The 55254-nt window shown below is 72.7% G+C and carries 52 protein-coding genes and 4 tRNA genes (2 of these 56 only partly in view); 26 read left to right on the top strand and 30 right to left on the bottom strand.

All coding sequences use genetic code 11. From position 1 onward, the window contains the following. Positions 1-1050, bottom strand: the 5' portion of a protein-coding gene (locus tag F8R89_RS13405) for an MFS transporter (RefSeq protein WP_151784199.1). It extends 360 nt beyond the left edge of the window; the window shows 1050 of its 1410 coding nt (coding positions 1-1050); it begins with the start codon at positions 1048-1050; its stop codon lies beyond the left edge, outside the window. A gap of 67 nt (positions 1051-1117) precedes the next feature. On the opposite strand from F8R89_RS13405, the gene F8R89_RS13400 reads away from it, so the two are divergent. From F8R89_RS13400 to F8R89_RS13385, 4 genes are all read left to right on the top strand, one after another. Next, the gene (locus F8R89_RS13400) at positions 1118-1645 is read left to right on the top strand and encodes a winged helix-turn-helix transcriptional regulator (RefSeq protein WP_151784198.1); all 528 of its coding nucleotides are present in this window, start codon (positions 1118-1120) and stop codon (positions 1643-1645) included. Between the two features lie 116 nt (positions 1646-1761). Continuing rightward, positions 1762-2073 (top strand): DUF6412 domain-containing protein, encoded by a 312-nt coding sequence (locus F8R89_RS13395; protein ID WP_151784197.1) that lies wholly within the window; start codon positions 1762-1764, stop codon positions 2071-2073. 123 nt (positions 2074-2196) lie between these two features. Next, entirely contained in the window at positions 2197-2910 is a 714-nt protein-coding gene (locus F8R89_RS13390) for a YidC/Oxa1 family membrane protein insertase (RefSeq protein ID WP_151784196.1), read from the top strand. A gap of 124 nt (positions 2911-3034) precedes the next feature. Further along, positions 3035-3892 (top strand): fumarylacetoacetate hydrolase family protein, encoded by an 858-nt coding sequence (locus tag F8R89_RS13385; protein WP_151784195.1) that lies wholly within the window; start codon positions 3035-3037, stop codon positions 3890-3892. A gap of 46 nt (positions 3893-3938) precedes the next feature. Here F8R89_RS13385 and F8R89_RS13380 read toward each other — a convergent pair whose 3' ends face one another. Then, on the bottom strand, positions 3939-4445 hold the full coding sequence (locus tag F8R89_RS13380; RefSeq protein WP_151784194.1) for a heme-degrading domain-containing protein: 507 nt from the start codon (positions 4443-4445) through the stop codon (positions 3939-3941). Beyond that, positions 4442-5515 carry a Gfo/Idh/MocA family oxidoreductase gene (locus tag F8R89_RS13375; RefSeq protein ID WP_151784193.1) on the bottom strand — a complete coding sequence of 358 codons (1074 nt, stop codon included), beginning with the start codon at positions 5513-5515 and terminating at the stop codon, positions 4442-4444. The genes F8R89_RS13380 and F8R89_RS13375 overlap by 4 nt, the downstream gene beginning before the upstream one ends. Positions 5516-5563: 48 nt before the next feature. Here F8R89_RS13375 and F8R89_RS13370 point away from each other — a divergent pair, with 48 nt between their 5' ends. The 6 genes from F8R89_RS13370 to F8R89_RS13350 all read left to right on the top strand — a co-directional run bounded on the left by F8R89_RS13370 (position 5564) and on the right by F8R89_RS13350 (position 11013). After that, a complete protein-coding gene (locus F8R89_RS13370) occupies positions 5564-6682 on the top strand; it encodes an ROK family transcriptional regulator (protein WP_151784192.1) in 1119 nt (372 codons plus the stop codon). Positions 6683-6797: 115 nt separating this feature from the next. Next, entirely contained in the window at positions 6798-7616 is an 819-nt protein-coding gene (locus F8R89_RS13365; RefSeq protein ID WP_225994386.1) for a hypothetical protein, read from the top strand. A gap of 166 nt (positions 7617-7782) precedes the next feature. Further along, the gene (locus tag F8R89_RS13360) at positions 7783-8562 is read left to right on the top strand and encodes an HAD-IIA family hydrolase (protein WP_151784190.1); all 780 of its coding nucleotides are present in this window, start codon (positions 7783-7785) and stop codon (positions 8560-8562) included. A gap of 104 nt (positions 8563-8666) precedes the next feature. After that, positions 8667-9227 (top strand): hypothetical protein, encoded by a 561-nt coding sequence (locus F8R89_RS36700; protein ID WP_225994385.1) that lies wholly within the window; start codon positions 8667-8669, stop codon positions 9225-9227. Positions 9228-9229: 2 nt separating this feature from the next. Continuing rightward, positions 9230-9895 carry a class F sortase gene (locus F8R89_RS36695; protein ID WP_225994384.1) on the top strand — a complete coding sequence of 222 codons (666 nt, stop codon included), beginning with the start codon at positions 9230-9232 and terminating at the stop codon, positions 9893-9895. 89 nt (positions 9896-9984) lie between these two features. After that, the gene (locus F8R89_RS13350) at positions 9985-11013 is read left to right on the top strand and encodes a glycoside hydrolase family 6 protein (protein WP_151784188.1); all 1029 of its coding nucleotides are present in this window, start codon (positions 9985-9987) and stop codon (positions 11011-11013) included. 69 nt (positions 11014-11082) lie between these two features. Here F8R89_RS13350 and F8R89_RS13345 read toward each other — a convergent pair whose 3' ends face one another. The 3 genes from F8R89_RS13345 to F8R89_RS13335 all read right to left on the bottom strand — a co-directional run bounded on the left by F8R89_RS13345 (position 11083) and on the right by F8R89_RS13335 (position 15540). Further along, the gene (locus F8R89_RS13345) at positions 11083-13020 is read right to left on the bottom strand and encodes a kelch motif-containing protein (RefSeq protein ID WP_151784187.1); all 1938 of its coding nucleotides are present in this window, start codon (positions 13018-13020) and stop codon (positions 11083-11085) included. Further along, positions 13017-15023, bottom strand: coding sequence for a glycosyltransferase family 2 protein (locus F8R89_RS13340; RefSeq protein ID WP_151784186.1), 2007 nt, complete (start codon positions 15021-15023; stop codon positions 13017-13019). Before F8R89_RS13340 ends, F8R89_RS13345 begins: the two co-directional genes overlap by 4 nt. Positions 15024-15466: 443 nt before the next feature. Next, positions 15467-15540 (bottom strand) — tRNA-Lys (locus tag F8R89_RS13335). 207 nt (positions 15541-15747) lie between these two features. Here F8R89_RS13335 and F8R89_RS13330 point away from each other — a divergent pair. The 4 genes from F8R89_RS13330 (at position 15748) to F8R89_RS13315 (ending at position 19702) form a co-directional block, all read left to right on the top strand. Further along, a complete protein-coding gene (locus F8R89_RS13330; protein WP_151784185.1) occupies positions 15748-17106 on the top strand; it encodes a peptidoglycan-binding protein in 1359 nt (452 codons plus the stop codon). Between the two features lie 121 nt (positions 17107-17227). Continuing rightward, on the top strand, positions 17228-18367 hold the full coding sequence (locus tag F8R89_RS13325; RefSeq protein WP_151784184.1) for an SPFH domain-containing protein: 1140 nt from the start codon (positions 17228-17230) through the stop codon (positions 18365-18367). Positions 18368-18486: 119 nt separating this feature from the next. Further along, on the top strand, positions 18487-19092 hold the full coding sequence (locus tag F8R89_RS13320; protein WP_151784183.1) for a lytic polysaccharide monooxygenase: 606 nt from the start codon (positions 18487-18489) through the stop codon (positions 19090-19092). A gap of 94 nt (positions 19093-19186) precedes the next feature. Further along, on the top strand, positions 19187-19702 hold the full coding sequence (locus tag F8R89_RS13315; RefSeq protein ID WP_225994383.1) for a DUF3592 domain-containing protein: 516 nt from the start codon (positions 19187-19189) through the stop codon (positions 19700-19702). Between the two features lie 215 nt (positions 19703-19917). On the opposite strand, the gene F8R89_RS13310 is transcribed toward F8R89_RS13315, so the two are convergent. The 6 genes from F8R89_RS13310 to ehuB form a co-directional block, all read right to left on the bottom strand. After that, a tRNA-Lys gene (locus F8R89_RS13310) sits at positions 19918-19991 on the bottom strand. Between the two features lie 97 nt (positions 19992-20088). Continuing rightward, positions 20089-20847: an IclR family transcriptional regulator gene (locus F8R89_RS13305; protein WP_151784182.1), complete on the bottom strand. Its 759-nt coding sequence runs from the start codon at positions 20845-20847 to the stop codon at positions 20089-20091. Positions 20848-21017: 170 nt separating this feature from the next. Next, positions 21018-21809 (bottom strand): ectoine/hydroxyectoine ABC transporter ATP-binding protein EhuA, encoded by a 792-nt coding sequence (gene ehuA, locus F8R89_RS13300; protein ID WP_151784181.1) that lies wholly within the window; start codon positions 21807-21809, stop codon positions 21018-21020. Further along, positions 21799-22449, bottom strand: coding sequence for an ectoine/hydroxyectoine ABC transporter permease subunit EhuD (ehuD, locus tag F8R89_RS13295; protein ID WP_151784180.1), 651 nt, complete (start codon positions 22447-22449; stop codon positions 21799-21801). Before ehuD ends, ehuA begins: the two co-directional genes overlap by 11 nt. Further along, a complete protein-coding gene (ehuC, locus tag F8R89_RS13290) occupies positions 22446-23147 on the bottom strand; it encodes an ectoine/hydroxyectoine ABC transporter permease subunit EhuC (protein ID WP_151784179.1) in 702 nt (233 codons plus the stop codon). Before ehuC ends, ehuD begins: the two co-directional genes overlap by 4 nt. Continuing rightward, on the bottom strand, positions 23144-24049 hold the full coding sequence (ehuB, locus tag F8R89_RS13285) for an ectoine/hydroxyectoine ABC transporter substrate-binding protein EhuB (protein WP_151784178.1): 906 nt from the start codon (positions 24047-24049) through the stop codon (positions 23144-23146). The genes ehuC and ehuB overlap by 4 nt, the downstream gene beginning before the upstream one ends. A gap of 97 nt (positions 24050-24146) precedes the next feature. Between ehuB and F8R89_RS13280 the strand changes: the two genes are divergently transcribed. Further along, positions 24147-24641, top strand: coding sequence for a DUF3830 family protein (locus tag F8R89_RS13280; RefSeq protein WP_062665285.1), 495 nt, complete (start codon positions 24147-24149; stop codon positions 24639-24641). On the opposite strand, the gene F8R89_RS13275 is transcribed toward F8R89_RS13280, so the two are convergent. Both F8R89_RS13275 and F8R89_RS13270 read right to left on the bottom strand, forming a co-directional pair. Continuing rightward, a complete protein-coding gene (locus F8R89_RS13275) occupies positions 24618-26051 on the bottom strand; it encodes an amidase (RefSeq protein WP_151784176.1) in 1434 nt (477 codons plus the stop codon). The genes F8R89_RS13280 and F8R89_RS13275 overlap by 24 nt on opposite strands. A 30-nt stretch (positions 26052-26081) precedes the next feature. Beyond that, positions 26082-27050, bottom strand: coding sequence for a D-2-hydroxyacid dehydrogenase (locus tag F8R89_RS13270; RefSeq protein ID WP_151784175.1), 969 nt, complete (start codon positions 27048-27050; stop codon positions 26082-26084). A gap of 184 nt (positions 27051-27234) precedes the next feature. Between F8R89_RS13270 and F8R89_RS13265 the strand changes: the two genes are divergently transcribed. The 3 genes from F8R89_RS13265 to F8R89_RS13255 all read left to right on the top strand — a co-directional run bounded on the left by F8R89_RS13265 (position 27235) and on the right by F8R89_RS13255 (position 29999). Beyond that, complete coding sequence (locus F8R89_RS13265) at positions 27235-28026, top strand: aspartate/glutamate racemase family protein (RefSeq protein ID WP_151788107.1); 792 nt, start codon at positions 27235-27237, stop codon at positions 28024-28026. A 37-nt stretch (positions 28027-28063) separates the two neighbouring features. Continuing rightward, complete coding sequence (locus tag F8R89_RS13260; protein ID WP_151784174.1) at positions 28064-28795, top strand: aspartate/glutamate racemase family protein; 732 nt, start codon at positions 28064-28066, stop codon at positions 28793-28795. Between the two features lie 100 nt (positions 28796-28895). Next, the gene (locus tag F8R89_RS13255) at positions 28896-29999 is read left to right on the top strand and encodes an LLM class flavin-dependent oxidoreductase (RefSeq protein ID WP_151784173.1); all 1104 of its coding nucleotides are present in this window, start codon (positions 28896-28898) and stop codon (positions 29997-29999) included. Positions 30000-30008: 9 nt separating this feature from the next. Here F8R89_RS13255 and F8R89_RS13250 read toward each other — a convergent pair whose 3' ends face one another. Beyond that, positions 30009-31829: a putative bifunctional diguanylate cyclase/phosphodiesterase gene (locus F8R89_RS13250; protein ID WP_225994382.1), complete on the bottom strand. Its 1821-nt coding sequence runs from the start codon at positions 31827-31829 to the stop codon at positions 30009-30011. Positions 31830-32174: 345 nt separating this feature from the next. Here F8R89_RS13250 and F8R89_RS13245 point away from each other — a divergent pair, with 345 nt between their 5' ends. Beyond that, entirely contained in the window at positions 32175-33536 is a 1362-nt protein-coding gene (locus tag F8R89_RS13245) for a M6 family metalloprotease domain-containing protein (protein ID WP_192806112.1), read from the top strand. A gap of 126 nt (positions 33537-33662) precedes the next feature. Here F8R89_RS13245 and F8R89_RS13240 read toward each other — a convergent pair. The 7 genes from F8R89_RS13240 to F8R89_RS13210 form a co-directional block, all read right to left on the bottom strand. Beyond that, positions 33663-33736 (bottom strand) — tRNA-Lys (locus tag F8R89_RS13240). Beyond that, positions 33727-34329 carry a bifunctional DNA primase/polymerase gene (locus F8R89_RS13235; RefSeq protein ID WP_413251252.1) on the bottom strand — a complete coding sequence of 201 codons (603 nt, stop codon included), beginning with the start codon at positions 34327-34329 and terminating at the stop codon, positions 33727-33729. Before F8R89_RS13235 ends, F8R89_RS13240 begins: the two co-directional genes overlap by 10 nt. A 145-nt stretch (positions 34330-34474) precedes the next feature. Further along, positions 34475-34840, bottom strand: a complete 366-nt coding sequence (locus F8R89_RS13230; protein WP_151784169.1) for a hypothetical protein — start codon at positions 34838-34840, stop codon at positions 34475-34477. A 211-nt stretch (positions 34841-35051) separates the two neighbouring features. Beyond that, entirely contained in the window at positions 35052-36386 is a 1335-nt protein-coding gene (locus F8R89_RS13225; protein WP_151784168.1) for an AAA domain-containing protein, read from the bottom strand. Next, positions 36383-37990, bottom strand: a complete 1608-nt coding sequence (locus F8R89_RS13220; protein WP_151784167.1) for a hypothetical protein — start codon at positions 37988-37990, stop codon at positions 36383-36385. The genes F8R89_RS13225 and F8R89_RS13220 overlap by 4 nt, the downstream gene beginning before the upstream one ends. Then, positions 37981-39126, bottom strand: coding sequence for a hypothetical protein (locus tag F8R89_RS13215; protein WP_151788106.1), 1146 nt, complete (start codon positions 39124-39126; stop codon positions 37981-37983). The genes F8R89_RS13220 and F8R89_RS13215 overlap by 10 nt, the downstream gene beginning before the upstream one ends. Further along, entirely contained in the window at positions 39077-40045 is a 969-nt protein-coding gene (locus tag F8R89_RS13210) for a phosphatase PAP2 family protein (protein WP_151784166.1), read from the bottom strand. Before F8R89_RS13210 ends, F8R89_RS13215 begins: the two co-directional genes overlap by 50 nt. A gap of 189 nt (positions 40046-40234) precedes the next feature. On the opposite strand from F8R89_RS13210, the gene F8R89_RS13205 reads away from it, so the two are divergent. Next, positions 40235-40831 carry a histidine phosphatase family protein gene (locus F8R89_RS13205; protein WP_151784165.1) on the top strand — a complete coding sequence of 199 codons (597 nt, stop codon included), beginning with the start codon at positions 40235-40237 and terminating at the stop codon, positions 40829-40831. A gap of 15 nt (positions 40832-40846) precedes the next feature. Here F8R89_RS13205 and F8R89_RS13200 read toward each other — a convergent pair whose 3' ends face one another. Next, positions 40847-42325: a hypothetical protein gene (locus tag F8R89_RS13200; protein WP_151784164.1), complete on the bottom strand. Its 1479-nt coding sequence runs from the start codon at positions 42323-42325 to the stop codon at positions 40847-40849. Positions 42326-42619: 294 nt separating this feature from the next. Here F8R89_RS13200 and F8R89_RS13195 point away from each other — a divergent pair, with 294 nt between their 5' ends. Together F8R89_RS13195 and F8R89_RS13190 are read left to right on the top strand one after the other, a co-directional pair. Next, positions 42620-43054, top strand: a complete 435-nt coding sequence (locus F8R89_RS13195; RefSeq protein WP_225994381.1) for a hypothetical protein — start codon at positions 42620-42622, stop codon at positions 43052-43054. A gap of 48 nt (positions 43055-43102) precedes the next feature. Continuing rightward, entirely contained in the window at positions 43103-43969 is an 867-nt protein-coding gene (locus F8R89_RS13190; protein WP_151784163.1) for a spermidine synthase, read from the top strand. 132 nt (positions 43970-44101) lie between these two features. Here the strand turns inward: F8R89_RS13190 and F8R89_RS13185 are convergent, their stop codons facing one another. Continuing rightward, positions 44102-44629: a hypothetical protein gene (locus tag F8R89_RS13185; RefSeq protein WP_151784162.1), complete on the bottom strand. Its 528-nt coding sequence runs from the start codon at positions 44627-44629 to the stop codon at positions 44102-44104. A 110-nt stretch (positions 44630-44739) separates the two neighbouring features. Between F8R89_RS13185 and F8R89_RS13180 the strand changes: the two genes are divergently transcribed. The 3 genes from F8R89_RS13180 (at position 44740) to F8R89_RS13170 (ending at position 48463) form a co-directional block, all read left to right on the top strand. Further along, the gene (locus F8R89_RS13180) at positions 44740-45480 is read left to right on the top strand and encodes a response regulator transcription factor (protein WP_151784161.1); all 741 of its coding nucleotides are present in this window, start codon (positions 44740-44742) and stop codon (positions 45478-45480) included. Then, positions 45477-46880, top strand: coding sequence for a sensor histidine kinase (locus F8R89_RS13175; protein WP_151784160.1), 1404 nt, complete (start codon positions 45477-45479; stop codon positions 46878-46880). The genes F8R89_RS13180 and F8R89_RS13175 overlap by 4 nt, the downstream gene beginning before the upstream one ends. Before the next feature lie 113 nt (positions 46881-46993). Beyond that, a complete protein-coding gene (locus F8R89_RS13170) occupies positions 46994-48463 on the top strand; it encodes a cellulose binding domain-containing protein (protein ID WP_151784159.1) in 1470 nt (489 codons plus the stop codon). A 247-nt stretch (positions 48464-48710) separates the two neighbouring features. On the opposite strand, the gene F8R89_RS13165 is transcribed toward F8R89_RS13170, so the two are convergent. From F8R89_RS13165 to F8R89_RS13150, 4 genes are all read right to left on the bottom strand, one after another. Then, positions 48711-50129, bottom strand: coding sequence for a GH1 family beta-glucosidase (locus tag F8R89_RS13165; RefSeq protein ID WP_413251291.1), 1419 nt, complete (start codon positions 50127-50129; stop codon positions 48711-48713). A gap of 135 nt (positions 50130-50264) precedes the next feature. After that, positions 50265-51167 (bottom strand): carbohydrate ABC transporter permease, encoded by a 903-nt coding sequence (locus F8R89_RS13160; RefSeq protein WP_192806111.1) that lies wholly within the window; start codon positions 51165-51167, stop codon positions 50265-50267. Further along, positions 51164-52192, bottom strand: a complete 1029-nt coding sequence (locus tag F8R89_RS13155; RefSeq protein WP_151784157.1) for a carbohydrate ABC transporter permease — start codon at positions 52190-52192, stop codon at positions 51164-51166. Before F8R89_RS13155 ends, F8R89_RS13160 begins: the two co-directional genes overlap by 4 nt. Further along, positions 52189-53514: an ABC transporter substrate-binding protein gene (locus tag F8R89_RS13150; RefSeq protein ID WP_151784156.1), complete on the bottom strand. Its 1326-nt coding sequence runs from the start codon at positions 53512-53514 to the stop codon at positions 52189-52191. The genes F8R89_RS13155 and F8R89_RS13150 overlap by 4 nt, the downstream gene beginning before the upstream one ends. A gap of 377 nt (positions 53515-53891) precedes the next feature. Between F8R89_RS13150 and F8R89_RS13145 the strand changes: the two genes are divergently transcribed. Continuing rightward, positions 53892-54950: a LacI family DNA-binding transcriptional regulator gene (locus F8R89_RS13145; RefSeq protein WP_151784155.1), complete on the top strand. Its 1059-nt coding sequence runs from the start codon at positions 53892-53894 to the stop codon at positions 54948-54950. Positions 54951-55034: 84 nt separating this feature from the next. On the opposite strand, the gene F8R89_RS13140 is transcribed toward F8R89_RS13145, so the two are convergent. Together F8R89_RS13140 and orn are read right to left on the bottom strand one after the other, a co-directional pair. Next, a tRNA-His gene (locus F8R89_RS13140) sits at positions 55035-55107 on the bottom strand. 107 nt (positions 55108-55214) lie between these two features. Further along, positions 55215-55254, bottom strand: the 3' portion of a protein-coding gene (gene orn, locus F8R89_RS13135) for an oligoribonuclease (RefSeq protein ID WP_151784154.1). 563 nt of this gene lie beyond the right edge of the window; only the last 40 of its 603 coding nucleotides appear in the window; its start codon lies beyond the right edge, outside the window — the gene reads right to left on this strand; the stop codon is at positions 55215-55217.

Here is a 55254-nt window from a genome sequence, read left to right as displayed (position 1 = left end):
GGCCAGCTGGAGGCGTGGCGCCATGCGGCCCGCCAGCCTGCGGGCCTGGAGGGCCACGGCGAAGGACAGCCCGGACCACAGCAGGAACAGCCAGGCCGTGTCCATCGCGGACAGGCCGAGCGTCTGCTGGAGCAGCGCGGGCAGGAAGCTGAACAGGCCGATCACCGCGAGGCCGGTGAACAGGCCGCCGGTGGAGGACGCCAGGAACCCGGGGCGGCGCAGCAGGCCCAGGTCGATCATCGGGGTCGCCGTGCGCCGCTCCACGACCGCGAACAGGCCCAGCAGGACCACGGCCGCGAGGAGCAGCAGGGCCACGGGCGCCCGCAGCCAGCCGTCCCGGCCCAGGGTCAGCGCCGCGACCAGGGCGACCAGTGCCAGGCCGAAGGTGACCGCGCCGGCCAGGTCGGGCCGGCCGCCGCGTGGGGCGCGGGACTCGGTGAGGGCGCGGTGGGACAGGGCGGCCACGACGATCGCGGCCGCGCCCAGGACGCCGTAGGCGACGCGCCAGCTGGGCATCGCGCCGGTGATGAGGGGGCCGACGGCGATGCCGCCGCTGACGAACGCGCCCCACACCCCGGTGGCGTGCAGCCGGCCGCGCGGGCTCGGGAAGGCGTGGACGATCAGGCCGAGGCTGCTGGCGAGGAGGGCCGCGCTCGCGGCGCCCTGCGCGACGCGGGCCAGGGTGAACAGCCAGGTCGAACTGGTCAGCGCGCCCAGCGCGGTGGTGACGCCGAGCGCGAGGGTGCCCGCGACGAAGATCCGGCGCCGCCCGTAGTCGTCGGCGAGGCTGCCGGCGACCAGGAGGAGGGCGGCGAGGCCCAGCGGGGTGCCGTTCAGGAGCCACGCCTGCGCGGAGAGCGGGGTGTGCAGATCGGCCGCTGTCTCGGGGAGCGTGACCATCGGGGCCGTGTACGTCATCAGGGCGACGGCGGTGGCGGCGCTGGTCAGCGCGAGGGTGGCGCGGCCCGATCGCACGCCGGGCGGGGAGGTCGGGTCGACGGCCGGGCCGGAGGCGACGGCGGCATCAGTTCGTTCAGTGAACCTAGGCATGGGGTCACCGTAGCATCGTGAGTCTGTTCACCGAACCAAGGAGGTGGAAAGGGGTACAGTGAAGGACATGGCACTGGGCAAGGACTACGCGACGCAGGACTGCTCCATCGCCCGCGCGCTGGAGATCGTCGGTGAGCGGTGGACGCTCCTGATCGTGCGGGACGCGCTCTACGGCGTCCGGCGCTACAACGACTTCCTCGTCCACCTCGGCATCCCGCGCGCCGTCCTGGCCGCCCGCCTCCAGACGCTCACCACCGAGGGCATCCTGGTCAAGCACCGCTACCAGCAGTCCCCGCCGCGCGACGAGTACGTCCTCACCGAGCGCGGCATCGCCCTGTGGCCCACGCTCCGGGCGCTCGGCCTGTGGGGCCGCGAGCACTTCGGCGAGCGCAAGCTGCGCGCCTTCCGGCACGCCGGCTGCGGGACCGAGCTGGGGCCGTACGGCGAGTGCCCGGCCTGCGGGATCGTCGTCCCCGTCGCCGACGTCGAGATGGTGCCGGGACCCGGACTCGACCCCCACCCCGCGGACCCGGTCGGCCGGGCCCTGCTGCGGCCCAAGCGCCTGCTGGAACCCCTCGAGGTGGAGCCCGCCTGACCCGGGGGCCGGGGACGGGAACGATTTCCTTCCGTCGCTCGTCCTGTAGGACGCGTCCTGTATAAACGGACGTCAGGACCAGTGAGGCAGACGCCGGAACGCGAGGGGGGCAGCCGATGATCCGCACAGCGTCGCGGCTGCGGCCCGCCGCCCTGCTGGTGTTCCTCTTCCTGGAGATCGCGCTCCTCGACACGGGCAGCCTCTCCGCGACCGTCGCCCTCGCCGCCACCGCCGCCGCGAGCTCCGCGTTCGCCGCCTGCTCCCTCCTCGCCTCGCGCGCCGCCCCCACCGTGCCGCCCACGCACGTACGGACGGCCATCCGCGACCGCGCCCGGCGGACCGCCTTCCTGCCCCAACGCGACCCCGACGCCTCCGGCCGGCCCCGGCCCAGGGCACCCGGGCACGCCCTCCCGGCGACCACCGCGTAGGGCACGCACCCCTTCCGTCATTCCTGACCGTGTGACCCCACGCGGGTCGTCATGCCGCCATGCCGTCCCACCGACCGGCATCCATCCCACTCCGGCACGACGAGACCCACGGAGGGCTCACCCATGTCCGTCTTCGCCGACCTCGTGTCGCGCCTCGCCGACCTGCTCACCCCGCTGTTCGGCGCCACCGCGGCCGCCGCCGCGATCGTCCTGTTCACCGCGCTCGTACGGCTGCTCGTGCACCCCCTGTCCCGGGCCGCCGCGCGGGGCCAGAAGGCGCGCCAGGAACTCCAGCCGAAGATCGCCGAGCTGCGCAGGAAGCACGGCCGCAACCCCGAGCGGCTCCAGCAGGCCGTCGTGGAGCTGCACCGCGAGGAGAAGGTGTCCCCGCTCGCCGGCTGTCTGCCGGGCCTGTTCCAACTGCCCGCCTTCTTCCTGCTGTACCACCTGTTCTCCAACACGACGATCGGCGGGCACGCCAACGAGCTGCTGTCCCACCAGCTGCTGGCCGCGCCCCTCGGCGACCGCTGGGCCGACGCGCTCGGCGACGGGGGCGCCCTCGGCCCGGCCGGGCTCGTGTACCTCGCGCTGTTCCTGCTGGTCGCCGGCGTCGCCGTGTTCAACTACCGCCGTACGAAGCGGATGATGGCCGCCGACCCGGTGGCGCCCGTGGCCGACGGCCAGGCCGTGCCCGGCATGGGGGCGATGAGCAAGGTCATGCCGTTCATGTCCTTCTTCACCCTCGTCACCGTCGCCGTGGTGCCGCTGGCCGCCGCCCTCTACGTGGTGACCAGCACGACGTGGAGCGCCGTCGAACGCGCCGCCCTCTACCGCTGACGCCGAGCCCGGTCCAGTACGTGAACCGGGTCTTGCGGACTGCCCGTACAGCTTGGACGATCGACCAGTCCTCCGATGGCTGCACCCGTCGGCGGGCGCCCCACGATCGAGGGAGATTGTGACCATGAAGCTGCTGCGCGTCGGTACGGCCGGATCGGAGCGGCCCGCGCTGCTCGACGCCGAGGGGACCCTGCGGGACCTGTCGGGACTCGTCCCGGACATCGACGGACCGCTGCTCGCCGACCCCGAGGCGCTCGGCCGCGTCCGTGCCGCCGCCGGCACGGGCGAGCTGCCCGCGCTGGACCCGGAGGGGCTGCGGATCGGGCCGCCGCTCGGGCGGATCGGCAAGATCGTGTGCATCGGCCTCAACTACCACGACCACGCCCGCGAGACCGGCGCCGAGCCGCCGTCCGAGCCGGTCGTCTTCTTCAAGGCGCCGGACACCGTCGTCGGCCCCGACGACACCGTGCTGGTGCCGCGCGGCTCGGTCAAGACGGACTGGGAGGTCGAGCTCGCCGTCGTCATCGGCCGTACGGCCCGCTACCTGGAGTCCGCCGAGGAAGGGCTCGCGCATGTCGCCGGGTACGCGGTGGCGCACGACGTGTCCGAGCGGGAGTTCCAGATCGAGCGGGGCGGCACCTGGGACAAGGGCAAGAACTGCGAGACGTTCAACCCGCTGGGCCCCTGGCTGGTGACGGCCGACGAGGTGCCCGACCCGCAGGACCTCGCGCTGCGGCTGTGGGTCAACGGCGAGCTGAAGCAGGACGGCACGACGGCCGAGCAGATCTTCCCGGTGGGGGAGGTCGTGCGGTACGTCAGCCACTTCATGACCCTTTACCCCGGTGACGTCATCAACACGGGGACGCCGGCCGGGGTCGCCCTCGGCCGCCCCGAGCCGAAGCCGTACCTGCGGGCCGGGGACGTCGTGGAGCTGGAGATCGAGGGGCTCGGCCGGCAGCGGCAGGAGTTCCAGCAGGCGTGAGCGGCGGGACCGCGTGGCCGCTCGGGTCACGCGGTCCCGGCATCCGCTACGGCTTCGCCAGGAAGCTCTCCAGCGCCTCCACCACCATCCGGTGGTCCGCCAGCTGCGGCAGACCGCTCACCGTGACCGCGCCGACGACCCCGACGCCCTCCACGGTGACCGGGAACGAGCCGCCGTGGGCCGCGTAGACGTCGGGATCGAGCCGCGAGGACTCCTCGAACGTCGTGCCCTTGGCGCGGAACCGGGCGCCCACCAGGTAGGACGAGGAGCCGTAGCGCTCCACGACCCGGCGCTTGCGGGCGATCCAGGCGTCGTTGTCGGGCGTGGAACCCGCCAGCGCCGCGTGGAACAGCTGCTGCCCGCTACGGTGGATGTCGATCGCGACCGGCGCCTGGCGCTCCCGGGCCAGCTCCACCAGCAGGGAGCCCAGCGCCCAGGCGTCCTCGTACGTGAACCGCGGGAACACCAGGCGCCGCTCCTGGGCCTCCAGCTCCTCCAGCGAGGGCGTGAGCTCGGGCTGGAACTTCGGGGTCGGTCCGCTCGTGTGCGTCACAGGGTCACCGTCACTCCGTCACGGGCGGAGCGTCGCGCCGCCTCCAGGACGTCCAGGGCGGCGGCCGCCTCCAGGGCGGTCACCGGGTTGGGGCCGCCGTCGCGCAGGGCCGCCGCGACGGCCGCGTAGTAGGCGGGGTAGTCGCCCGGCAGGGTCGGGACGGCGCTGCCGCCGCCCGTGAGCGGGGACTCGCCGGCGCCGAGCCGCCCGTACAGCTCCTCGGGTTCGGTGCCCCAGTCCGCCTCGTCGCCGGGCCGCCGTCCCTCGCGCAGCGCCGCCTCCTGCGGGTCCAGGCCGTGCTTGACGTACCCGGCCTTCGAGCCGAGCACCCGGAAGCGGGGGCCGAGCTGGGCGGCCGTGGCGGAGACGTACAGATGGGAGCGGACGCCGTTCGCGTGGGTCAGGGCGAGGAACGTGTCGTCGTCGGTCTCGGCGCCGGCGCGGCGGACGACCGCCTCGGCGTACACCTGGGTGACCGGGCCGAAGAGGACGAGGGCCTGGTCGACGACATGGCTGCCGAGGTCGTAGAGCAGACCTCCGATCTCCGCGGGGTCGCCGGACTCCCGCCAGCCGCCCTTGGTCTGCGGGCGCCAGCGCTCGAAGCGGGACTCGAAGCGCCAGACGTCGCCCAGCTCGCCGTCGTCGAGGAGCCGGCGCAGGGTGAGGAAGTCGTTGTCCCAGCGGCGGTTCTGGAAGACCGACAGCAGCAGGCCGCGCTCCTCGGCCAGGGCCGCCAGCTCGCGCGCCTCGGCCGCCGTGCCGGCCAGCGGCTTGTCCACGACGACGGGCAGGCCGGCCTTCAGGGCGGCGGTGGCGAGCGGGACGTGCGTCTTGTTCGGGGACGCGACGACGAGCAGGTCGAGGTCGCCGGCGCGGGCGAGCAGGTCGTCCGGCGAGGCGGCGACGCGTACGTCCGGGTGCTCGGCGCGGGCCTGCCGCTGCCGCTCGGGGTTCGAGGTGACCACCGTGTCGAGGGCGAGCCCCTCGGTGGTGGCGATCAGCGGGGCGTGGAAGACGGAGCCGGCCAGGCCGTAGCCGACGAGGCCCACACGGAGAGGAGCAGTACTCATACGCCCCACTTTCGCAACGCTGTTGCCAAAGTGCAAGCGCCGGGGACAATGGGAGGCGTGAACAGGACGGAAGGCGGGGCCGGCGGGGTGAACCTGGGCGCCCTGCGCAGCCACAACACCGCGCTCGTGCTCGATCTGCTGCGCACGGCCGGCCCCGGCGGCATCAGCCGCCTCGAACTCGCCGAGCGCACCGGGCTCACCCCGCAGGCGGTCAGCAAGATCACGGCCCGGCTGCGGGAGGACGGCCTCGCCGCGGAGGCGGGCCGCCGGGCCTCCACCGGCGGCAAGCCCAGGACCGTGCTGCGGCTGGTCCCCGAGGCCGGGCACGCGGTGGGCGTGCACCTCGACCGGGACGAGCTGACGACCGTGCTCTGCGACCTCACCGGCACCGTCGTCGCCCGGCGCCGCGCCGCCCTGCACCTCGGCTCCGGCGCGGACACGGTCGTCGACCGGCTCGTGACCGAGGTGACGGCCCTGGTGTCCGGGGCCGCCCGGCCGGGCCCGGTGCTCGGCGTCGGCGTGGCGCTGCCCGGCCCGCTCGACCACCGGCGCGGCGTCCTGCACCGCGTCACCGGCTTCCCCGAGTGGAACGGCTTCCCGCTGCGCAGCGTGCTGCTGCGGCGTCTGTCGCTGCCCGTCGTCGTGGACAAGGACACCAACGCCGCCGCCCTCGCCCTCGCCGTCGGCCCCGCGGAGACGGCCGGCGCCTCCTTCGCCTATCTGCACTTCGGGGCGGGTCTCGGCGGCGGGCTCGTCATCGGCGGGACCGTGCACCGGGGCACCCGCACCGGCGCCGGCGAGTTCGGGCACCAGGTGGTCCAGCTCGACGGCCCGCCCTGCGGATGCGGCAACCGCGGCTGTGTCGAGGCCCTGTGCCTGGCCGCCGTCGCCCGGGGCGACACGGCGGAGGCGGCCCGGGTGCTCGGCACCGCCGCCGGCAACCTGGTCGCCCTGCTCGACGTCGACCTCGTCCTGCTCGGCGGGCGCACGGTCGCCGCCGCACCGGACACCTACGTCGACGGGGTCGCCGCCGTCCTCGACGCCCGCGCCCGGCGCGCCGGCGAGGAGACGGTCCCCGTCCGGCTGGCCCCCGGCGCCGGCGACGGCGTGGCCGAGGGGGCGGCGCAGCTGCTGCTCGCGCCGCTGTTCGGACGGGCCGAGGGGTGACCCGGGCGGGCCGCCTCCGGCCGGGTGGCGGTCCTGCGCCGATCGGGCGGTCGTGGGCGGCCGTACGGGACGGCGTCGCCCGAAAGGCCCTCCGGACCGGCATGGTCATGTGTTCATGCGACCGCACACACCCGTAGCCCTCTGCCTCGCGGCAGCCGCCCTCGTCGCCGTCGCACCCCCGGTGAGCGCGGAACCCGCCGCACCCCGCTGCGCCGGCGACGGCGGCGCCTTCCCGCTGGCCACCCGGCTGCACGGCGGGCCGAAGACGTACACGGCGGGCGGCGGATTCGGCACCTGGTACCTGGACCTGAGAAACCGGACCGGACGCACCTGCACCGGCATCCACCCCGTCGTCGTTCTCGTCGACGACAAGCGCAGCCTCACCGCGTCCCAGCCGCGCCTGGAGTTCTACCCGGGCGGCGAGGACGACCGGCCCCGGCCCGTCCGCTTCGAGACCACCGACCAGGACGAGCTCGTCGGAGCCTTCGACGGCTTCCCCGGCTTCACGGTCGGCCCCCGCGAGACGGTCAGCGTGAAGGTCCGGCTCGCCCTGACCTCCGACGCCGTCCCCAACGAGGTCACCGCCAACGCGGCCGTCGTCCAGCGCCACGACGGCGACGGCGACTGGGTCGGCCAGTCCGGCGACTACCGGTTCACCATCGAGGCGGCTCCGACGGACGAGGACGCCCCGTCCGGCACCCCGGCCCCGGACGGCACCGACGGTCCGAGCGACCCCGCCGAACGGGACGCCTCGGGCGTGCCCGCCGACCCGGACGCCTCCCCGTCCCCCGGCGCGACCCCGCGCGAGCGGCTCACCCTCGCCGACGAACTGGCCCGCACCGGCCTCACGTCCCCGCCCGGCGTCACCTTCACCACCACCCTGGCCCTGCTGCTCGCCGGAGCCACCCTCCTGATCGCCCGCAAGCGCCGCTGAGCCGACGGCAGCCCTTGGGCACGCGGCACGGGTCTTCCCCCGGCGGCGGCCCGTCACGGATGATCTCCGGGTCGGGGCCGGCCTGACTAGGCTGGAGGCGCCGGTACGGCGTGGTTCCGGCGTCCGCAGCCCGTCTCCGCACGCAGGCCAGGAGAGTCGCATCACCATGGCAGACCGCAAGCCCATCGAGTCCTGGCTCACCGACATGGACGGTGTGCTCATCCACGAGGGCGTCCCCATCCCCGGCGCCGACGCCTTCATCACGAAGCTCCGCGAATCCGGCAGGCCCTTCCTCGTCCTCACCAACAACTCGATCTACACCCCGCGCGACCTGCACGCCCGCCTGAACCGCATGGGCCTGCACGTCCCGCTGGAGAACATCTGGACCTCGGCCCTGGCCACCGCCCAGTTCCTGGACGACCAGCGGCCCGGCGGCTCGGCGTACGTCATCGGCGAGGCGGGCCTGACCACCGCGCTGCACGACATCGGGTACATCCTCACCGACCACGAGCCGGACTACGTCGTCCTCGGCGAGACCCGCACCTACTCCTTCGAGGCCATGACCAAGGCGGTCCGGCTCATCAACGCCGGCGCCCGCTTCATCTGCACCAACCCCGACGAGACCGGCCCCTCCGCCGAAGGGCCGCTGCCGGCGACCGGCGCTGTCGCCGCGCTGATCACCAAGGCCACCGGCAGGCAGCCGTACTTCGCGGGCAAGCCCAACCCGCTGATGATGCGGACCGGTCTGAACGCCATCGGCGCCCACTCCGAGACCAGCGCCATGATCGGCGACCGGATGGACACCGACGTCCTCGCCGGCATGGAGGCCGGGATGCAGACGTTCCTGGTGCTCACCGGCCTGACCCGACCCGAGCAGGTGGAGCACTTCCCGTACCGGCCGTCCCAGGTCGTCGACTCCATCGCGGACCTCGTCGAGCGGATCTGAAACTCCGTACGGGCCTGATCCGACCCGGATGGAGCAATGCGGGCCCCGCCCAGGATGCGGGGCCCGCCTCCGCGGGGGAGCCTCCCTGTATCTGGAGGTTCACGATGGGATCACTGCGCGTCACCCTGAGTGCTGTCGCCGCCCTGGGGGCGGTGAGCGCCGTCCCGGCGGCCCACGCGGCGGACGGGGGTGTCACGGTCGGCCCGTCGACCGCCGCCCCCGGCGACGACGTCGCCCTTCGGGTGAGCGGATGCCCCGGCCGGACCGCCACCGCCGCCTCCGAGGCGTTCGTCGCCGACGCCCGGCTGACCGTCGGCGAGGACGGCGCCCTCGGCGGGGAGAGCCGGGTCCGCTCCACGGCGAAGGACGGCGGCTACGACGTACGGGTCCAGTGCGGCGACACCACCCGCACGGGCTCCGTCACCGTCGCCCGCCACGCGGCCGGGCCGTCCGGCACCCAGCGGCACGGGGCCCCGCCCTCGCCCGCCGCCAGCCCGACCGCCCCCGTCCGGGCCGGTGGCGGCGGCGCCACCCGCCTGGCCATGGTCGACGCCCGCGAGGCCGGACCCGGCACCGCGCACACCGTGACGGGGCTGGTCCTCGCCGGTGTCGCCGCGACCGCCGTGGCGCTGCGCAGCGCCCGCCGGAGCCGGCGCCCCCGCTGACCGTGACCGGGCGCGAACGCACCGGCCTCGGGGGCCGCCTGATCACCGGCACCGTCTGGGTGGCGCTGCTGCTCGGGCTGTGGCTGTGGGGCTGGGAGGTCACCGACGTCCGCCCGCACCCGTCCGCCCCGCCCGCCGCGGGCACGCTGATCCCCGCCGGCCCGCCCCCCGCCGTACGGCTGCCTCCCGCCGTGCGGCCCCTGGCCGACGCCCTGCCGCAGCGGGTCGAGATCCCGGCCCTCGGCGTCCGCGCCCCCGTCGTCGCCCGCGGCCTGGACGCGCACGGCGCCGTCGACCCGCCCCCGTACCGGCAGGCGGCCGCCGTCGGCTGGTACGCGGCCGGCCCGGCCCCCGGAGCCGAGGGAGCCGCGCTGATGGTCGGGCACACCGACACCGAGACCCGCCCGGCCGTCTTCCACCGGCTCACCGCGCTCAGGCCGGGCGCCCGCGTCCGGGTGCTGCGGGCCGGCGGCAAGGTCGCCGAGTTCACCGTGGACGAGGTCCGCACGGTCGAACGCGACGGGTTCGACGCCGGGTGGGTGTACGGCCCGCACCGCCCCGGCCGGGCGGAACTGCGCCTGATCACCTGCGCCGGCACCTTCGACCGGGCCACCCGGACGTACTCCGCCAACCTGGTCGTCTCCGCGTATCTCACCGGCCGCGGATAGCGCCGGCGAGGGGCTCGCGGACCTCGCGTGGCCCGCCACCGGGTATGTCAGGATTGAGCCTCGGAAGAGTGCACCCGAGGGGGAGCTGGATGTACCAGAAGAGGGGGGCCTGGGGGGTCGCTCGTGCGCGCGCGTCGGCCGTGCTGCTGGGGGCGGCACTGCTGATCGCGGGATGTTCCTCCGGGGACGGCGACACACCGGACGGCGAGAACGCCGCCGGGATCAGCCAACAGCCCAAGGACAGGAACCCGTTCTGGGTGAACCCGGACGGGAACGCGGCCGAGCAGGTGGCCGCGTACGAGAAGGATGGGAAGAAGGGGGACGCCGAGCAGATCCGCAAGATCGCGGAGCAGCCCACCGGCGAGTGGATCGGTCCGGAGAACCCGGAGGACGAGGCGCGCGGCTACACCGAGGCCGCCGCCAAGGCGGACCGGACCGCGCTGCTGGTCCTCTACAACATCCCGCACCGCGACTGCGGTCAGTACTCGCAGGGCGGCGCCGCCGACGGCGACACCTACCGCGAGTGGATCGACGGGGTGGCCAAGGGCATCGGTGACCGGGGGGCCACGATCGTCCTGGAGCCGGACGCCGTGCTGCACCTGGTGGACGGCTGCACCCCGGACGAGTTCCACGAGGAGCGCTACGACCTCCTCAAGGGCGCCATCGGCAAGCTCAAGTCGCTGAAGAACACGAAGGTCTACCTGGACGCCGGAAACGCCGGCTGGGGGCACCCGGACCAGATCTTCGAGCCGCTGAAGTGGGCGGGCGTCGACCAGGCCGACGGCTTCGCGGTGAACGTGTCGAACTTCTACACGACCAAGGACTCCATCGCGTACGGCAAGCAGCTCTCCACCCGCGTGGGCGGGAAGCCGTTCGTCGTGGACACCAGCCGCAACGGCAACGGCCCCTACACGGGCGGCGACCCGAACGAGCGCTGGTGCAACCCGCCGGGCCGCGCGCTGGGCGAGACCCCGACGACGAAGACGCCGGACCCGCTGGTCGACGCGTTCGTCTGGGTCAAGCGCCCCGGCGAGTCGGACGGCGAGTGCAAGGGCGGCCCGAAGGCCGGCCAGTGGTGGGCGAAGTACGCGCTCGGACTGGCCCGGGCCAGCAAGTGACCCGCTGAACGCGACGGCCCCGCACCTCCGAAGAGGTGCGGGGCCGTCGTCCGTGCGGCCACGGGAGAGCTACGGCACCCGGACCCACTGCGCCGTGGACGGCGTGCCCTGGTCGTCCGTCACGAAGAGCATGTACCAGCCCGACGGCACCAGGTTCCGGTTCGTCGGCACGGTCACCGTGAGCTTGTCGCCCGACGCCTGGAAGTCCAGCTTCACCGACCGCTGGTCCACGTCCGTGACGTGCGTGGACGCGCTCGGCCGCATCAGCCGTACGTTCTTCACGGCCGAGGCGTGCTGCGAGGTGAACGTGCCCGTCCCGCCGCGCTTGATGGTCTGCGGACCGCCCGACAGCGACGGCCGCGCGTCCCGGTACAGATACGGCGGCGTGTAGATCTCGATGCGCTGCTCGAACTTGCCCGGCTTGGTGTTGGCCTTGTCGGCGTAGAGCGAGTCCGAGCCGAAGAACATCACGCGGCCGTCGGGCAGCAGGATCGACCCCGAGTGGTAGTTGCGGCCCACGAGCGGGTCGGCGACCCGGTCGAGCTCCTTGGCGCCCGGCCGGTACAGGTGCGCCTGGAGGATGTTGGAGTCGCCGCGGCCCCGGTAGTCCTCCGAACCGCCCGACACCAGCACGGAGTCGTCGGGCAGCACCGAGGTCTGCGGGTAGCGCGTGCCCTTCTCCAGCGACGGCCCGTCCACGAACTTCGGGTCGTCGTCCTTCAGGTCGATCAGCCGGGTCTTCTCGCTGGACTCCGCGGACTCGCCGACGCCACCGCCGCCGATCACCATGTACTTCTCGTCCTGCGCCGGCGGCAGCAGCACCGTGCCGGACGTCTCCATCAGGTTCGCGTCGCTCAGGCCGGGCAGCTTGGTGAACTTGTTGGTGTCCACGTCCCAGACGCCCGGGTCACGGCCCACGTCGTCGGGGCCGTAGCCGGCGTTCGAACCCGAGTAGAAGATCTTGCCGTTCTGCAGCGGGAACAGCGCCGGGTACGTCGGGAACTGCCGGGTCTTGTCGAGGTACGTCCACTTCTTGGTCTTCGGGTCGTACACCTCGTTCTTGCCCGGTACGAGCTGCCCGATGTCGTCGAGGCCGGAGACGCTGAGGATCTTGCCGTCGCCCAGGGTGGTGAGCGTCGGGTACCAGCGGGCCTCGTGCATCGGGTCGACCTTGATGTACTTCTCGGCGACCGGGTCGAACTCGTAGGCGTCCCGGATGCCCTGGAAGTCCTTCTTGTCGAGGGCGAGCTTCTGCGCGATGCCGTAGGTGTTGCGCGCGTCGACTCCCGACAGGCCCTGGATGCGGTAGTTGTCCTGGGTGCCCGTCTCGTACTTGGTGCCCTGCTTCTGCGCCTCGACGTAGATCCGGCCGAGACCGGGGTCGTTGCGCAGGAACTCGCCGGTGACCTCGTCGAACACCTTCTTGGCGCGCGGCACCAGCACCGGGTCCTTGGAGACGAACGTCTTGCCGTTCTCCTTGCCGGTGAACTTGGTGCCCGCGGGCAGCGTGATCGGCTTGTCCGGGTTCTCGTTGTGGACGATCATCAGGCCGCCGGCCTTGGTGACGTCACCCTTGAGCTTCTCGTACCGCTTGGTGCCGCCCGCGATCAGCAGGTTGCCGTTGGACAGCTGGGTGTGGCCGGTGCAGAACAGGTCGTTCGGCGTCGGCACCTTCTTGATGGTGCCCTTGACCGGGTCCCAGATCCGGGTGTCGTACTGCTTCGCGTCGAAGTTGTCCTGGTTGTTGCCCGAGCCGGCGATGAGCAGCACCTTGCCGGTGTGCAGGAGCGCCGCGTGGATCGTGTTCTGGCGGTACTCCTCGGGAAACTCGACGATCTCCCACTTGCCGTTCGCGGCTTTGTACTCGGGTCTGTTGATCTGGTACTGGTGGTATTTCTCGGTGCCGACGCGATAGAGCCACGGCCCGTTCATTCCGGCCAGCGCGAGCACCACCGCCGTGCCTATCGCGAGTCGACGGGCGCGGCGGCGGCCTGCACGGTCCTTCATTCCTTACGTCCCCCAAGTCCACCAAGGGCGATCTGCATCGTCTGGTCGTTGCCGCCACCGCCCTGCGCGGCCCAGGTCGGCTTCTGCTGACCGTGGGGCGCGTGCGGGGTGGCGTGCGACGGCAGCGGCTGCGGCTGGTACGGCACCGCCGGGCCGGCTGCCGGCGCCGCGTCCTGCTGCCCGCTCCCGGCGGGCCGGGCAGCGTGCGCGGCGGGCTTCTTCTTCTCCTGCCGCAGCATGTAGCGCCAGGCGAAGATCGGCGTCGCGGTGATCAGCATGGCGAACGTCGCCCAGATGATCATCGCCGGGTGGGAGTGTCCGTAGACGAATCCCGCCGTGATCGAGGCGCCGAAGATCGCGATGAAGTACCAGTGGTACCGGAACGTGCCGAACCAGCGGTCGGGGCTCGCGGAGTCGCCCTTGGGCGTGACCACGAACTTGCTCTTCTTGCGCAGCACCGAGTCGATCAGGGCCTTCGCGTACAGCGGCGCCGACAGCGCGGACATCACCATGCCGGCCACACCGCCGGAACCCTCCGGCTCGTGCGGCGAGACGTTGTGGCGGCGGTTCCAGACGTACAGGCCGATCTGGAGGGCCGAGGCGTTGCCGTACAGCATCAGCCAGATCGTGGGGTCGATGTTCACACCCGAGGCGCCCAGGCCCAGGAACAGCGCGCAGCTCAGCGCGGCCAGGATCCAGTTCAGAGCCGACATCGGGTAGAAGATGATCATCATCGTGTAGTTGAAGAGCTTGCTCGGCGGCAGCGAGTACCAGCCCTTCCAGTACTGCTTGAGGATCGTCTCGTACGTCCCTCGCGACCAGCGCATCTGCTGGGTGAAGAAGTCCGTCCAGGCGCTCGGGCCCTCACCGACGGCCAGCACGTCCGGGGTGTAGACCGAGCGCCACTTGCGGCCCGTGGCCGGGTTCTTGTGGCGGTGGATCTCGAAGCCGGTCGCCATGTCCTCGGTGATCGAGTCGTACAGGCCGCCGATCTGCTTCAGCGCCTTGATGCGTACGGCGTTCGACGTGCCCACGAACATCGGCGCGCCGTACTTGTTGCCCGCGCGCTGGATGAGGGCGTGGAAGAGGAACTGCTGGGACTCGGCGGCCTTGGTGACGAAGTTGTCGTAGTTGCCGTAGACCTGCGGGCCGATGACGAAGCCGACGTCCGGGTCGCGGAAGAAGCCCAGCATCCGCTCCAGGTAGTTGGGCAGCGGCACGTGGTCGGTGTCGACGGAGGCGAAGAAGTCGTAGTCGTCGCCGTGCGCGTCGAGCCAGGCGTTGTAGTTGCCGTGCTTGGTCTTGGCGCGGTGCGGGCCCTTGGCCTGGTTCCACTTGGCGATGCCCTTGCGGGAGAAGTGGCGCACACCGAGGCGGGCGCACACCTCCTTGACCTCCGGGTCGTCGCCCTCGTCGAGCAGCCAGACGTGCATCAGACCCCGGTGGCGCAGCTTGACGGCCGCCTCCAGGGTCTTCGTCACCATCTCCAGCGGCTCCTTGCCGGGCACGAAGGAGGTGAGGAAGGCGACTCTCGTGCCGGTCTCCGGCACCACCGGGATCGGGTCGCGGGCGACCAGCGTGGCGTGCGCGTTGGAGAGCACGTTCATGCAGCGGAAGAACTCGATCAGGCCGATCGAGACGAGCATCACGATGTCGAGCGCCGGCAGCCAGTCGAAGGCCGGGTAGTCGCGCTCGGTCCAGTGCTCGGGCTGCAGCAGCCAGAAGAGCAGGACCAGCGAGAGCACCGGGGCCGCGGCCAGCATCAGGGCGACCCGGATGCGGTGCGGCTCCTGCGAGATCAGCGAGCGGTACTGGACCCGGTACGGCTTGTTCGGGTCGGGCTGGGTGAGGGGACCGGCCAGCCGGCTGTAGTGCTCGTAGTCGTACTTCGGCAGCGTCTTCTTTATCCGGCGAAAGGCCCCGGTCCGGTGGGTCGGCACCCTCAACTGGGTGGTCTGTGACGGGTCGAAGTCCCGCCGGGCGCCCGTCGGCGTCGACGTCATGAGTCATCCCCCCACACGCAGGTCACCGCGTGTCTGTCGGTTCCGTTTACGACTGTGCCGATCCCCCTCGACCTTCACAGGCGTATCAGTGGCGGGCCGCGGTCACCACATCTTCCACACGTTAGACATGGAAACGCGACCTTCCGGTTGCATCATGCCCCCCTCGGCATGCGGTCGTGAAACGGGGCCCCCTGCTCCCCGGAAAACCGGCAACCGGCTCCTTGCCCCCCAACTGCCGCGTATGCGCAGCATCGTGAAAAACCCCACCCCAGGGTTCTACGCGGGTCCGCATGATCGCAAGACGCGAAACGCGGTGTTTACCGGTCATACGCGCTCATTGTGGCAGCTGTGGAGGTCCCGTGTGGCCGTCGTCGACAGATGGGCACAGGGGTGCCGGAACGCCGGAAGCCCCTCGCTCGCGCGAGGGGCTTCCGGACCGTCTGTGCGCCGCCAGGGACTCGAACCCCGGACCCGCTGATTAAGAGTCAGCTGCTCTAACCAACTGAGCTAGCGGCGCCTGCTGACGTCGTCACTCTACATGACCTTCGCCGGTGCTCCCGACCACCCGCCGCGGGGCGCCGGGGCCGGGGGAGGGGTTCCGGGAGGGCTCCGAGGGGGGTCTTTAAACCATTCGGACCGTCAACATGCGGGTCACGGCGACAGTTGGGAAACTGTCGAGGTGCACAGCCGAGGAATGTTCCGTCTGGAGTGTGGAGGGAATCGCATGGAAACTCGGACTCCGGTGTTCGAGGAATTCGATCCGGCGAGTGACTGCGACTGCCCGGGATGCGTCCACTGGCGGCGCGTCCTGCCGCATTCCACGACCGGTCGCCACCCGGCGGCCTACCGGGCCCTGGTGCTCGCCGCCGCCGCGTCCAGCGCGCTCGCCGCCGCGCACACGGCCGCGGCGGCCGCCCCCCAGGCCCCGGACCGGCCGGGCGTCCCCGCAGGTGACGAGCCCAGCACCCCACAGGGCCGCCAGGCCCCGCTGCACGGCCCCGGCGGGGTGGCCGCCGCCCCGGCCGCCGTGACGGAGACCCCCGCCACCACCCGGACGGAGATCATCAACCGGGCGAAGAAATGGGTCGCGGCGAAGGTGCCGTACAGCATGTCGAAATTCTGGTCGGACGGATACCGGCAGGACTGTTCCGGATTCGTCTCCATGGCCTGGAGCCTGCCCGGCAACGAATGGACCGGAAGCCTCGCCCAGTACGGCGTCCGTATCAAGAAGGAGGATCTCCAGCCCGGCGACATTCTGCTGTTCCACAATCCGGCGGACCCCCAGAAGGGTTCCCACGTCGTGATCTTCGGCGGCTGGACGGACCACACGCACTCCTCCTACGTCGCCTACGAGTCGGCGCCCCCGCACGCGCGCCGCCAGACCACCCCGTACGCCTACTGGAGCCACTCCGACCGCTATGTCGCCTACCGCTACAAGGGGCTGGTGAAGGGCACGGCCGGAGCGCAGCCCGAGACCGCCGGGCCGGAACAGCCGAAGCCCCCGCAGCAGCCGGCGGGTCCGCAGCGGCCTGCCGAACCGGCGAGCGCGCAGCCCTACCCGGGGCGGGCCTACTTCGGCCCCGGCGCCCACAACAAGCACGTCACCCGGCTGGGCCGCATGCTCGTCGAACGCGGCGCCGGCCGGTACTACACCTCGGGCCCCGGCCCGCGCTGGACGGACGCCGACCGCCGTGCGACCCAGGCGTTCCAGCGGGCGCAGGGCTGGCGGGGCCAGGACGCGGACGGACTCCCCGGCCCGGCGACCTGGAAGCTGCTGGTCACCGGCAAGGGCAAGGACGTCCAGGGCGGGACGGGCGCACCGGAGCAGCCCGCCTCGCACGGGGTGCCCGGCTATCCGGGGCGGGCCGCGTTCCGGCCGGGCGCGGAGAACGCGTATGTCACGCGGCTCGGCGAGCAGCTGGTGAAGAAAGGGTTCGGCAGTTCCTACAGGTCCGGTCCGGGGCCGCGCTGGAGCGAGGCCGACCGGCGTGCCGTCGAGGCATTCCAGCGCGCCCAGGGCTGGCGGGGCGGCGCGGCGGACGGCTACCCGGGGCCCGAGACCTGGCGGCGGTTGTTCGCGTAGCCGACCCGGCGCGCGAAGACGCGCGCACCCCCTGGGGGCGGTCCGGGCGCGGGGTGCGCGCGCCGGGCGCCGCACCCTCATCTCCCTGTGACGCATCTGGCGCGGAGGCTGGAGGCAACGCATGACCACGACCACGTCCCACACCCCGGAGCCCGACGGGCTCGACGGGCTCGACGGGCCGGCCGAGCCGCCCGTGCGGCCCGCACGGCTGATCCAGAACGAGTCGACCACCGAGATCCCCGTCCATCTGCTCTTCCGTGACGAGGCGGACCCGGTGCCGGTGCCGCTGCGCCCGACGGTGGTGGCCCGCCGGCAGGGCACGGGGGAGCAGCCCCGGGTGCGCCGGCCGGTGCAGCCGAAGCCCCGGCCCGACCTCCGGGTCGACCCCGAGCTGGTGGAGCGGCCCGCCCGGGTGCTGCCGGGCGCGGTCGGCCTGATCGCCGGGATGTGCGCGGCGGCCGGGGCGCTGGCCACCTCGTGGTGGGCGGGGGTGCTGCCCGCGGCGGCCGCGCACGCGCTGGGGCTGCCGGCGGTGGCCGGTGCCGGGCTCGGACCGGCGCAGTGGGCGGCGTACACCGGCGCGGGGGCGCTCGGCCTGTTCGGCTTCGGCGGGCTGGCGCGCGGGCGGACCGGCGGTGCCTGGGTGCTGGGGCTGTTCGGCCGCTACCGGGGGACCGTGCGGCGGACCGGTCTGCTGTGGGTCAACCCGCTGCTGCTGCGCCGCCGCGTCGACGTACGGCTGCGGCACTGGCGCAGCGAGCCGATGCAGGCGGCCGACGGCAGCGGGGTCGCGCTGCGGGCGGTCGTGCTGGTGGTGTGGCGGGTGCGGGACACCGCGCGGGCCACGCTCGCGGTCGAGGACCACGAGGGGTACCTGCGCGAGTGCGTGGAGGCGGCGCTGGCGCGGGTGCCGGTGGAGATGCCGGGTGCGTCCCGGGGCGCGGTGGAGGCGTCGGGGGACGCGCTGACCCGGCTGGTGGTGCGGGACGCCGGGGCGGTGGGGCTGGAGGTGTTCTCGGTACGGCCGCTGCGGGTGGAGTACGCCCCCGAGGTGGCCGCCGCCATGAACCGGCGCCGGATCGCGGTGCTGGACGCCCAGAACCGGGCGACCGTGCTGACCTCGGTCGTGGACTCGGTGGAGGACACGGTGACCCGGCTGACCACGCGGGGTCTGGTCGACCTGGACGACTACGAGCGCAAGGCGCTGGTGAAGGACCTGACGGTGGCGTTCTGCTCGGGGCGGGGGGAGACGGCGGGCTGACGGTATGTCGAACAGAGTCCGCTATTGGTATGGACATGTTCAACCGTCAGCAATAATCTGGGACTTGGTCTAGACCTGCAAGCTCACCGAACCTCCCCCACGTTCCCAGGAGCAGCAGCATGCGCAGAAGGACCAAGCTGTACGCCGCCGCGCTCGGACTCACCACGGCCGGAGCCCTCGCCCTGTCCACACAGGGCGCGAGCGGGCACGGGTACACCGACCTCCCCGTCAGCCGCCAGAAGCTCTGCCAGAACGGCACCGTCGCCAACTGCGGGTCCATCCAGTGGGAGCCGCAGAGCGTCGAGGGCCCGAAGGGCTTCCCCGGCGGCGGACCGGCCGACGGGCAGATCTGCAACGGCGGACTCGGCCAGTTCGGCCAGCTCAGCGCGCCGAGGACGCCGTCCGGGGCCGCCTGGCCCACCACCCGGGTTACCGGTGGTCAGAACTACACGTTCCGCTGGCAGTTCACGGCCATGCACGCCACGACCGACTTCCGGTACTACGTCACCAAGCAGGGCTGGAACCAGGACCACAACCTGTCCCGCTCCGACCTCAACCTCACGCCGTTCTTCACGGTCCCGTACAACGGCCAGCGCCCGCCGTCCACGCTCTCGCACAGCGGGCGGCTGCCGACCGGGCTCAGCGGCCACCACGTGATCCTCGCGGTGTGGACGATCGCGGACACCGGCAACGCGTTCTACGCGTGCTCGGACGTCACGTTCTGAGGTTCCCTTGAGTCAGGGTCCCGGCCGGCGTGGGTAGGTTCCTGCCACGCCGGCCGTTCGAGGCCGGCGCCGCTGACCACGGGGGACCATCATCATGGACGCACTTTTCTACGTCGTGCCCTGCCTCGTCCTGGGCGTCGCGCTCTTCATCGGCTTCCGCCTGACGCGGCGCGCATGGCAGATCCGCGCCGCCTGGAACAGCGGGCTGACGGCCGAGGGCCGCTGTCTGCGGACGTTCACGACCACGCACGGCGGCGGGGGCGAGACCTCGGTGCACACGACGCTGCACCACGTGTACGAGTTCACCGCGCGCGACGGCCGCGTCGTCCGCTTCGAGGAGGAGGACGGCCCGGCGACGACGGTGGTCGGGGACTTCGTCACCGTCCACTACACGGAGGGCGCCAGGATCGCGGCCACGGCCCGCAGGCCCGGCCGCGTCCGCCTGGCGGCCTCCACCCTCGGCGTCCTGGCCGTCCTGGCCGTGATCGCCGTGACCTGCGTCACCTTCCTGGTCTCGTACCAGAGCATGTCGTCGGAGTTCGGCTTCGGCGAGGACACGGGCGACGCGGGCGACACGGTGGTCGTGGACGGGGTGACGATGACGCCGTGAGCTTCGGGGGGGGGCTTTCCGACGCAAGTCGAAGGGCCCCCCGCTCCCACGAGAGGCCCTTCCGGTGTGCGCCGCCAGGGACTCGAACCCCGGACCCGCTGATGCTGTGTCTTCCCGGGGGGCGACCCCCGGACCCCCGGCAGTGTCCGCAGCCGACCGGGGTGGGTGGGTACAAGTCGAAGGGCCCCCCGCTCCCACGAGAGGCCCTTCCGGTGTGCGCCGCCAGGGACTCGAACCCCGGACCCGCTGATTAAGAGTCAGCTGCTCTAACCAACTGAGCTAGCGGCGCATGACTCACGCCGACCGCGTTCTCACTGCTCTCGCGGCTGGCGACGAAGAAAATAATACCCGGTTCTCGGGGGTGCTTCCGACCAACCACCCGGCGCCTAGATCGCCAGGGACAGGAGGACCGGGGCCGCGTTGCGGTTGAGGGTGTCCGCCGCCTGGCGGAGGCGGTGGGCGTGGCGGACCGGGAGCGACAGGGCCAGGCAGCCTACGGAGGAGCCGGCCGTGATCGGTACCGCCGCGCAGACCGTGCCCACCGCGTACTCCTGCAGGTCCAGGTGGGGGACCGTCGGCGGCTGGGACTCCAGGCGGGACAGCAGCACCTTGTCGCTGGTGATCGTGCGCGAGGTGAGCCGGGCCATCTTGTGCCGGGAGAGATGGTCGCGCCGGCCGTTGTGGTCGAGCTGCCCGAGCAGGCTCTTGCCGATCGCCGTGGCGTGCGCCGAGTAGCGGAAGTCGACCCACTCGTTCACCACGGGGGTGGCCGGACCGGCGGCGAACTGGTCGATCCGGATCTCCCCGTCCACGTACCGGCTGACGTAGATCGCCGCGCCGACCGAGTCGCGCAGCCGGTCCAGGGTGCGCTGCAGGTTCTCCCGCAGCGCCCGCGCCCGGCTCTCCGCGGAGCCGAGGCGGGCCAGCGCCTCCCCGGCGACGTACGCCCCGTCGGTCACCTGCTCGACGTACCCCTCCCGGCGCAGCATCCGCAGGAGGCCGGTCAGGCGCTCCCGGCCGATGCCCGTGTGCCGGGCGAGCTCCGTGCCGGTGACTCCGGTGCCGTGCCGGACCACGGTCTCCAGGACGCGCAGGGCGTCCTGTGCCGAGTGGTACGGCGTCGTCGGCTCGTGCTGCAGCGCCACGGTCCCCCCTGCGGTCGCACATTGCTTCCCGATGCGGGTTCTGGTCAGCCGGTCCCCTTCACGATAGTGGCCAAGGGGGCCGTGGCGAGCGGTCGTTGACGAGATTCCGGCCCCCTCAACTGCGGCATCGGCACTCTGGCACATGCCACCGTCATGGGACCGGAACGACGTCACAGGACAGCGCCGAGGAACTCCCGGGTGCGCTCGTTCTCGGGGTCGTTGAAGATCTTCTCGGGGCTGCCGGACTCGATCACCCGCCCGGAGTCGAACATCAGGACCTGGTCGGAGATGTCCCGGGCGAAGTTCATCTCGTGCGTCACACAGAGCATGGTGATGTCCGTGCTGCGCGCGATGTCCCGCAGCACGTCGAGGACGCCCGCGACCAGCTCCGGGTCCAGGGCCGAGGTGACCTCGTCCAGCAGCAGCACCTGCGGGCGCATCGCCAGCGCCCGTGCGATCGCCACCCGCTGCTGCTGCCCGCCGGACAGCTGCGTCGGGCGGGCGTCGCACTTGTCGCTCAGGCCCACCATCTCCAGCAGCTCCCGGGCGCGCACCTCCGCCTCGTCCTTCGACATGCCGAGGACGGTGACCGGGGCCTCGGTGATGTTCCGCAGCACGCTCATGTTGGGGAACAGGTTGAACTGCTGGAAGACCATGCCGATCTTCTTGCGGATCTCCCGGACCTGCTTGTCGCCGGCCGGGTACAGCTGGTCCCCGTCGACGGTGATCCGGCCCTCGTCCGGCTTCAGCAGGGTCATCAGCAGCCGCAGGATCGTGGTCTTGCCCGATCCGGACGGGCCGATGAGGGTGACGTGCTTGCCGGCGTCGACCGAGAAGTCCAGGTTGTCCAGGACCGTGTGGTCCCCGAACCGCTTGGTGACCCGCTCCAGCCGGATCAGCTCACCGGTCGCGCGCGGGGTCTCGGGCTTCTCTTCGAACGGGGCGTGGGTGTCAGTGGACAAGGCGTCGCTCCAGGGCTCGCAGGGCAAGGGAGGCCAGGTAGGAGATGACGATGAAGGCAACGCCGATCACCGTCAGGGGCTCGGTGAACTGGAAGTTCTGCTGGGCGAACAGCCGTGCCTCGCCCAGCATCTCCAGCACGGTGATCGCCATCAGCAGAGGCGTGTCCTTCAGCATCGAGATGACGTAGTTGCCGAGCGCGGGCACCACCCGGCGGACGGCCTGCGGAAGGATCACCACGGTCCACGTCCGGCGCAGCGGCAGGTTCAGCGCCGTCGCCGCCTCCCACTGGCCCACCGGCACGGCGTCGATACCGGCCCGGTAGACCTGCATGGTGTACGTCGAGTAGTGCAGCCCGATGGCGAAGACGCCGGTGGTCAGCGCCGAGGCGGTGATCCCCCACTCGGGCAGCACGTAGAAGAGGAAGAACAGCTGCACCAGCAGCGGGGTGTTGCGGACGAACTCGGTGACCACGCCCACCGGCCAGGTCACCCAGCGCGTCGGCACCCGCATCAGCAGCGCCCACACCAGTCCCAGCGCGAACGAGATCAGCGAGCCCAGGACCAGGATCTGCAGGGTGACCAGCAGCCCGTCCCAGAAGTACGGCATGAAGTCGGAGACGGCGCTCCAGTCCCACTTCACGAGACACCACTTCCCTCGGGCACGCGCACGGCGGCGGTCTCCTTCTTCGGCGCCTTGCCGACCCCGGCCTTCAGCCGCTTCTCCAGGCCGCGCATCATCCGGGTCAGAGCGAAGGCGATCACGAAGTAGATGAGCAGGATGTACGTGTAGATCTCCGCGCTCTCCTGGAGCGCCAGACGCACCAGGTTGCCGCTGAACGCCAGGTCGCCCATGCCCATGATCGACACGAGCGCGGTGCCCTTCAGCAGCTCCACGAGCAGGTTGGAGAACGGCGGGATCATCTCCGGCACGGCCTGCGGCAGCAGGATGAGCCGCATCCGCTGCCAGGGCGTGAAGCTGAGCGCGATCCCGCCCTCACGCTGGGCCGGGTCGACCGCGGCGAGGGCGCCGCGCACGATCTCCGAGCCGTACGCGCCGTAGGTCAGGCCGAGGGCGAGCGTGCCCGCCCACAGCGGCACGAGCTGCCAGCCGAAGGCCGGCGGCAGCACGAAGAACACCCAGAAGATCATCACCAGCGCCGAGGTCCCGCGGAACACCTCGGTGTAGAAGCCCGCCAGGAAGCGGACGGCCTTCAGCCGGTGGGTGCGCGCGACGCCGACCACGAACGACACGGCGGTCGCCAGCAGCGCGCTGAGGACGAGCAGCTGGATCGTGACCCAGACGCCCTTCAGTACGAGTTCCCAGAGTCCCGAGGTCATCCGCCGCACAGCTCCTTCGCGGTCAGATCCGTCATCTCGTCCTCGGTGAAGCCGAAGGGCTTGAGGATGCGGAGCAGTTCGCCGCTCTTCTTGAGCTCGGCCAGTTCGCGGTTGAAGGCGTCCCGGAGCCGGGTCTCGGTGGGCCGGAACGCGAACGCGCCGCCGTCGACGTGCGGTTGCCCGTCCACGAGCGGCTTGAAGGGTTCCGTGGACTCCGCCTTGGAGGACTTCTTCACCACCTCGCGGGTGGTCAGCGCGGTCCCGGCGAAGACGTCGACCCGGCCGGCCTCGACGGCGTTCAGGCCGGCGACCTGGTCGGGCACGATCAGGATGTCGCTCTCCTTGTACCCGGCCTCGACGGCGTACGCGATCTCCGCGTACCCGGTGCCGGTGGCGAACTTCGCCTTCTTCTCGACGACGTCCTTGTAGTCGCGCAGGCCCAACGGGTTGCCCTTGCGCACGATGAAGGCGTCGAGCATCTGGTAGTCGGGGTCGGAGAAGATGACCTGCTCGCAGCGCTCGGGGTTCACGTACATCCCGGCCGCGACGACGTCGAACTGCTGGGAGTTCAGGCCGGGTATGAGCGAGCCGAACTCGGTGGGGACCGGCTGGACCCGGTCGACGCCCAGCCGTTTGAAGATGACCTTGGCCAACTGCGGTGCCTCGCCGGTCAGTTCGCCGTTCTTGTCGATGAATCCGAAGGGTATCTCGCCGGCTATGCCGAGCCGGACCACGCCCGCCGCACGCAGCCGTTCGAGCAGGTCACCGCCGTCCTTCGTCGACGCCGTGGCCACGCGCGAGCAGCCCGCGGCCCCCAGCACACCGAGCGCCGCCACCCCCGCGAGCAGCGACCGGCGTGTGGTCCCTGAGGTGTCTCTGTCGTTCCCATTAGGTGGAGCCATGGCGGCGCGGCTACCCGAAGCGATGCGAGTTATTCCGGCCAGTTTCGGCCCCGTTCGGCGGTCGGGTGGTCTTGACCGGCGCGGGACCATGGGGGGCATGGCCGACCGATATCTCGAGATCTCCCTGGTCGAGCGCGGAATCAGCTGCACGGCCCGACTCCTCGACGACCGGGCGCCGCTCACCTGCGAAGCCGTCTGGAAATCCCTTCCGCTGTCCGGCGACGTCTATCACGCCAAATACGCCCGCAACGAGATCTATGCCCTTTTCCCGCCCTTCGCGGAAACCGAGCCACCGCTGGAGAATCCGACCGTCACGCCTATTCCGGGCGACCTGTGCTATTTCTCCTTCGCCGGCGCCGAACTCGGCACCTCCGCCTACGGCTACGACCGGGAGGTCCGTCCCGGCACGACCGTGGTGGACCTGGCCCTCTTCTACGAGCGCAACAACCTGCTCCTCAACGGGGACGTCGGCTGGGTGCCCGGCATCGTCTGGGGCCAGGTCGTGGACGGTCTGGAGGCGATGGCCGACGGCTGCAACGACCTGTGGCGCACCGGGGCCGCCGGTGAGTCACTGCGCTTCCGCAGGCTCTGACCCGCCGGGCGCGGACGGCGGCGCGGGCACCCCGGCCGCGCCCGCCTCGTACAGCGCGTGCGCCGCGCGCAGCACCAGGTCGTCCCGGTGCCGGGCGGCCACCAGTTGCAGTCCCACGGGCAGTCCGTCGGCGTCGGTGCCGACCGGGACCGTCGCGGCGGGCTGCTGCGTCATGTTGAACGGGTAGGTGAACGGCGTCCACCCGGTCCACCGCCGGTGCCCGGACCCCTTCGGCACCTCCGCGCCCGCCTCGAACGCCGTGATCGGCAGGGTGGGCGTGACCAGCAGGTCGTACGACGTGTGGAAGCGGCCCATCCGGCGGCCCAGGTCCCGGCGGACGTCCACGGCGGCCAGGTACTCCAGCGCGCTGTGCCGGGCGCCGAGGGCGCAGATCTCCCGCAGCCCGGGGTCCAGGAGGGCGCGTTCGGCCGGTCCGAGGCGCTGGACGACCCGGGCCGCCCCGGAGAACCACAGGGTGTGGAACGCCTCCACGGGATCGGTGAGGTCGGGGTCGCGCTCCTCGACGTACGCCCCGAGGTGCGCCAGCCGTTCCACCGCCCGCCGGACCGCCGTCGCCACCGCGGGACGCACCGCGACCTGGCCGCCCAGGGTCGGCGAGTAGGCGATCCGCAGCCCCCGCACCCCGCCCGCCAGGGCGGCCGCGAAGGGGCCGGGCGCGGGCGGGAGCGCCGTCCCGTCCCGGGGGTCGGGCACACCGATCACGTCGAGCAGCAGCGCCGCGTCCGCCGCGTCCCGGGTCATCGGGCCGACGTGCGCGAGCGAGCCGAAGGCGCTCGCCGGGTACAGCGGGACCCGCCCGTACGTCGGCTTCAGCGCGAACACACCGCAGAACGCGGCCGGGATACGGACGCTGCCGCCGCCGTCGGTGCCCAGGGCGAGCGGTCCCGCGCCCAGCGCCACGGCGGCGGCGGCGCCCCCGCTGGAGCCGCCCGCCGTACGGGACAGGTCGTAGGGGTTGCGGGTGACGCCGGACAGCGGCGAGTCGGTGACGCCCTTCCAACCGAACTCGGGCGTCGTCGTCTTGCCGAGGAACACGGCGCCCTGCTCGCGCAGCCGCGCCACCGACGGCGCGTCCTCGTCCCAGCGGCCCCGCTCGGGGACGGTCCGGGAGCCGCGCAGCGTCGGCGTGCCCCGCGTCAGCAGGATGTCCTTCACCGTGACCGGCACCCCGTCGAGCGGCCCGGCCGGTGTGCCGTCCCGCCACCGCCGCGCCGACTCGGCGGCCCGCGCCAGGGCCTCCTCGGCCGTCAGCCGGACGAACGCGTTGACCCGTGGCCGGCTCCGCTCGGCCCGTTCCAGCGCGGCACGGGTCGCGTCGACCGGGTCGAACCGCCCGGTGCGGTATCCGTCGAGGAGTTGTACGGCGGTCAGTCCGGCGAGTTCCGTCATGCGCCCTCCAGGCCCGTGTCCGTGCGCGGTTCAGCGGCCGGGTACGTACCCGCGCTGTTTGTCCACCACGTTCAGCAGCGGTCTGCCCGCCTCCCAGCGCTCGTACAGCTCCACGAACTGCGTGCCGAGCCGATCGCGCCAGCCGACCGTGTCCCCGCTCATGTGCGGCGAGACGAGCAGCCCCGGCACCTCCCACAACGGGCTGTCCGGGCCGAGGGGTTCGTGCTCGAAGACGTCGAGCGCCGCCCCCGCGAACCAGCGCTTCCGCAGCGCCTCGGCCAGCGCCTCGGTGACGACGAGCTGCCCGCGCCCGACGTTGATGAACCGGGCCGAGGGCTGCATGACGCCGAAACGCCTCAGGTCGAACATCCCGCGGGTCCGCTCGGTCAGCGGTGCCGCCGCGATCACCCAGTCGGCGCGCGCGATCAGCCGGTCCAGGTCCTCGGGGCCGTGGATGCCGGTCCGCGCGACCCGCCCCACCAGCGCGGTCGTCACGTCCAGCGCCTTCAGGGTGCGGGCGATCGCCCGGCCGATGGGACCCGAGCCGACGACGCACGCGCGGGTCCCCGCCACCTGCTGCCCCTCGCGGTGCCGCCACTCCCGGCCGCGCTGGAGGTCCAGGGTGCGCGGCAGGTCCTTGGCCATCGCCAGCACCAGCGCGGCCACGTACTCGGCGATCGGCTGGTCGAAGACCCCGCGCGCGTTGGTGACGACCGTGTCGGACGCGGTGAGTTCCGGGCACATCAGATGGTCGACGCCCGCGCTCGCGGTGTGCACCCAGCGCGGCCGGGGCCCCTCGCCGGGCCAGGCCCGGCGCACGGCGTGCGAGGTGAAGTCCCAGACCAGCAGGACGTCCGCGTGCGGGAGCCGGGCGGCGAGCGTGGACGCGTCCGCGTGCTCGACCCGGACGCGTCCGGTGAGCCGGCCCAGCCGGGGCGGGGGGTCCGCGTCGAGCACGAGGAGCGTGGGCCGGGACGCGGGTGGGACGGGTGGGGTCATGCGGGGTCGCTTCCGGAGGCGGGGGGCGGGAGGGTGCGGGGCGGTCGCGCGGGGTCCTACGGGCCGTCTGACATGCGAGGTTTGACCACGCTCGCACCCGAACCTACCTTCGTCAACACGGGCGCACGCACGGTCCGTTGCTCAGCCGTATCTCGCAGTGAGGACGGTGCCCGCCATGGACGCCATGGAACTCTCCTTCCTCGGCGGACCCCGCCCGCAGCGCGGTGTCGGTGTCGTCGCCCCCTTCGACTTCGCGCTGGACCGGGAGCTGTGGCGGTGGGTCCCGGACGAGGTCTCCCTGCATCTGACGCGGACCCCGTTCGTGCCGGTCGAGGTCGGCCTCGATCTGGCCCGGCTGGTCAGCGAGCACGAGACGCTGGGCGACGGCGTGCGCACCCTGACCGCCATCAGTCCCGAAGTGGTCGCGTACGCCTGTACCTCGGGCAGCTTCGTCGGCGGCGTCGCGGGCGAGCGCGCGCTGTGCGAGGCGATGACCCGGGCCGGCGCGGTGCCCGCGGTGACCACCTCCGGGGCGCTGCTGGAGGCGCTGGCCGAACTGCGGGTCCGGCGAGTGGCGCTGGTGACGCCGTACACCGAGTCGGTGACCCGTTCCCTGGAGGAGTACGTGGCGGAGGCCGGGGTCGCCGTCGCGGGATGCGCGTACATGGGGCTCACCCGGCACATCTGGAAGGTGCCGTACCGGGAGGTGGCCGAGATGGCGCACCGGGCCGTCCGCGCCCCGGCCGACGCGCTGTTCATCAGCTGCACCAACCTGCCCACCTACGACGTGCTCCCGCAGCTGGAGGCGGAGCTGCGCATACCGGTGATCTCGGCCAACCAGGTGACGATGTGGGCTGCGCTGCGCCGGTTGGGTACCCGCGCGGTGGGACCGTATCAGGCGCTGATCGATCCGGCGGCGCGCGGCGGCCCGGTCCTCCCGGACGTGCCGGACGTGCCCGAACAGGAACAGCAGTAGCAGCCCGACCTGAGCACCGACCAGCAGAAAGGCCGACATGACCGCACTGGGATTCCTCTACCCGGGCCACTCCGCCGAGGACGACTACCCGCGGGTCGAGCAGCTGCTCGCCAGCGACATCCGGCTGGACGTGGTGCACACCGACATCGGCGAGGACGCGCACCGCGTGGACGCGCTGCTGAGGATGGGCTCCGCCGAGCGGCTCGCGACGGGCGTCGAGGAGCTGCGGCGGACCGGCGCCGAGGCGGTCGTGTGGGCGTGCACCAGCGGCAGCTTCGTGTACGGCTGGGAGGGCGCCCACGACCAGGTGCGCTCCCTGGCCCAGGCGGCGGGCATGCCGGCGTCGTCGACGTCGTTCGCCTTCGTCCACGCGATGCGGGAGCTGGGGGTGCGCCGGGTGGCGGTCGGCGCGACCTACCCGGACGACGTGGCGGATCTCTTCGCCGCCTTCCTGCGGGCCGCCGGCGCGGAGGTCGTCGCCGTGCGCGGCGCCGGGGTCGTCACCGCGGCCGAGGTCGCGACCTGGGAGGAGAAGGAGCTGTTCGCGCTGGCGCGTGAGGCCGACCACGCCGGTGCCGAGGCGGTCCTGCTGCCGGACACCGCCCTGCACACCGCCTCCCACGTCCCCGCCCTGGAGGAGGCGCTCGGCAAGCCGGTCCTCACCGCCAACCAGGTCACCGTCTGGGAGGGCCTGCGGCTCACCGACCGCCGGGTGCACGCCCCGGCCCTCGGCACGCTGTTCACCCGGGAGCCGATCGTGCAGGTGTGATCGTCTCCGGCGGGCCGTGCGCGCGGGCCGGGAATAAAGCGGAGACCCCCTCCTGTTACCGCCCTACGCACACCGCACGGAGACAACGCAGGAGGCAGACGTGGCCGCAGACGACACCGGGGCCGACGGGATCCGGGGCACGGCGCACGGCACGGCACCGACACCCCTGTCCGTGCTGGACCTCGTCACGGTCAGCGCCGGCCACACCGCCACCGAGGCGCTGCGCACCAGCGTCGAGCTGTCCAGGCTGGCCGAGGCCCGCGGCTTCCACCGCTACTGGGTAGCCGAGCACCACTCCATGCCGGGCGTGGCCTCCTCCTCCCCGGCCGTGATCCTCGCGCACCTCGCCGCCCACACCGAGCGCATCCGCCTCGGCTCCGGCGGCGTGATGCTCCCCAACCACGCGCCGCTGGTCATCGCCGAGCAGTTCGGCACCCTGGAGGCGCTGGCGCCGGGGCGCGTCGACCTCGGCCTCGGGCGCGCTCCCGGCACCGACGGCGCCACCGCGGCGGCCCTGCGCCGCACCGACCACCTCAACGAGGGCGCCGACGACTTCCCCGAGCAGCTCGGGGAACTGATCCGCTTCCTCGACGACGACTTCCCCGACGGGCACCCGTACCGCAGGATCCACGCCGTCCCCGGCCCCGTGCAGGGCACCTCGCCCGGCGGTGTCCAGTCCACCCACCGGCCGCCCGTCTGGCTGCTCGGCTCCTCCGGGTTCAGCGCCCGGCTCGCCGGCGTCCTCGGCCTGCCGTTCGCCTTCGCCCACCACTTCTCGGCACGCAACACCGTCCCCGCGCTCGACCTGTACCGGGAGACCTTCCGTCCCTCCGCCGTCCTCGACCGGCCCTACGCCCTCATCGGCGTCGGCACGCTCGCCACGGACGACGAGAAGGAGGCCCGGCGCCAGCTCAAGGCCGCCGCGCTCAGCATGATCCGGCTGCGCACCGGCCGCCCCGGCCTGGTCCCCTCGGTCGAGGAGGCGGAGAGCTACGAGTTCACCGAGATGGAACGGGACTTCGCCGACTCCTGGAACGCCAACGTCGTCCACGGCACACCCGACGAGGTCCGCGCCGGACTCGACGACCTCCAGAAGCGCACCGGCGCCGACGAGTTGATGCTCACCAGCAACGCGCCCGGCATGGACGTCCGGCTGCGCTCCTACGAACTCATCGCGGACGCCTACGGGTTGCCGACGGCCTGACCCGTCCCGTCAGACCTTCACGCCGAGCAGCTCGGAGATGCGGTCCGGGGACACCGGCCGGGAGTACAGCCAGCCCTGGCCGGTGTCACAGCCGATCCGCCGCAGCCGTGAGGCCTGCGCCAGCGTCTCCACGCACTCCGCGGTGACCGTCAGGCCCAGCCGGTGGGCGAGCTGGATCATCGCCTCGACCACCACCTCGTCGGCCGGGTTCGGCGTCACCGCCGCCGTCTCGTCGCCCTCGTACTGGAAGCCCCGGACGAAGGCGCCGTCCAGCTTCAGCACGGACACCGGCAGCCGGCTCAGATACGCCAGGTTCGAGTAGCCCGTGCCGAAGTCGTCGATGGCGATGCGCACCCCCATGTCGCTGAGCGCCTGGAGGTCCCGCAACGGCCGCCCGGCCGAGCCCATCACGGCCGACTCGGTCAGCTCCAGCTGGAGCAGCCGGGGTTCGAGCCGCGTCTCCTCCAGGATGCGGGCCACGTCCGTCACCAGGTCGGAGTCCCAGACCTGGCGCACGGCCACGTTCACGCTCACGAAGATCGGCGGTTCGCCGGGGTGCGCGGCCTGCCAGTCGACGGCCTGCCGGCAGGCCGTGGCGAGGATCCAGCGGCCGAGCGGCACGATCGAGCCGTCCTCCTCCGCCAGTCCGATGAACCGATTCGGCGGCAGCACGCCGAACTGCGGATGGTTCCAGCGGACCAGTGCCTCCACCCCGCGCAGCCGTCCGTCCTCCATGCTCACCAGCGGCTGGTACTCCAGCGCGAACTCCCCGCGCTCGATGGCCGGACGGAGCGTGGCGGCGAGCGCCTGACGGGTGATGAGGTGTGCGCTGCGCTCGGGGTCGAAGAGCGTCCAGCGGTCCTTGCCGTCGGCCTTCGCCCAGTACAGCGTGGTGTCGGCGGCCTGCATCAGGGCGGTCGGGGTCGTGCCCGCCGCGTGCCGCTCGACCACGCCGATCGACGCCGACACCGACAGCCGCCGGCCGGGCAGGTCGAACGGCTCCCGGACCGCCTCCAGCAACGACTCGGCGAGGTCGGCCAGTTGGTCGGTGCCGGTGGAGTCCTCCACGAGCAGCGCGAACTCGTCGCCGCCGAGCCGCGCCACCAGTGGCGGGATCGACCGGCTGCGCCCGGCCTCCTCGGCGCAGCGCGTGAGCCGTTCGGCGACGGCGGCCAGCAGCTTGTCGCCGATGCGGTGCCCGAGGGTGTCGTTGATCGCCTTGAAGCCGTCGAGGTCCAGGTAGCACAGGCCGATCCGTCCGGTGCTGCCGCTCTCGTCGTACGACTCCACCTCCAGCGCGGCCGACAGCCGTTCGAAGAAGAGGGTGCGGTTGGGCAGCCGGGTCACCGGGTCGTGCATCTGCAAGTGCCGCAGCCGGGCCTGGAGTTCGCGGTGGGCGCCGATGTCGGCGACGGACAGCAGGACGGCGTCCGACTCCTCGCCGGGCAGCGGCGCGACGGTGACCCGGGCCCACAGCGAGCGCCCGTCGGGGTGCTTGAGGCGGCGCGTGCAGCGCAGTTCGGCCTGCCGGCCGCGCAGCACCTCCCGGTACGCGTGCCAGGTGCGCGCGTCGGAGGCGAGGTCCACCAGGTCTGCGGCGACCGACCCGGCCAGCTCGTCGTCCCCGGTGCCGAGCAGGTCGGCGAAGCTGGGGTTGGCCCCGGTCACCACGCCCTCCCGGTCGACCATCGCCATCGCCAGCGGCGCGGCGCGGAAGACGGCGGCGTAGGGCGGCCCGCCGGTACCCGGGGACGGCCGTTCACCACTCTCTGTGACGGCCGGCCCGATGAGGTCTGCCGCGGGCGCCGGCCCTTCGGACGTTCCGCTCACCGCTCGCTCCCGCAGTGCACTCGATCTTCGGATGGGTCTCATCGGAATGGGTGGCCGGGTGGCGATCCGGTCGCCGGGCCGTGTCCGTGCAGGAAAGTGTCAGGAAAGTGTGCCGATCATAGAGGCTGGCTCTGAGGCCTTCCACCTACTGACCGGTGTTCCCGTACGGGCCGCGCTCCCGCCAGATCGTTTCTGCCCGCACGTGGACGGCTTCTTGGGGCCTCCGACCAGTTGTGACGTTCCGTGAGCGAACCGGGGTGTCGCCCTGGCGGTTCCTGAGCACTCTCACCCGTCCGGTGCAGCTGAACAGGACGTAGTACGACAATCCGACACAGGCTGGGTGCGGTGTCCCGCGAACCGTTCCCGGAGGTCGTCGTGCCGCGTCAGTTCCCCCTGCTCCGTGGGACGGGCCTGCCGCGGGACCGGCGCCGACTGCGCAGTACGGCCGCGGTGTTCACCACCATGTCGGCGCTCGCGGCCACCTCGCTGATCGCCGGCCCCTCGTCCGCCGAACCCTTCGACGCGGCACCCTGTGCCCTCGCCCGCACGTCCGCCCACCACTCCGAGGGCCTGGACACCTGGAACGCCGCCTATCCGCGCCCCACCCGCAAACTGGACGCGGTGATGGTGTTCCTGTCCTTCCCGGACTCCCCGCCGCGGACCACCCCGGCCGAACTGGCCGCCGACCACTTCCCGGCGACCAGCCACTTCTTCGACCGCGCCTCCTACGGCCGGTTCAGCCTGCGCGCCCATCCGATGGGGCACTGGCTGCGCATGCCGAAGCCGTCCACGGCGTACGCCATACAGCGTGACTGGCGGGCCGCCGACCGTGCCGCCTACCTGCGGGACGCGCTCGCCGCGGCCGACCCGGAGGTGGACTTCTCCCGCTACGACATCGTGTACTTCGTCGCCGATCCGGACGCGCCCGGCGTCGACTCCGACGCCACGAAGGTCGTCAACCTGGAGAGGCCGCTGCGGGCCGACGGCACGGACATCCGGCGGGTCGTCACCGTCTTCGAGAACCATCCGCCGGACCGTCTGGTCCTCGCCCATGAGACCGGCCACGTCTTCGACCTGCCGGACCTCTACCACCGCCCGGTGGACGGCAAGGGCGACTGGGACACCTATGTCGGGGACTGGGACCTGATGGGCAGCCAGTTCGGGATGTCCCCGGACCTGTTCGCCTGGCACAAGTGGAAGCTGGGCTGGCTGGACCCCCGGCAGGTGGTGTGCGTACGGGGCATGGGCTCCTCGACCCGGCTCACCCTGGAGCCGCTGGCGGCCGGCGCGGGCGTCCCGGTGCCGGTGGGCGCCGCCGGGGCACCCGGGTTCTCCGGTACGCCCGGCACGGTGCCGGGGTTCGGGCTGGGCAACGGCATCAAGCTCGCCGTCGTGCGCACCGGGGCCGACAGCGTGCTGGCCTTCGAGGTCCGCAGCCCGGCGGGCAACGACGTCCAGGGGTGCCGGGAGGGGGTGCTCGTCTACCGGGTCCGCAGCCACACCGAGTCCGGCGGCGGCCCCATCGAGGTGGTGGACGCGCATCCGGGCAGCGAGGCGTGCTGGGAGGAGTCCGTGTATCCGCCGCTCGCGGACGCGCCGGTCGGGCTCGGCGAGAGCTTCACGGTGCCGGAGGACGGGGTGCGCGTGGAGGTGGAGGGGCGGTCCGTCTCGGGGGCGTGGACGGTGAGGATCACGACGGTGCGGTAGCGCCCGCGCCCGGCCCGGGGTCGCGCGACCGGACCGCGAACGCGCCGCGTGGCACGGTGCGCCCGGGCGGAGTGTCCCCGGCATGCGAGAAGCCCCCCGCTCGCGCGAGGGGCTTCTCACTGTCTGTGCGCCGCCAGGGACTCGAACCCCGGACCCGCTGATTAAGAGTCAGCTGCTCTAACCAACTGAGCTAGCGGCGCCTGCTGACGTCGTAGACCTTAGCACCCTGATCGGCGTGGGGAAAAATCGATATCCGCACGGTCGCCCGAGCCGCCCGCACGGCCGCCCAGAGGAGTACCTCCGGGCCCGGTAACCAGGGATTACGGGTGTCCGGAGCCACCAGCCAGCGGGACTCCCGCGGGGGCTCGCCGGCCGTGCGCGCACCGGTCGCGGAGGGGACGGTCACCGCGTCCCCGGCACCGTGGCACAGCAGCGGCGGGATGCCCTCCGTACGGCCGAAGTCCTCCCAGCGCAGCAGGGACGGCAGCCGCTGGGCGGTGCCCGGAGCGGCGAACATCAGCAGGCGCCCGCGATGGGCGGCGACGGGTCCGGAGCCCGGGCCCTCGTTCCACAGCCGGTCGAGCATGCGGCGCCCGAAGACGGCGGGCGCGCTGACGACGTCGAAGACCGAGCCGCACGGCAGGACCACGGGGGCCTGCGGGCGCTCCCGCCACAGGGCGAGCGTGCTGCGCGGATACGTTCCTGCGGAGGCGAGCCAGGCGGCGCCGTCACGGGTGACCCCGGTGACGTCGCAGCGGCCGTCCTGGAAGAGTGCGTCCGGTGTGCTGCTCATGTCGTCTACATCTACCGACGGTGAGCGGCCCGTATCCCTGGGTTGCCGAAAGCCGGGACAGGGGAGGGCGTGAGCGGGTATCTTGCGCACCCCCCTGGCATATGCCCGCCGGGCTGGGCTGGGTGGGCCGGGCCGGGGCCTAGGGTCACACGGGATCGACGGTTCCCGCGCCTTCCACACCGCGCAGCAGGTCCCTGCCGAACTCGACCATCTTCTTCGCGTAGTCCTCGGTCCACTCGGCCCGCTCGGCGATGTCGGCGGGCGTCAGCCGGTCGAACCGCCGCGGGTCCGCGAGCTGGGCCGCCGCCATGGCCTGGAACTCCATCGCGCGGTCCGTCGCCGCCCGGAACGCCTGCGTCAGCTCGGTCGCCCGGGCCAGCAGGGCCCGCGGGTCGTCGATCGACTCCAGGTCGAAGAAGTGCTCCGGGTCGGCCGCCGCCTGGGTGGGCTCGAAGAGCAGGGGCGCGGGGCGTAGCCGCGGTTCGTTCCTGCGCGGCGTGGGCTCCGCCATGTCGTGTCCTCCTCGTACGTCACCGATCCCCGGTACCGATACCCACCCTCGCGGGCGCGCACCGCGGCGAACCGGTCCATCGTCCATTGTCCCGCGCCCACGCAAGGGGGCACCGGGCGCGCGGGTCCACCGACTCCAGGGTCTTCAAGGCACTGGGGACGCGGGATGTTCCAGAGGGTGACGCGTCTCGCACACGTCCGAAGGCCGAGGGTCACACCCGCCAGGTCACCCGGTGTTCCGCGAGGCGGGCCAGGACCGCGTGGTTGGCCTCCCAGCCGTCAGGGAACTTCACCAGCGTGCCCAGTTGGACCGGTTCCGTGGACGGATAGTCGTCCAGGAGGTCGCCGACGCCCGCACGGCACACCACGACGCACGCGTGCCGGTGCCGGGAGGTCAGGACGCACAGGCGGCCCGTCTCCAGGTGGAACGCCGTGGCGTCGGGGCGGCCGGACAGGGGGTGCAGGACGACCGTCACGTCGTACTCGCGGCCCTGGAGCCGGTTCGCGGTGTCGACGGTGACGTCCGACACCCCCAGCTCGGCCAGGGCCGCGCGGACCGCCGCCGCCTGGTCCCGGTGCGCGGTGCCGACCGCGATCCGGGCGGCCGTCAGCGGCACCGGGTCGGGGGAGCGCTCCGACGTGGCCGCGCCACCCCGGTCCAGCAGCCGCCGTACCACCGACGCGACCGCCCCCACCGCCTCCGGGTCCGTGCGCGGCGTGTGCCGGGCGGGCAGCTCCAGCAGCCCCCAGCCCGACACGGCCGCCTCGTCGATCACCCGGTCCGGCCCGGAGCCGTCCGACGCCACGGCGAAGGAGAGCCGCCGGTCGCCGTGACCGGTACCGCTGCGGAACGGGGTGTACGGGTAGAAGGCGTCCGAGACCAGGGGCGCCGCGGACGCGGGCAGCCGCCAGGACACCGGCAGCCGGTGCTGGGGCAGCTCGGGGTTGTGGGCCAGCAGCGTCGTGACGGCGGACGCCGCCGGGTCGTACGACAGGCCCGCCCACTGCTCGCCGCCCACGATCGAGAACGGGTCCAGCTGCCCCGGGTCGCCGACGAACAGCGCCCGCTCGAACAGCCCCGCCACGGCGAGCAGCGCGTCCGAACGCATCTGGTACGCCTCGTCGACGATCGCGTGCGGCCAGGGCTCGTCGGTCTTCACATGCCCCCACTTGGCCGCCGTGGAGACGACCACCGGCAGCCCCGCGAGATCACCCGCCTTCGCCGACGTGCGCACCTGCGGATGCGCGTCCAGGGCCTTGTCGTACGGGTCGGCGTCACTGCTGTGCAGCCGGCCCACGGGCAGCTCGGGGTTCTTCGCGGCGAGCGACAGCACCAGGTCGTCCACCTGCGCGTTCGTCTGCGCCACGATCATCAGCGGCCGCCCCGCCTCGGCGAGTTCCAGCGCGGCGCGCACCACGAGCGTGGACTTGCCCGCGCCGGGCGGCGAGTCGACCACCACACCGCGCGCGGTGCCGTGCAGCGTGTCGTGGAGGATCGCCCCGGTGGCCTCGGCCGCCGCGGCGGACGGATCGAACGTGACGGTCACAGGACGTCCTCCTCGGTCAGCGCGTCGGCGGCCTCGGGCACCCGCTCCCCGGGCGGCCCGCCGTGCGTCCACGGTGTCTGCTCCGGCTCGGGCAGCTTCGGCCCGCCCCGCTGCTCGTGCTCGAACAGCGTGAAGCACACCAGGTCGCCCTTCTCGGGCACCGAGCCCTCCTCCGGCTCCTTGCCGCGCCCCATCTTGTCCAGGACCCGCAGCACCACCAGGACCTCCCCGTCCGCGTCGACGGCCCCCTCGTACCCGGCGAACTCCGCCGACTGCGGCTTGCCGCCCAGCGAACGGAACACCTTGGCCCGCTCGCCCAGATGCGGCCGGTCCTCCGTGCGGACGGTCACCAGCGGGCGCGGGCTGGGCCGCTTGCCCTCGCTGTACGCCATCACCACGTCGACGACCTCGCCCGCGAACGCCTCACCGGCCAGCCGCCGCCCCGCCATCACCAGCGGGTCGTCCAGCGCCTCCTGCGCCTCCAGCCGGGCCTGTTCGCGCTCGCGCGCGGCGAGCTTGGACGCCGCGGTCACCGCGTCGTCGCGGCGCGGCTGCGGCGGCTCCCCGGCGAGCACCCGGTCCCGGTGGCCGGTGAACGACCAGCGGTCACGGGTCCACCGCTCCTCCACCCGGCCGCCCTCGGGCAGCTCCCGCAGCCGGTCCAGGCCCCGCCACACCGCGTCCCAGGTCGGCCGGGTCCGGCTCTCGACGAGGGCGCGGATCTCCCGCTCGGCGGCGGTGAGGTCACCGAGCCGGTCGTCGGCCTCCAGCCCGTCCTCGGCGGCGGCGAGGGCGGTGCGGGCGCGGTCGTAGCGCTCGATGGCCGGGGCCAGCAGCTTGTTGTCGAACGCCGGGTCGGTCGCGGGGCCGGCCGGCGGGCACAGCAGCTGGCCGTCCCGGTCCCGGGCGAGCTCCGCGCGCAGGGCCGCCTCGGCGCCGGACTCGCCCTCGGGCGGGGCGATCCAGGCGAGGAGCGCGCCGAGGTGCTGGTCCTCCAGCGTGGACTGGCCGGTCGCCCAGTGCCGGGTCAGGACGTCCGTCATGGCCAGCAGCAGCGAGGAGCCCGGCACCCGCGCCCGCTCGCCGAAGTGGGTCAGCCACCGGCCGAGCAGCGGCACGCGCGGGGGCGCCGGGTACGGGGTCTCCGGGTCCTGCTCCGCCGTCCGGCGGAACCGCATCGACCGGCCCAGCAGCCGCACGAACTCGACACCCGCCCGGCTCGGCACGATCAGCTGCGGGGCGTCCGCGCACAGGTCCACCTCGACCTTGACCCGCTTGCCGGTCTCCGGGTCGGTCTCGGTGCGCTCGGCCGCCTCCACGGCCTCGGCGTGCGCGTCGATGTACGGCAGGACGATGTCCGCCAGCTCGGCCAGGAACGCGAACCGCAGATCCCGGTCGCGTGGCTGCGGCACGGCCAGCAGCCGGGGGGCGTCCCGGTCCGTGCCGACCAGCGCGCCGAGCGGGGCGCCGGCCTCGCCCGCCGTGGTGAGCGGTACGAAGACCAGCGGACGGTCGGACAGATGCCGGTGCCGCACGGTGGCGGCGGGCTGCGCGCGGCCGGACTCAACCGCCTCCAGCCGGGCGAGGGTGGCGATCAGTGACACGGGGCCGCCTCCTTCGCCGCGAGGGCCTCCGCCCGCAGCCGAGCGGCCCGGCGCAGGGCCGCGACCGCCGGGTCGTCCGGGTCGCCGGACGTGCCGCGGGCCGCCGACAGGACGTCCTCCACCGTGCTGAGGCCGCCGAGCTCGGCCCGCACCGACCGGCCCAGCGAGGTCACCGCGCCGGACGCGCGGGAGCGAGCCCGGCAGTGGAACGCCAGCTCGCACGCGGACAGGCACTCCGGCGCGTAGCTCGCCGGCACGGACTCGACGGCCGCCGTCAGCTCGGGGGCGGGCAGCTCGGGGGAGAAGCAGGTGCCCGCGGGCAGTTCGGCCGCGATGTCCTCGATACGGGTGAGGCGGGCCAGCTGGCGGGCGGTCACCGCGCGCTGCTTGCGGACGTCCACGGCGGCGGCCGTCGGCAGGTTGGAGAAGTCCTTCGGGCAGACCAGGAGGACGCGGTGGCGCACCCTCGGGACTTCGGTGCCGCCCGCGCCGAGACGGCCGGCGGCCTCCTCCAGGGCCAGCACGTAGACGGCCGCCTGCCGGGCCGCCGCGCCGACCTTCGCGGGGTCCGCCGAGCCGTCCAGCATCGGGAACGACTTGATCTCCACGACGGTCCAGCTGCCGTCCGGGTGCACGACGACCGCGTCCGGCTCCAGGAAGGCCGGTGACCCGGCCACGTCCAGCGCGAGCATCGGGTGGTCGAGCAGGGTCCACTCGCCGGGCGCCTCGGCGGCCTCGCGCAGCGCAAGCTCCGTACGGGCCGTCCGCCCCGTCGGGCCGTCCGCGGCGAGCTCGGGCACTCGCGCGCGGGCGGGCGGCTCGGCGCGGCGGTCCAGCTTCTCGTGCACCAGCCGCAGCAGCTCCGCGCCGCCGTCCGCCTTCACCTTGGCCTCGAAGGCGTTCCCGCGCGTGAAGGCGAACTGCGACTGGCCGAAGGCCGAGGGCGCGCCCAGGGCACCGGCCAGCGCCGCCTTGTTCACCCCGGCGCCGTCCAGGAGGGCGCGTCGTCTGCAGCCCGGGTTGGCGGCGAGGGCCGCCAGGGCCCGGGCGTCCAGCGCCTTGGCCGGGACGTCGGGACCGCGCAGCTCAGCGAGCCGGTGCCGGAGCCCCGTCCCCCGTGTCCTGGGGGGCGGCACTCGGCTCGGCTCCGGGTCCGGACCGGGACTCGCGCTGCCGTGGAATTCGCTCACCCGCGGAAGTCTGGCATCCGGCACTGACAACCGGGACGGGGGCGTCGCCCGCGACCGCCGTGGCGGAGGCGGCGGAGGTGACCGCGCGCCGCGTGGCGTACCAGGAGCGGACGCGCTCGGCGGCCCGCAGCACGTACGGCGTCAGCAGCAGGCCCACGCCCATCACGGCCGCGCCGGCGACCGCGTCGAGGAAGTAGTGGTTGGCGGTGCCCATGACCACGATCGTGGTGATCAGCGGGTAGGCGACGGCGGCCGTCTTCGCCAGGCGGGTGCCGCCGTGGCGCCACAGCATGACCCCGCACCACAGGGACCAGCCGACGTGCAGGCTCGGCATGGCCGCGTACTGGTTGGTCATGCCGCCCATCCCGCGTGGGGCGCTCGCCTCGCCGCCCCACCAGCCGTACGAGCTGTACTGGGCCATCGTGTCGACGAACCCGTACCCCTCGGCGAGCAGCCGGGGCGGGCAGGTCGGGAGCAGCGTGAAGCCGATCAGGCCGATGAAGGTCGACGTCATCAGCCAGGTGCGGGCCGCGCGGTAGCGCACGGCATGGGACCGGAACAGCCACACCAGGATCACGGGCGTGACCAGGTAGTGCAGCGACGCGTACCAGAAGTCGGCGGGGACGCCGATCCACGGCTCGCGCGTGAAGAGCCGGTTGAGGGGGTGCTCCGCGTTGAGGAACAGCGCCTTCTCGATGTCCAGGATCGCCACGCCGTGGTCGACGGCGGTACTGACGTCACCCCGCGCGAGCAGGCGGCCCGCCGAGTAGCAGGCGTACACCAGCAGGATCAGCGGCAGCTCGGTCCACCAGCGCAGGCGGGTTCGAGGCGTCGCCTCCACGCCAGCTATGTCGGCGTGCGGCATCCGATCGCCTCCCCCTTCTCGTCACGGCGTCCGGTGGACAGGTCGTGACACTTTACGGTGTCCCGGGGCCCGCCCGTCGGCCGCCCTGGCCCACTAGACGCAGAGATCGCCCCCCGGGTTGCCCGGGCGGGCCGTACGCGATGATGGACGGGTTCCACCGCTCGTACCTCCCCGGAAGGTCCCCCGCCCATGGCATCGCGCATGCTGCTGGCCCGGCATGGACAGACGTCCTGGTCGCTGGCCGGAAAGCACACCGGCAGGACCGACATCACCCTCCTGGAGGAGGGCCGCCGGGGCGCGAAACTGCTGGGCGAGCGCCTGCACCGCGCGCCCTTCGACGGGCTGGCGGACGTCGAGGTGCGCACCAGCCCGCTCTCCCGCGCGCGGGAGACGTGCGACCTCGCCGGCTTCGGCGAGCGCGCCCGGACCTGGGACACGCTCATGGAGTGGGACTACGGCGCCTACGAGGGCATGACGCCGGCGGAGATCCAGGCGGTGCGGCCCGGCTGGCTGATCTGGCGGGACGGTGTCCCCGGCGGAGAGAGCCTGGCCGAGGTCACGGCCCGGGCCGACGAGGTCGTCGCCTGGGCGCGCGAGGCGGACCGGGACGTGCTGGTCTTCGCGCACGGGCACATCCTCCGGTCCATCGGCGCGCGCTGGCTGGGGCTGCCGCTGGACTTCGCGTCCCGGCTCCGGCTGAACCCGACCTCGCTGTCGGTCCTGGGCTGGGCCTACGGCGAGCCCGCCATCGAGAGCTGGAACGACCTGGGGCACCTGAACCCCTGACGCCCGCGGGGCTCCTCACGCGGTGCGCGGAAGCGACGCGTGCCGGTCCAGGAACGCCGACACCCCGCTCGCACGGCGGTGCGGCAGCAGCACCCGGGCCGTGCCGGCCAGCATGGTCTGCACCCGCGACGACTGCACCTGGTCCAGCAGATCCAGCACCCGCATCCCGGCCGCCGCCGCCTCGTCCGGGCTGCCGCCGCGGGCCAGGTCGTCCGCCAGCTCCGCCGTGTACAGCGCGATGTTCCGGGTGAAGTGCGGGTCCTGCAGACGCGCCGCGCGCCCCGCGTGCCGGGCCGCGCGCCGCCAGTTGCCCAGCGTCGACCAGCACTGCGCCTCCAGGATCTCCAGCTCGGCCTCCCCGTAGAACGTCATCCACTCGGGGTCGGCGTCCGAGCGGCCCCGGTCGTAGAGGGCCTGCGCGCGCACCAGGGCCTGCTCGCAGCCGGTGCGGTCGGCGAGCCCCGCCCAGCCGCCCGCCTCGCGCAGCGACAGCAGGCTCATCAGCCGGTTGGAGCCGAGCGCGCGCGCCACGCGCTGGGCGGCCTGCGCGGCCCGGACCGCCTCCCGGGGCCGGCCCGCGTCGCGGGCGAGGAAGGACGTGTTGCAGAAGGCGTGCGCCTCCAGAGCCGGGTCCCCGGCCATCCGGGCGGTCGCCAGGGCCTCCGCGTAGTGGGAGCGCGCGTCGTCGAAGCGGCCCGAGTCATGGGCCAGCCAGCCCACCGAGATGGCCAGTTCGCCCGCGCCGGAGTGCAGCCGGTCGCTGGTCGCCTGCCGGGCCGTGCCGGCGTCGAGCAGTTCGTACGCGGCGCGCAGCGGTGCGGCCGCGCGCCGGTACAGGCCGTCCGCGCCGTGCCGGTCGTCCAGCAGCCGGATACGGCGTACGGCGTCCTCGAGCGCGCCGGCCTCGCGTACCCCGACGCGTCGGTAGGGGCGGTCCGTGGCGGCGGCGTCGTGGGCCAGGCCCAGGGGGGCCAGCGAGGCGGCGGCCACCGTGGCGCCCCCACCGGTCATGAATGCGCGACGCAGCACGTCGCTCTCCTCGTGGTTCTCGTGGTTCTGCGCGGTGCCGAACGGCACGTGCGCGGCGTACGGATCCTGCGGGTTCTCACGGTCGTACGGCTCGTCGGCCCCTCTCGTCCCACCTGTGGCGTACACCGGGCGCGTGAGGTGTGCGCCGGGCGCCTCCTCCACCGCGCGCGCCCGGCGTCCGCGGACGGACGAGCGGGGCGCGAAGCCGAGGTCGGTGAGCGTGCGGCCGGGGAACATGTGCAGGAACACCCGCTCGTACGCGTAGTTGGGACAGCGGATCTCGCCGGCCTCCACCCGCCCGATGTACCGCGCGTCACAGCTGACCCGCTCACCGATCTCGCGGGCGGCCCGGCGGACCGCCGCGGCGAACTCGGCCGGCGAGAGCTGCCCGCGCAGCTGACGGAAGGCGGTGTTCGGCCGCGATGGCCTGGGGGGCTGGGACGAGGTCGGGTCTGACGACGCCATGGCCGGGTCCTCTCGTGCGAACCGTCGAACCATGCCGGGGTGCGGACGGGACGGACCGTGATCCGGTGATCGTGAGCCGTGACCTCTGATCCGCGGGACGTCCTTGTCCCCGGCGGGCATGAACGTACCTGCTGTAGCGAAGCCGCCACACAGTGTTTAGCTACAAAACGGATATCTCATCCGGGATCTGCCATGAACTGCCATCCTTTGCGGCGGACTTCCGCCGTAGCCGTTGACGCCGTGCCGCGTTGAACTCTCCGGATCTGCTGAAAGGGTTCTGTGGTGGAGGTCGGGATGGAGACCAGCCAGAGCAGCGTTCCCCGAGCCGCGTCGGCGGCGGGGCACACGCCGACCGGGGGGTGCAGCGAGCCGCCGGGCACGGGGTGCGACGTGGTCACGGTCCCGGCACGCCAGGGCCTCGAGGCGGTCGACATCCTGCGGCGCGGCGCCGGGGACGGCGTCGGGCCCGTCCTGCACGACGACGGCTGCGACACCCTCGGCTTCGTCGTCCCGCCCGGCACGGCCGCCGCCTGGGACGTGCCCGGCAGCACCTGCACCAGGACCGACGGCCGCGGCATCAGCCTGGACGCGGACCCGGAGCCGCCCGTGGACGGCTCCGACTGGCTGCTGCCGCCCGGCGAGGCCGACCTCGCGACCGACCCCGCGGTGCTGCGGGCGGCGCTGGGCGAGGCCGCCCGGCTGATCCGGGCCGCCGACGACTGCCGGTAGCCCGCCCCTGCGACCCTCGCGCGGACCCCGCGCCGGGATAATGGCCGCATGGGAAAGTCGAGGAAGTCCCGGCGCGGGGCCGCCGCGGCCTCCGTCACCGAGACGGTCGACGGCGGGCTGGCGGAACTCATACCCGACCCGGACCGGGCGCGGGCCTGGACCCTGCTCCTCGACGGGGCGCCCCAGTCGCACGTCGACCTGGACGACCCCGCCTTCCTCTCCTTCGAGTACCAGCGCCGGCTCGGGCACGTCATCGACCTCGTCGCCCCACCTGGCAGACCCGTGCAGGCCGTGCACCTCGGCGGCGGCGCCCTGACCCTCGCCCGCTACGTCGCCGCCACCCGGCCCCGCTCCACCCAGCAGGTCGTGGAACGGGACGCGCCCCTCGTCGGCCTGGTCCGCCGGGAACTCCCCCTCGACCGGAACGCCCGCATCCGGGTGCGCTCCACCGACGCGCGCGAAGGGCTCGCCAAGGTGCCGGACGGCTGGGCGGACCTCGTCATCGCGGACGTCTTCAGCGGCGCCCGCACCCCGGCCCACCTGACCTCGACGGAGTTCCTCGACGAAGTGCGCCGGGCGCTCGCGCCGGGCGGCTGGTACACGGCCAACCTCGCCGACGGGCCCCCGCTCACGCATCTGCGCGGCCAGATCGCCACCGCCGCCGCCCGGTTCGCCGAGGTCGCCCTGGTCGCCGACCCCACGGTGCTGCGCGGCCGGCGCTTCGGCAACGCGGTCCTCCTCGCCGCCGACCAGCCCCTCCCGGTAGCCGAACTCACCCGCCGCGCCGCCTCCGACCTGCACCCGGGCCGCGTCGAACACGGCCGCGGTCTGCGGGACTTCACGGGGGGCGCGACCCCGGTGACGGACGCGTCGGCGGTGGACTCCCCGGCCCCTCCGGCGTCGGCCTTCACCTAGCCGGACGTCACCTGGTCAGAGCCGCTGACGTGGCATCAGCCGAAGTCAACCCCCGTTGCTACTCACTCACGAGTTCGAAGCGCCAGCGTAGCCCATGCGTTTCCTGTGACCCCGGGAGACGAGAGGGACGGATCAGTACGTCCCGATCTCCACGCGCGGCGGCCCGTCGTGCCACGTGCAGAACACCGACACCCGGTCCGCGCCCGCGCTGAACTCGACCCGGATCCAGGACTCCGTCTTCCACACCTGCATCGACCAGCCCGCGCCGGGCGCTGCCGAGACGAGGGACGCCGAGGACGTGCCGATGTCGAAGACGACCCGGCCGCCGTCGGTGTCGTAGCTCTTGACCTGGCCCGAGGTGTCCGGGGAGGACGGGGGGCTGGAGGTCTTCGGCGGTGGTGTCGAGGTGGCCGGAGTGCTGGGCGTACGGCTCGTCTTGGGGGTGCGCGGGGACGGAGTCGGCGACGGCGTCGGCCGGTTGGTGGACGACGCCAGCGGCTCGGATTCCTTCGTCGTCACGTCCGCCGCCGTGATGGGCAGGGCGCGCGGCCGGTCGTAGACCGTGCCGGCCATGACCGTGTGGACGCCCCACCACGACAGCGTGACCGCCGCGCCCGTGGCGAGCGACCACGCGAGTACGTGTACGACTCCTCTGTGCATCGCGGGCCATACTGCCTCACGCGCCCCACGGGTGTCGCCTCCCCGTCCACAGAGGCCGAGTTGTCCACAGGCCCGGACCGGTCTCGCCGGCATGGCGTACGGTGCGGCGCATGGCAAGTGTGCTCGTGGTCGAGGACGACCAGTTCGTGCGCTCGGCGCTCATCCGGCACCTGACCGACGCCGCCCACACGGTGCGCAGCGTCGGCACCGCGCTGGAGGCGCTGCGCGAGGTCGCCCATTTCCGTTTCGACGTGGTCATCCTGGACCTCGGTCTGCCCGATCTCGACGGCTCCGAGGCCCTGAAGATGCTGCGCGGCATCACCGACGTCCCGGTCATCATCGCGACGGCACGGGACGACGAGGCGGAGATCGTCCGGCTGCTGAACGCCGGCGCGGACGACTATCTGACCAAGCCGTTCTCGGTCGAGCATCTGTCGGCGCGGATGGCGGCCGTGCTCCGCCGGGCCCGGGCCGCCGGGGTGGACGCGGCGCCCTCCAGCGTGTTGCGCGTCGGCGGGCTCACCGTCGACCCGCTGCGCCGCCAGGCCGAGTTGGACGGAGTGCGCCTCGACCTGACCCGGCGCGAGTTCGACCTGCTCGCCTTCCTCGCCGGGCGCCCCGGTGTCGTCGTCCCCCGCAAGGAGCTGCTCGCCGAGGTCTGGCAGCAGTCGTACGGCGACGACCAGACCATCGACGTCCATCTGTCCTGGCTGCGCCGCAAACTGGGCGAGACGGCGGCCAACCCGCGCTATCTGCACACCCTCAGGGGCGTCGGCGTGAAGCTGGAGCCGCCCGCCGTGCCGTCCTTCGGCGCGGACGGCGCGGGGAACCCGGGGGAGCAGCCGCGATGAGATGGGCCCTGGTCAAGGTCAGCCTGGCGGTCACCACGATGGTCGTGCTCGCCTTCGCCGTCCCGCTCGGACTCGTCATCCGGGAGATGGCCCGCGACCGCGCCTTCTCCAACGCCGAGCGCCAGGCCGCCGCCGTCGCCCCCGCCCTGTCCATCACCACCGACCGGGACCAGCTGGAGCGCGTTGTCGCCTCCGCCGGGTCCGACGACGGCATGGCCGTCCACATCCCGGCGTCGGGCAAGAGCGCCGCCGTCGACCTCGGCCGGCGGCGGGCCGCCGACAAGGACATCGCGACCGTGCGCCGGCTGGGCCGCGCCTCCACCACCGAGGTGACCGGCGGCTCCACCCTGCTCCAACCGGTCGCGCTGAGCACCGGCGAGATCGCCGTCGTCGAGGTGTACGTCCCCGACGCCGAGGTCACCAACGGGCTCGCCACCGCCTGGGCCGTCCTGGCCGGCGTCGGCATCGCCCTGATCGTCGGCTCGGTCGCGGTCGCCGACCGGCTGGGCGTCAGGATGGTGCGGCCCGCTCAGCGCCTGGTCGAGGGCGCGCACGAGCTGGGCGAGGGCAAGCTGGGCGCCCGCGTCCCGGAGGAGGGGCCGAACGAACTGCGGCTCGCGGCGGTCGCGTTCAACGCGATGGCCGACCAGGTCGTGCAACTCCTCGCCAACGAGCGGGAGCTGGCCGCCGACCTGTCCCACCGGCTGCGCACCCCGCTGACCGTCCTGCGGCTGAACGCGGCCTCTCTCGGGGACGGCCCGGCGGCCGACCAGACCCGGGCCGCCGTGGCCCAGCTGGAGGGCGAGGTCGACACGATCATCCGCACGGCACGCGAGGCCAAGCCGCAGACGGTCGCGGCCGGGCCGGGCGCCGGGTGCGACGCGGCCGAGGTGGTGCGCGAGCGGATGGGGTTCTGGTCGGCGCTGGCCGAGGACGAGGGCCGCAAGGTGCGGGTGGCCGGCGTGGACCGGCCGGTGCGGATACCCGTGGCCCGGGCCGACCTGGCGGCCGCGCTGGACGCCCTCCTCGGCAACGTCTTCCGGCACACCCCCGAGGGCACCGCCTTCGCGGTCGACGTGCACAACGGCGAGGACGCCGTCATCGTGCTCGTCTCCGACGCCGGGCCCGGCATCGCCGACCCCGAGGCCGCCATGGCCCGCGGGCACGGCTCGGGGAACGCCGGCTCGACCGGTCTCGGCCTGGACATCGTGCGCCGGCTCGCCGAGTCCACCGGCGGTGACGTACGGATCGGCTCGTCGGTGCTCGGCGGGACCGAAGTACGCCTGTGGATACAGCTCGACGGCCGGGCACCGGTCCGCAGGGGCCACCGGGGTGCCGTGCGGCGCCGCCGCCCCGGCCGACTGGTCTCGACCTTTAACCGCTCCCGATCCCTTCCTTAAGCGCACCCTAAGGTCCCCGGCCACCGCCCGGATCAGGACCTTTGTCCGATTCCCGCTCGCTAGCGTGCTGCCGCACCCACCCCCCACCCCCGAACAGCGAAGGCAGACACGCGATGAGCACCCACCGGCGCAGGATCAGCGGCAGGAACAAGGCGATCGGCGGTCTCGTCGCCGCGGCCGTGGTCGGCGGCGGCGCGCTCGTGGTCACCGGAACCGCCCAGGCGGCCGGCGCCGGCGCCGTCTACACGAAGACCAGCGACTGGTCGACCGGGTACACCGCGCAGTACGTCGTCACCAACGACACCGGCGAGGTGAAGAAGGACTGGACGCTGGAGTTCGACCTGCCGTCCGGCTCGAAGCTCAGCTCCCTGTGGAACGCCGAGTCCAGCGTGCGCGACGGGCATGTGACCGTGACGCCTCCGAAGTGGGACACCGACGGCCTCGCACCCGGCGAGTCGATCACGGTCGGCTTCGTGGTGAACGGCACCGCGTCGCCGAAGAGCTGTCTGATCGACGGCACGAAGTGCTCCACCGACGACACCGCGACGCCCGAGCCCAGCGGCCGCCCCACCGAGACCACGACCCCGAAGCCCACCCCCACGGCGACGGCACCCGAGCCCACCGCGACGCCCTCCGGTTCCGCGACCCCCACCGGCAAGCCGTCGCAGAGCCCGGGCACCGGCACCAAGGCCGCCGCCGGCTTCGCCCCGTTCGTCGACACCTCGCTGTACCCGGCGTTCGACCTGGCCGCGAGCGCGGCGGCGACCGGCGTGAAGGACTACAACCTGGCCTTCGTCACCGACGGCGGCGGCTGCACCCCGAAGTGGGGCGGCGTCACCGACATCGGCGCGGACGCGGTGGCCGCGCAGATAGGCGACCTGCGCGCCAAGGGCGGCGACGTGCGCGTCTCCTTCGGCGGCGCGGCCGGCAGCGAACTCGCCACGACCTGCTCCTCGGCGGACGCGCTGGCGGCGGCGTACGGCAAGGTCGTGGACGCCTACCAGCTCACCAAGGCCGACTTCGACGTCGAGGGCGGCGCGCTGCCCGACAAGGCGGCCAACACCCGCCGTGCGCAGGCGATCGCCAAGCTCCAGAAGCAGCACCCGGACCTGGACGTCTCCTTCACTCTCCCGGTCATGCCGGAGGGCCTCACCCAGCCCGGTGTCGACCTCCTCGCCGACGCGAAGCAGAACGGCGTGCGGATCGGCGCGGTCAACATCATGGCGATGGACTACGGACCGGCGTACAGCGGCGACATGGGCGACTACGCCGAGCAGGCGGCCACCGCCACCCAGGCCCAGATCAAGGGCGTGCTCGGCCTCTCCGACGACGCCGCCTGGAAGACGGTCGCGGTCACTCCGATGATCGGCGTCAACGACGTCGCCAGCGAGGTCTTCAAGGTCGACGACGCCACCCAGCTGGTGGACTTCGCCAAGTCCAAGGGCCTGGGCTGGCTGTCGATGTGGTCGGCGACCCGCGACCAGCAGTGCGCGGGCGGCCAGAAGCCGGCCGCTGACGCCACCTGCAGCTCGATCCTCCAGGACAAGTTCGCCTTCTCGAAGGCGTTCGCGGCCTACAACTGACGGTCGGCGACTGACGGCCCGCAGCTGACGGCCGACCATGGACGGCCCGCGACCGCAGGGCCTCAGCCGACGGCCTCGACCGACGTCGCCCGGCTCACGCCGGCGACACACGGCCCGCGCACGACCGAGCGGGCCGGTCCACCCACGGGGGGCGCGCCCCGGCCGGTCCACCCCCCATCCGGCCGGGGCGCGGCACGTCCCCTATATACGCGCCGCGCCCCGCCCCCCGTTCCACCGCCCGGTCGGGTCAGAAGACCTCGTCGACCTCGGGCAGCGTGCCCGTGCGGGCGGCCTTGCCGTACCAGTGGGCGCTCGACTTCGGCGTCCGCTCCAGGGTCGTGTAGTCGACGTACACCGCGCCGAAGCGCTTCTCGTAGCCGTACGCCCACTCGAAGTTGTCCAGCAGGGACCACAGGAAGTAGCCCCGGACGTCCGCGCCGTCGGCGATCGCGCGGCGGACCTCGGCGAGGTGGCCGTGCAGATAGGCGATGCGCTCCGGGTCGTGCACCCGGCCCTCGGCGTCGGGCTTGTCGTCGTAGGCGGCGCCGTTCTCCGTGATGTACAGCGGCAGGCCCGGCACCTCGCGCTCGTACCGCATGATCAGGTCGTACAGCCCGGTCGGGTCGATCGACCAGCCCATCGCCGTCCGCTCGCCGGGCGGCTGGTGGAACAGCACGTCGTCGGCGGCGGGCCACGGCGAGTGCTCGCTCGCCCCGTGCCCGTCGGCGCGCGGCCCGGTGTGGTCGGGGCCGGCCGCGGAGACCAGCGCGGGCGTGTAGTAGTTCAGGCCCAGCGCGTCGAGCGGCTGGTTGATCGTGGCGAGGTCGCCGTCCTGGACGTACGACCAGTCGGTGAGCTGCCGGGTCGCCGTGAACAGGCTCTCCGGGTAGGCGCCGTGCAGGATCGGGCCGTGGAAGATCCCGTTCGCCAGGTCGTCGATCTTGCGGGCCGCCGCCAGGTCCGCCGCGTCCTGCGTCAGCGGGCGCACGGTGGAGGAGTTCAGGCTCAGCGCGACCGTGTTGCGGGCGGGCATCACGGAGCGCAGCGCCTTGGCGCCGAGGCCGTGCGCGAGGTTCAGATGGTGGGCCGCGCGCAGCGTGGCGACCGGCTCGGTGCGGCCCGGGGCGTGCACCCCGGAGCCGTAGCCCAGGAAGGCGCTGCACCACGGCTCGTTGAGCGTGATCCACTGCTCCACCCGGTCGCCGAGCGCCTCGCCGACGATCTGCGCGTACTCGGCGAAGCGGTACGCGGTGTCGCGCTCCGGCCAGCCGCCCGCGTCCTCCAGCTCCTGCGGCAGGTCCCAGTGGTAGAGGGTGACGGCCGGCTTGATGCCCTTGGCCAGCAGCTCGTCCACCAGCCGGCGGTAGAAGTCGAGGCCCCGCTGGACGGCGGGTCCGCGCCCCGTGGGCTGCACCCGCGACCAGGAGACGGAGAAGCGGTACGCGCCCAGGCCGAGGCCGGCCATCAGCGCCACGTCGTCGCGGTAGCGGTGGTAGTGGTCGACGGCGACGTCACCGTGATCGCCGCCGGCCGTCCTGCCCGGGGTGTGGGCGAAGGTGTCCCAGATCGACGGGGTGCGTCCGTCCTCCCGGACCGCACCCTCGATCTGGTACGCCGAGGTCGCGGCACCCCAGAGGAAGGTGGAGGGGAAGGACACGGGGGACATGGGCTCAGGCATGGAAGCGCTCCCATAGGAGGTCGTGGAGACCGACGGGTACGGGTAGGGGGGAGGAGGGGGGAGGGGCCGGGGGCCGGGGCGACGGTGACGCGGCCCCCGGGTGGCCGTGCGACGGGAAGCGCGTCAGCCCTTGACCGCGCCCTGCATGATGCCGCCGACGATCTGCTTGCCGAACAGCAGGAAGGCGATCAGCAGGGGCAGCGTGCCGAGCAGGGCGCCCGCCATGATCACCGCCTGGTCCGGGACATAGCCGGTGCCCAGCGAGTTGAGCGCGACCTGCACGGTCGGGTTCTCCTGGTTCAGGGCGATGATCGGCCACAGGAAGTCGTTCCAGGCGAACACGAAGGTCAGCAGGCCGAGGACGGCCATGGCCGGGCGGGCCGCCGGGAACACCACGTGCCACACGACCCGCAGACTGCTCGCGCCGTCCACCCGCGCCGCCTCGATCAGCTCCGTCGGCAGCGCCTGGAGCAGGTACTGCCGCATGAAGAACGTGCCGAAGGCCGTGCACAGGGTCGGCAGGATGACCGTCTGGAGCTGGTTCGACCAGCCGAGGTCCGCCATCCACAGGTACAGCGGCACGACCGCCAGCTGCGGCGGGATCATCATGGTGCCGATGGTCAGCAGCAGCAGGACGCCGGAGAACCGGAAGCGGAGCTTGGCGAAGGCGAAGCCGGCCAGCGTGGAGAACAGCACCGTACTGATGGTGATCATGCTCGCCACGAAGATCGTGTTGAACATGGCCGTGCCGAGGCCGCCCTCCTCCCAGGCCCGCTCCATGTTCTTGAAGAGGTTCCCGCCGAACCACAGCGGCGGCGGCGTCTCGGCGAGGCGCTGGTTGGTGCGCGAGGCGGCGACGGCCGTCCACACCAGCGGCGCCAGCGAGACCAGCGCGAACAGGGTGAGCACGACATAGGTGAGCGGACCGGCGTGCAGCTGCTTGCCGGCACCCATCACCCGGGGCCGCTCGCGGCGGGGCTTCGCGGGCTCCTCGGCCCGGGGGGGCGTGAGTTCTGTCGCGGTCATTGGGACTTCCTCAGCCGTCGGGAGATCAGCAGCTGGATCACGGCGACGATCAGCAGGATCAGGAACATCGTCCAGGCGATCGCCGACGCCTTGCCGAGGTTGCCGATGATCCAGCCCTGGTCGTACATGTACAGACCGAGCGTCTGGTACTGGTGCTCGGAACCGCCCTTGGAACCGGAGACCCCGCCGAACAGCAGGGGCTCACCGAAGAGCTGGGTCGCGCCGATCGTGGAGACGACCACGGTGAACAGGATCGTCGGCCGCAGCTGCGGGATCGTCACATGGATGAACTGCTGCCAGCGGTTGGCGCCGTCGATCGCCGCGGACTCGTAGAGGTCGGCGGGGATGGCCTGCATCGCGGCCAGGTAGATCAGCGCGTTGTAGCCGGTCCAGCGCCAGATCACGATGGAGGACACCGCGAACTGCGAACCCCAGTCGGACTCGCGCCAGTTGACCGGGTCGATGCCGACGAAGTCCAGCAGCCAGTTGATCATGCCGCCGTCCCACGAGTACAGCAGCACGAACACCAGCGTCGCCGCCGCCACCGAGGTGGCGTACGGGGTGAGCATCACGACCCGCCACACGGTCGAGCCGCGCAGCTTGTAGTTGAGCAGATGGGCCAGGCCGATGGCCATGACCAACTGCGGCACCGTGGAGATGACACCGATGGTGAAGGTGTTCCACAGCGCGTTCCAGAAGAAGTCCGAGGACAGCAGGTTCTCGTAGTTCTTCAGACCGGCCCAGGTCTGGCCGTCGAGGTTGGCCAGCTGCACGTCGTGCAGCGAGTACCAGGCCGTGTAGAGCAGCGGGACGAGCGAGAACGCCCCGAACACGATGAAGAAGGGGGCGATGAACGCGTACGGCGACGCCTTCATGTCCCAGCGGTACAGCCGGCTGCGCCAGGAGTCGTTCCCCGGAGGCGGCGTACCGCGACCGTGAGCGCGGGGCGCCGCGCCCGGCTGATCACCGGGCGCGGCGTCGGCGCTCGACGCGGGATGCGCGAGGGCCTGCTTGGGACTGCTCACTGGCCGAGCACGTCCTTGATCTCCGCGGTGGCGGCGTCCCAGCCCTGGGCCGGGGACTTGCCCTTCTGCTCGACCTGGAGGATGCCGATGTCGGTGATCGCGGTGCCGATCGGCTGGTCCTTGGTGCCCAGGTACTGGGTCGGGATCGTCTTGGCGGAGTCCGAGAAGATCTGGGTGATCGGCGCGCCGGAGAAGTACTCCTGCGTGGCGGACGCCGGCTGCAGGCTGCCGTACGCCGACGGGGTCGACGGGAAGCTGGCCTGCTTGGCGAAGACCTTGGCCTGCTGCTCGGGGGCGGTCAGCCACTTCGCCAGGGCGACGGCCTCCTTCTGGTGCTTGCCCGCCGTCGGCACGCCGATGAACGAACCGCCCCAGTTGGCCGCGGTCGGCGCCGCCGCCACGTCCCACTTGCCCTTGCCGGCCTCACCGGACTTCTCCTGGATGTAGCCGATCATCCAGGCGGGGCAGGCCACGGTGGCGAAGGTGCCGTTCGCGTAGCCCTGGTCCCACGGCTTGTCGAACTGCTTCAGCTTGGCGGACATGTCGCTGGTCGCCACGTCCATGGCGACGTTCCAGGCCTTCTTCACACCGGCGGACTTGTCCCAGACGACGTTGCCGTCCTTGTCGTAGTACCGCTCGGTCTCGCCGCCGAGGGCCGCGTTGTAGACGGAGGACGCGGAGTCCACGAACTTGGTGCCGCTCGGCGCCTTCTTCATGTACTTCTTGCCCAGGTCGACGTACTTGCCCCAGTCGCCCTTCCACTGCTCGGCGAGCTTGGCGCGGTCCGTCTCGAGGCCGGCCTTCTCGAAGAGGTCCTTGCGGTAGCAGATCGCCATCGGGCCGATGTCGGTGCCGAGACCGATGAGCTTGCCGTCCTTGGTGGTGGCCTGGGTGTTCTTCCAGTCCAGCCACTGGGACTTGTCGACCTCCTTGCCGAGGTCGACGAACTTGTCGGCCTGGGTCTGGACGGCCTCGGTGATGTTGCCGACCTCGATCGCCTGGATGTCGTCGGTGCCGGAGCCGGCCTGGAGCCGGGTCAGGGTCTTCGGCCAGTAGACGTCGGTCCGCGTGGTGACGTTCTCCTTGATGGAGATGTCGGGGTGCGACTTCATGTACTCGTCGTAGAGGCCGGCCTGCTTGTAGCCGAAGACACCGAAGGTGCCGATGGTCAGCGTGGTCTTGCCCCCGCCGCCGTTGCCACCGCCCTCGTTCGAAGAGCCGTCGTCCGAGTCCTCGGCGCAGCCGGCGAGCAGCCCTGTCGTCAGCGCGGCTACGGCCGCGAGGGCCATCAGCCGGCGGGACCCGCGGGTACTCGTGCGCATTGCGTCCTCCTGTTGCCTGACGTGCCGACCCCCCGGCCAACTGCACTGTTGGGCCCGTTCATCTTGCTAGCTGCGGCTCGGGCGGGGAACGTGCGGGACATGTATGTGTCAGGTACTGTGGGAGCGCTCCCACAGGTGATGAGTTGAAGGTTCGTCGGTCGGGGCGGGGGTGTCAAGGGACCGGACACGCACTCGTGCGTTCAGTTATCGGCCTGTTAACAAACGTCGCGCCCCGAGTCCTCAGGGAGCCAAACCGGCCAAGTTCGGCGCCACTTGACCGAGGGGGAGAAGTCGATCACTGCCCCCGCCCACAGCTCCGTGCCGGGCGGGGCTGTTAAATTCCAGGCCGACGACACGGTCAACGGGAGGCGGAGCCCATGGCAACCCACGGAACGCGGGGCCGCAGCGGCGGCCGGCCCACCCTCGAAGAGGTGGCGGCCCGGGCCGGCGTGGGCCGTGGCACCGTCTCCCGGGTGATCAACGGCTCGCCGCGGGTCAGCGACGCCACGCGCGCCGCGGTCGAGGCCGCGGTCGCGGAGCTGGGTTACGTCCCCAACACGGCGGCCCGCGCCCTGGCGGCGAACCGTACGGACGCCATCGCGCTGGTCGTGCCCGAGCCGGAGACCCGCTTCTTCGCCGAGCCGTACTTCTCGGACATGCTGCGCGGTGTCGGCGCCGAGCTGTCCGACACCGAGATGCAGCTCCTGCTGATCTTCGCGGGCAGCGACAAGGAGCGCCGCCGGCTCGCCCAGTACCTGGCCGCGCACCGCGTCGACGGCGTCCTGCTGGTCTCCGTGCACGCCGACGACCCGCTGCCCGACATGCTGGCCCAGCTGGAGATCCCCGCGGTGATCAGCGGCCCGCGCTCCGCCGCCGAGACCCTGACCTCGGTCGACTCCGACAACTACGGCGGCGCCCGCTCGGCCGTCGAGCACCTCGTCTCGCACGGCCGGCGCCGGATCGCCCACATCACCGGCCGCCTCGACGTCTACGGCGCCCAGCGGCGTGTCGACGGCTACCGCGACGCCCTGCGGGACGCCGGGCACCCCGCCGACGAGCGTCTGATCGAGGCGGGCGACTTCACCGAGGAGGGCGGTGTCCGGGCGATGCGGGCGCTGCTCGAGCGCTGCCCCGACCTGGACGCCGTGTTCGCCGCCTCGGACGTGACGGCGGCGGGCGCCCGGCAGGTGCTGCGCGAGGCGGGCCGGCGCATCCCGGACGACGTCGCGCTCGTCGGCTACGACGACTCGGCCATCGCCCGTCATATGGATCCGCCCCTCACCAGCGTCCGTCAGCCCATCGTGGAGATGGGCCGCAAGATGATAGACCTCCTGCTCACGGAGATCGCCGACCGGAGACCCGCGGTGTCCCGGGGCCTGGCGCAGCCGACGCAGGTCGTGCTGGCCACGGAGCTGGTGACCCGCGCCTCGTCCTGAGCGCGGGGCCGGGCCGGGTCCGGCGAGGGACCCGGGAATGCGATCAGCCGGTGACCTCGGGGAGGTCACCGGCTGATCGGTGAGGGTGAGTGACGGGACTCGAACCCGCGGCATCCTGGACCACAACCAGGTGCTCTACCAGCTGAGCTACACCCACCATGACCGGCTTCGGGTATCCCCGACCGGCCGAGAAAAAGTGTACAGGGTCCGAAGGGGTGCTCGCGCACACATTCCGCGGCGCCCCCCGGCACCCCTTCCGCACCCCTACTGAGCAGGCAGGACGTGCTTCGCGGCGATCGCCTTC

This window comes from Streptomyces sp. SS1-1 (assembly GCF_008973465.1).
GTDB lineage: Bacteria > Actinomycetota > Actinomycetes > Streptomycetales > Streptomycetaceae > Streptomyces.
Note: the sequence above shows the minus strand (reverse complement) of the source record. Positions and strands in the feature narration are given on the sequence as shown.

Bases quoted from the DNA above. Each gene is read 5' to 3' on its own strand.
- F8R89_RS13400 (WP_151784198.1), top strand. From the start codon at position 1,118: ATGGCACTGGGCAAGGACTACGCGACGCAGGACTGCTCCATCGCCCGC.
- F8R89_RS13395 (WP_151784197.1), top strand. From the start codon at position 1,762: ATGATCCGCACAGCGTCGCGGCTGCGGCCCGCCGCCCTGCTGGTGTTC.
- F8R89_RS13390 (WP_151784196.1), top strand. From the start codon at position 2,197: ATGTCCGTCTTCGCCGACCTCGTGTCGCGCCTCGCCGACCTGCTCACC.
- F8R89_RS13385 (WP_151784195.1), top strand. From the start codon at position 3,035: ATGAAGCTGCTGCGCGTCGGTACGGCCGGATCGGAGCGGCCCGCGCTG.
- F8R89_RS13375 (WP_151784193.1), bottom strand. From the start codon at position 5,515: ATGAGTACTGCTCCTCTCCGTGTGGGCCTCGTCGGCTACGGCCTGGCC.
- F8R89_RS13370 (WP_151784192.1), top strand. From the start codon at position 5,564: ATGGGAGGCGTGAACAGGACGGAAGGCGGGGCCGGCGGGGTGAACCTG.
- F8R89_RS13365 (WP_225994386.1), top strand. From the start codon at position 6,798: ATGCGACCGCACACACCCGTAGCCCTCTGCCTCGCGGCAGCCGCCCTC.
- F8R89_RS13360 (WP_151784190.1), top strand. From the start codon at position 7,783: ATGGCAGACCGCAAGCCCATCGAGTCCTGGCTCACCGACATGGACGGT.
- F8R89_RS36700 (WP_225994385.1), top strand. From the start codon at position 8,667: ATGGGATCACTGCGCGTCACCCTGAGTGCTGTCGCCGCCCTGGGGGCG.
- F8R89_RS13350 (WP_151784188.1), top strand. From the start codon at position 9,985: ATGTACCAGAAGAGGGGGGCCTGGGGGGTCGCTCGTGCGCGCGCGTCG.
- F8R89_RS13345 (WP_151784187.1), bottom strand. From the start codon at position 13,020: ATGAAGGACCGTGCAGGCCGCCGCCGCGCCCGTCGACTCGCGATAGGC.
- F8R89_RS13340 (WP_151784186.1), bottom strand. From the start codon at position 15,023: ATGACGTCGACGCCGACGGGCGCCCGGCGGGACTTCGACCCGTCACAG.
- F8R89_RS13330 (WP_151784185.1), top strand. From the start codon at position 15,748: ATGGAAACTCGGACTCCGGTGTTCGAGGAATTCGATCCGGCGAGTGAC.
- F8R89_RS13325 (WP_151784184.1), top strand. From the start codon at position 17,228: ATGACCACGACCACGTCCCACACCCCGGAGCCCGACGGGCTCGACGGG.
- F8R89_RS13320 (WP_151784183.1), top strand. From the start codon at position 18,487: ATGCGCAGAAGGACCAAGCTGTACGCCGCCGCGCTCGGACTCACCACG.
- F8R89_RS13315 (WP_225994383.1), top strand. From the start codon at position 19,187: ATGGACGCACTTTTCTACGTCGTGCCCTGCCTCGTCCTGGGCGTCGCG.
- ehuC (WP_151784179.1), bottom strand. From the start codon at position 23,147: ATGACCTCGGGACTCTGGGAACTCGTACTGAAGGGCGTCTGGGTCACG.
- ehuB (WP_151784178.1), bottom strand. From the start codon at position 24,049: ATGGCTCCACCTAATGGGAACGACAGAGACACCTCAGGGACCACACGC.
- F8R89_RS13280 (WP_062665285.1), top strand. From the start codon at position 24,147: ATGGCCGACCGATATCTCGAGATCTCCCTGGTCGAGCGCGGAATCAGC.
- F8R89_RS13275 (WP_151784176.1), bottom strand. From the start codon at position 26,051: ATGACGGAACTCGCCGGACTGACCGCCGTACAACTCCTCGACGGATAC.
- F8R89_RS13270 (WP_151784175.1), bottom strand. From the start codon at position 27,050: ATGACCCCACCCGTCCCACCCGCGTCCCGGCCCACGCTCCTCGTGCTC.
- F8R89_RS13265 (WP_151788107.1), top strand. From the start codon at position 27,235: ATGGAACTCTCCTTCCTCGGCGGACCCCGCCCGCAGCGCGGTGTCGGT.
- F8R89_RS13260 (WP_151784174.1), top strand. From the start codon at position 28,064: ATGACCGCACTGGGATTCCTCTACCCGGGCCACTCCGCCGAGGACGAC.
- F8R89_RS13235 (WP_413251252.1), bottom strand. From the start codon at position 34,329: ATGAGCAGCACACCGGACGCACTCTTCCAGGACGGCCGCTGCGACGTC.
- F8R89_RS13230 (WP_151784169.1), bottom strand. From the start codon at position 34,840: ATGGCGGAGCCCACGCCGCGCAGGAACGAACCGCGGCTACGCCCCGCG.
- F8R89_RS13210 (WP_151784166.1), bottom strand. From the start codon at position 40,045: ATGCCGCACGCCGACATAGCTGGCGTGGAGGCGACGCCTCGAACCCGC.
- F8R89_RS13205 (WP_151784165.1), top strand. From the start codon at position 40,235: ATGGCATCGCGCATGCTGCTGGCCCGGCATGGACAGACGTCCTGGTCG.
- F8R89_RS13200 (WP_151784164.1), bottom strand. From the start codon at position 42,325: ATGGCGTCGTCAGACCCGACCTCGTCCCAGCCCCCCAGGCCATCGCGG.
- F8R89_RS13195 (WP_225994381.1), top strand. From the start codon at position 42,620: ATGGAGACCAGCCAGAGCAGCGTTCCCCGAGCCGCGTCGGCGGCGGGG.
- F8R89_RS13190 (WP_151784163.1), top strand. From the start codon at position 43,103: ATGGGAAAGTCGAGGAAGTCCCGGCGCGGGGCCGCCGCGGCCTCCGTC.
- F8R89_RS13185 (WP_151784162.1), bottom strand. From the start codon at position 44,629: ATGCACAGAGGAGTCGTACACGTACTCGCGTGGTCGCTCGCCACGGGC.
- F8R89_RS13180 (WP_151784161.1), top strand. From the start codon at position 44,740: ATGGCAAGTGTGCTCGTGGTCGAGGACGACCAGTTCGTGCGCTCGGCG.
- F8R89_RS13175 (WP_151784160.1), top strand. From the start codon at position 45,477: ATGAGATGGGCCCTGGTCAAGGTCAGCCTGGCGGTCACCACGATGGTC.
- F8R89_RS13170 (WP_151784159.1), top strand. From the start codon at position 46,994: ATGAGCACCCACCGGCGCAGGATCAGCGGCAGGAACAAGGCGATCGGC.
- F8R89_RS13165 (WP_413251291.1), bottom strand. From the start codon at position 50,129: ATGTCCCCCGTGTCCTTCCCCTCCACCTTCCTCTGGGGTGCCGCGACC.
- F8R89_RS13160 (WP_192806111.1), bottom strand. From the start codon at position 51,167: ATGACCGCGACAGAACTCACGCCCCCCCGGGCCGAGGAGCCCGCGAAG.
- F8R89_RS13150 (WP_151784156.1), bottom strand. From the start codon at position 53,514: ATGCGCACGAGTACCCGCGGGTCCCGCCGGCTGATGGCCCTCGCGGCC.
- F8R89_RS13145 (WP_151784155.1), top strand. From the start codon at position 53,892: ATGGCAACCCACGGAACGCGGGGCCGCAGCGGCGGCCGGCCCACCCTC.